Here is a 57,671-nt window from a genome sequence, read left to right as displayed (position 1 = left end):
GTCGCTTTCGGCGTCGGCGCGCCCTTTGGCGTGGTGGCAATGGCCAGTCCGCCCTCCAGGATCTCGTCCCAGCCGATCAGCCGGCGGCCGCGCTCGGCCAGCCAGCGGTCGAAGTGCCGGATGACGTGGCTCTGCAGCTCGTCCTCGTTGGCCAGGCCCAGCTCGCGGATCCGGGCCTGGGCGGCGGCACTGTCCTTCCACTGCTCCTTGGGGCACTCGTCGCCGCCGAGGTGGATGAACTCGGACGGGAAGAGCTCCAGGACCTCCTCCAGCACGCCCTCGAAGAAGCGCAGGGTCTCCTCGGAGGCGTTGAGCACGTGGTGGCTCACCCCCCAGTCCGTCCAGACGCCGAGCCCGGCGGTGTCCACCACGTCGGTGTTGCCCAGCTCGGGGTAGGCGGCGACGGCGGCCTGGGTGTGGCCGGGCAGGTCGATCTCCGGGACGACGGTGACCCCGCGCCCGGCCGCGTACGCAACGATCTCGCGCAGGTCGTCCTGGGTGTAGTAGCCGCCGTGCGGACGGTCGTCCCGGCGCTGCCCGCTCCGGTAGCCGACCATCGAGCGCTCCCGCCAGGCGCCGCGCCCGGTCAGCCTCGGGTAGCGCTTGATCTCGATCCGCCAGCCCTGGTCGTCGGTCAGGTGCAGGTGCAGCACGTTGAGCTTGTGCGCGGCCAGCAGGTCGACGAAGCGCAGCACGTCCGTCTTGGGCAGGAAGTGCCGGGCGACGTCGAGCAGCGCGCCGCGCCAGCCGAACCGGGGGGCGTCCTCGATGTCGGCGCCGGGCAGCACCCAGCCCTCGCGGCGCAGCGGCGCGCGGCGGTGGGCGTCCGGCCCGAGCAGCTGCCGCAGGGTCTGCGCCCCCCACAGCGCGCCGGCCGGGCCGCCCGCGGCGAGCAGGGCGTGGCCGGGGCGCACCGTGAGCCGGTACGCCTCGGCGGCGAGCGCGTCGTCCTGGACCAGTTCGATGCCCGCGCCCGGCCGGCCCGGGCCGAGCGGCAGCCCGGTGGCGGCGGACAGCGTGGCGCGCAGCCAGCGCTCGGCGTCGGCCAGCGCGGGCGCGGCGGTCAGCGTGGTGGCGGCGTCGAGCGGGAAGTCCTCGTCCGGGCGGCGGACGGCACTCGAAGGTGCGGGAATGAGATCCATTCCGACATCCTGCCCACGCCCGGAACGATTGGCATAGACCACTGCGGAAACGCGGTGCTATGCAAAACGAGGCCGCACGGCCGGCGGACTACTTCTTGTCGTCGTCGCCGCCCTGCGGCTTGCCGATGCCGTCGTAGATCTCCTTGCACATCGGGCAGACCGGGTACTTCTTCGGGTCGCGCCCGGGCACCCACACCTTGCCGCAGAGCGCCACCACGGGAGACCCGGAGAGCGCGCTCTCCATGATCTTGTCCTTCTGGACGTAGTGCGCGAAGCGCTCGTGGTCGCCGTCCCCGTGGGACACCTGCGGGACGGGCTCGACCAGGGTGCCGGTGCCGAGGCCGCGCTCGGGCTCAAGAGTGCTCATGAGTGACAAGTCTATGGGCGCCCCGGGAAACCGGGCCAGTGTCGCGCGCGGCGGGGCCCGCGGCTCAGTTCATCGTCGGGTCGTCGGGGTACGTCGCCAGCAGGGCGACCGGCCCGCGCTGGCGGCGCAGCACCGCGCGCCACAGCCGCTCCGGCTCCGGGCTGGAGACGTCCCCGGGCTCGCAGTCCACCAGGTACCAGGCGCCGCTCTCCAGCTCCGCCTCCAGCTGGCCCGGCGACCACCCGGCGTACCCGGCGAAGATCCGCAGGCTGCCCAGCTCCCCGGCCAGCACCTCGGGCGGCGCCTCCAGGTCCACCAGGCCGATCGCCCCGTGCACCCGCCGCCAGCCCAACGGCTCGCCGCCGCCCGGCTCCCCGGGCGCCACCGCGAGGCCGAGCGCCGAGTCCAGCGCCACCGGCCCGCCCTGGAAGACCACGGCGGGCTGCCCGACGAGTCTCCCCCAGCCGTCCAGCACACTGCCCACCTCGACCGGCGTCGGCCGGTTGAGGACCACACCGAGCGCCCCCTCGGCGTCGTGGTCGAGGAGGAGCACCACCGCCCGCGCGAAGTTCGGATCGGTGAGCAGGGGCGTCGCGACGAGCAGACGGCCGGTGTGGGACCGGCCTCCGTGCGAATGGGCCGCCGTCATGCCTCACATGATCCCGCAGAACGGCACCGCGGGGACACCGCAACGCCCGAAACCACGCCACGCCGACGAACACCCGTACGGCCGTACCGGAGGGCGGCCGCGCCGCCGGAGAGAGCACCATCACGGGAGAGGCACACGGGAACCATCGGCACGCCTACTACCATCTACGTCTGGTGGACGCCCTTACACGGTGCCGACTCGGTTTCGCCGGGGGCCCGAACGCGCCCGTACGACCGGTCCACCACCGGCTCTCTCCCGGAGCCCCCCTTTCCTCACTCCTCTGGCACCCCGGATTGCGAGAACGATGACCGACGACGTCCTGCTGGTCCACGGCGGAAACCCGCTCGAAGGCGAGATCCGCGTCCGCGGTGCGAAGAACCTGGTCCCCAAGGCCATGGTCGCCGCCCTGCTCGGCCAGGGCCCCAGCAGACTGCGCAACGTCCCGGACATCCGCGACGTCAAGGTGGTCCGCGGCCTGCTGCAGCTGCACGGTGTGACGGTGCGCACCGGCGACGAGGACGGCGAGCTGATCCTCGACCCCTCGCACGTCGAGAGTGCCAACGTCGCCGACATCGACGCGCACGCCGGCTCCTCGCGGATCCCGATCCTGTTCTGCGGCCCGCTGCTGCACCGCCTCGGCCACGCCTTCATCCCGGGCCTGGGCGGCTGCGACATCGGCGGCCGCCCGGTCGACTTCCACTTCGAGGTGCTGCGCCAGTTCGGCGCCACCATCGAGAAGCACCCGCAGGGCACCTACCTGGTCGCCCAGCAGCGCCTGCGCGGCACCAAGATCGAGCTGCCCTACCCCTCGGTCGGCGCGACCGAGCAGGTGCTGCTCACCGCGGTGCTCGCCGAGGGCGTCACCGAGCTGCGCAACGCGGCCATCGAGCCGGAGATCGTCGACCTGATCTGCGTCCTGCAGAAGATGGGCGCGATCATCACGCTCGGCACCGACCGGACCATCCTGATCACCGGTGTGGACGAGCTCGGCGGCTACACCCACCGCGCGCTGCCGGACCGGCTGGAGTCCGCCTCCTGGGCCTGCGCGGCGCTGGCCACCAAGGGCGACATCTACGTCCGAGGCGCCCGCCAGCTGGAGATGATGACCTTCCTCAACACCTTCCGGAAGGTCGGCGGCGCCTTCGAGGTGGACGACGAGGGCATCCGCTTCTGGCACCCCGGCGGCGAGCTCAAGGCGATCGCCCTGGAGACCGACGTGCACCCGGGCTTCCAGACCGACTGGCAGCAGCCGCTGGTGGTCGCGCTGACCCAGGCCACCGGCCTGTCCATCGTCCACGAGACGGTGTACGAGTCGCGCCTGGGCTTCACCGGCGCGCTGAACCAGATGGGCGCGCACATCCAGCTCTACCGCGAGTGCCTGGGCGCCACCCCGTGCCGCTTCGGCGCCCGCAACTTCCTGCACTCCGCGGTCGTCTCCGGCCCGTCCAAGCTGATCGGCGCCGAGCTGGTCATCCCGGACCTGCGCGGCGGCTTCTCGTACCTGATCGCGGCGCTGGCGGCCGAGGGCACCTCGACCGTGCACGGCATCGACCTGATCAACCGCGGCTACGAGAACTTCATGGAGAAGCTGCGCGACCTGGGCGCGCACGTCGAGCTGCCCAGCGAGCAGCTGGTCGACGCCTGACCGGTCGGCATCTGACACGGCGAGAGGCCGGGCTCCCCGCGGGGAGCCCGGCCTCTCGGGCGTTCAAGGGGTGACTCAGGCGCCCTTGGCGGCTTCCTTCAGCTTGGAGCCGGCGCTCACCTTGGCGCTGTAGCCGGCCGCGATCTGGATCGGCTCGCCGGTCTGCGGGTTGCGCGCGGTGCGGGCAGCGCGGTGGGTGCGCTCGAAGGTCAGGAAACCGGGGATGGTGACCTTCTCGTCGCCCTTGGCGACGACCTCGCCGACGATCTCGGCGAAGGCGGCCAGAACGGCGTCGGCGTCCTTGCGGGTCACCTCGGCGCGCTCGGACAGCGCGGCCACCAGCTCACTGCGGTTCATGTGTACTCCTGTGGTCTGTTCGCTTGCGGTGTGCGGGGGCCCATCGGTTCTCCCACCGGGGGGCACCCGGATGGGCCGCAGGTCCGCACACTGTGCTCATGCAGGCAATGCGTGGTCGCAGGCCGGGTCCGTACCCGATGCCGCGCGCCGGAGCCTTCGAAGGCCCGCCCGCCCGCCTGGATACGAATCCTGCCCCGACCGGCCCCGAGAAAGCCAATCGGGCCCCGGCCGGGCCACCCGAACATCGCCCGCCCGTTGGAGGTGTGACGCTCCGTCGGCTCCGGCGGACCGGGAGCGGGCAGCGGTCGGGACGACTCGCCGGAAGACCAGGGGGACGTTCCGTACTTGTCGGACACGCCTGCCCCGTGCAGGGCTACCGTACGCCCTAGGACTGACAAGCCCAAACACGCCCCTCGCCCTTGTGTCGCAAGGGTTCGGGGCGGGCTGGGCGGGTATGACCGCTATTCGCACATTTGAGCGACGGAGGACACGTCCACCGGTCGGGTCGTCAGAGCTTGACGACGGGGAAGGCGGAGGTGTCCAGGGTGCCGACGATGCCCGGGGTCGGACGGGCCGGCACGGGGGCCTCCTGGGCGCCGGCCAGGGCCGCCTCGCGCACGGCGGCGGCGACGGTCTTGGCGACGTCCTTGTGGAAGACGCTCGGGATGATGTAGTTCGCGTTCAGCTCGTCGTCGGCGACGGTGGTGGCCAGCGCACGGGCGGCGGCGATCATCATCTCGGTGTTGACCGTGCGGCTCTGGGCGTCCAGCAGGCCGCGGAAGACGCCCGGGAAGACCAGCACGTTGTTGATCTGGTTCGGGAAGTCGCTGCGGCCGGTGGCGACCACGGCGGCGGTCTGCCGGGCGATCGCCGGGTCGACCTCCGGGTCCGGGTTGGCCAGCGCGAAGATGATCGCGTCCTCGGCCATGGTGGCCAGGTCGTCGCCGTCCAGGACGTTCGGGGCCGAGACGCCGATGAAGACGTCCGCGCCCGCCACGGCCTCCTTGAGGCTGCCGGTGCGCTCCGAGCGGTTGGTGTGCTCGGCGATCCAGCGCAGGCTCTCGTTGAGGTCCGCACGGCCGCGGTGGACCACGCCGTGGACGTCCGCCACGGTGGCGTGCTCGACGCCGGCCGCCATCAGCAGCTTGAGGATCGCGGTGCCGGCCGCGCCGGCGCCCGACATCACCACCCGGATCTCGCCGATCTCCTTGCCGACCACCTTCAGCGCGTTGGTGAGGGCGGCCAGCACCACGATCGCGGTGCCGTGCTGGTCGTCGTGGAAGACCGGGATGTCCAGGGCCTCGCGCAGCCGGGCCTCGATCTCGAAGCAGCGCGGCGCGGAGATGTCCTCCAGGTTGATCCCCGCGAAGCCCGGGGCGATCGCCTTGACGATGGCGACGATCTCGTCGGTGTCCTGGGTGTCCAGGCAGATCGGCCAGGCGTCGATCCCGGCGAAGCGCTTGAAGAGGGCCGCCTTGCCCTCCATGACCGGCAGCGCGGCCTCCGGGCCGATGTTGCCCAGCCCCAGCACCGCCGAGCCGTCGGTGACCACGGCGACGCTGTTGCGCTTGATGGTCAGGCGGCGGGCGTCCTCGGGGTTCTCCGCGATCGCCATGCAGACCCGGGCGACACCGGGGGTGTAGATCATGCTGAGGTCGTCACGGTTGCGGATCGGCAGCTTGGACGACATCTCGATCTTGCCACCGAGGTGCATCAGGAAGGTGCGGTCCGAGACCTTGCCGATCGCCACCCCGTCGATCGCGCGCAGCTTCTCGACGATCTCCTCGCCGTGCGCGACCGAGGAGGCCGCCACCGTGACGTCGATCCGCAGCGCCTCCAGACCGGAGGCGGTGACGTCGAGACCGGTCACCGATCCGCCGGAGGACTCCACGGCCGTGGTGATCGCGCTGACGGCGTTGCCCCGGGCCGGGACCTCCAGCCGTACCGTGATCGAGTTGGAGACACTGGGCACCGTCGCCATCGACGCTTCCTTCTTCCGTCTGTCCCGCAGGCTCAACATTTTGTTGAAGGCATCGCCTGCGCATGCTAGACCTCGATCGTCGCACCTTCCAAGGGATAGCCAGAAATAACGTTCATAGAGTGTGCGGATCCGACAATCCCGGCCGACCCGACCGGGCTCCCGTCGCCCACTCCTTGCCTCTCCGGGCCGATGCGTTACATTGGACAGGCACCGGCTCGATCCAAGCCCCCGGGCCCAACCTTCGTCCCTTCGAGGGACCACTTGCCGCGAGGCGAGCATGGCGGGTCGGTGTACTAAACGTCTGAAGGCCCCTCACCAAGCGGTGGGGGGCCTTCTTCCGTCGGTCCGTAGGGTCCGTCAGCCGTGCAGCAACGCGGGCACCCCGGCCGAGTCCGGCAGGTCGTCCGGGCCGGACAACACCGTCAGCCGCTGGGTCGCCCGGGTCAGCGCGACGTACAGCACCCGCAGCCCGGCCTCCGACTCGCCGGCGATGCCGGTCGGGTCGGCCACCACGGTGGCGTCGTATTCCAGACCCTTGGCCTCCAGGCTGCCCAGCACCACCACGCGCTCGCCCAGGCCCTCGGCCCAGCCGGCCGCCTCGGCCCGGCGGTCCATCGGCACCACGATCGCCACGGTGCCGTCCACCTCGCCCAGCAGCCGCTCCAGCTCGGCCCGGGCGGCCGCGCCGAAGGCCTCCGGCGAGGGGTCGGTGACGGCTGCGAAGCGCGGCTCCACGCCGACGTGGCGCACCGCGCTCGGCGAGGGCGTGCCCGGGGCGGCCAGCGCCAGCACCTTGGCCGCGACCTCGGCGATCTCGGCGGGGTTGCGGTAGTTCACGGTCAGCGTGAAGCGGCGGCGCGGCTTGCCGGACAGCACCTCGTCCAGCGCGGACTGGGCCTCCTGCGGGAACGGCCAGGAGGACTGCGCCGGGTCGCCGACGATCGTCCAGGTGGCCATCCGGGCCCGGCGGCCGATCATCCGCCACTGCATCGGGGTGAGGTCCTGCGCCTCGTCCACGATCACGTGGGCGTACTCCTTGCGCTCCACCGGCTGGCGTTCGCGCTGGCGGGCGCTGCGGTCGGCGAAGGTGGTGACCTCCTCCAGGCCGGTCAGCAGGTCCATCGCATCCACCTCGCGGATCTTCGGGCGGGCCGCCTCGCCGAGCAGCACCTGCAGCTCGTCCACCAGCGCCACGTCGTGCGCGGACAGTGCGCCCTCACCCTCCGGGGACAGGTGGCGCCAGGAGGCGGCCAGCAGCCGCGCCTCGTCCGGGGTGACGGCCCGGCGGGCGATCCGGTTGATGTGGCGGTGCTGCTTGAGCGTGCCGAGCACCCGGCGCGGGGTCAGGGCCGGCCACCAGGCGTCCAAGAAGTTCAGGAACGAGGCCTCGTCCGAGACGTACTCGTCGAAGGACTCCTTCTCCTCCTGGCGCTGCTCGCGGGCGTAGTGGTCGGTGGGCTTCGGCAGGTTCCTGACGACCTCGTGCCACAGCGCGTCCAGCAGCAGCCTGCGGGCGCGCGGGCGCAGCAGGTTCAGCGGGGTGCCGCCGGAGCCCACCACGTTGCCGCGCACGGCCTTCAGCCGGCCCGCGTCGAGCTTCAGCACCTCGCCGCGGGCGACCACCTTCAGCTCCTGCGGCGCGCCCAGCTCCAGCGCCGCCCGGGCGGCCCGGCGCAGCAGCTGCGTCATCCGGGCCGAGCCCTTGACCCGGGCCGCCTCGGGGGTGTCGTAGGTGCCCGCCTCGATGCCGTCCACCAGCGAGCCGACGGCCCGGATGGCGACCTGGCCCTCCTCGCCGAGCGCCGGCAGCACGCCCTCGGTGTAGGAGACCAGCAGCGGGGTCGGGGAGACCACCAGGATGCCCCCGGCGTAGCGGCGGCGGTCCTGGTAGAGCAGGTAGGCGGCGCGGTGCAGGGCGACGGCGGTCTTGCCGGTGCCCGGGCCGCCGGTGACCAGGGTGGCGCCCGCGGCGGCGGCGCGGATCACCTCGTCCTGCTCCTTCTGGATCGAGGAGACGATGTCGCGCATCGAGTGGCTGCGGGCGCGGCCCAGCGAGGCCATCAGCGCGCCGTCGCCGACCACGGCCAGTTCCTCGCCGTCCAGGGTCGGGGTGAGGTCGGGGCGCAGCAGGTCGTCCTCGACGCCGATCACCTTGCGGCCCTTGGAGCGGATCACCCGGCGGCGGATGACCCGGCCGGGCTCGACCGGGGTGGCGCGGTAGAACGGTGCGGCGGCGGGCGCACGCCAGTCGATCACCAGCGGGCCGTACTCGGCGTCCAGCACGCCCAGGCGGCCGATGTGGAGGGTCTCGGCGACGGCCGGGTCGGCCGGGTCGAGCGGGGTGTTCGAGGGGATGCCGTGCTCCTCCGGGGCGTCCGCCCGCTGGAGGTCGATCCGGCCGAAGAGGAAGTCCTCGAACTCGTTGTTGAGGCGCTGGAGGTGCGCGCCGGCCCGGTAGACCTGGGCGTCACGCTCGGCGAGGGCGCCGGGGGTGCCGACGTGGACCCGCTTGGCGGCGTCCTCCAGGATGTACTCGGCCTCGGCGAGCTTCTCCTCCAGCCGGTGGTAGACGGTGTCGAGGTGCTGCTGCTCACCGGCGATCTCGCGCTCGCGGACGGTCTCGTGGTCGGTGGCGGGGGTGGTGTCCGTGTTGCTCTGCATGGCCTCGGTGGTTGCGACGGAATCCGGCTCCGGAAAACGAGCGGACGGATGATCCTACGCCGCGACCCCCGGACGGCGCTGCACCGGAACGTACAAAATCCGAAGGCCGCCCCCCGCGCGGAGCGGAGGACGGCCTTCGGTGTGAACATGGGGTGGTGGAGATGCCGGGAATCGAACCCGGGTCCAGTGGAGTTAATTCAGGGCTTCTCCGAGCGCAGTCCGCTGTGCTTTTCTCGGCCCTGGCGGTCACACGGACAAGCCACCAACAGGCCCAGCTGCTGTTTGATTTCCCATCCACCCCCGCAGCCCGGGCGGACGGTTGAGTTCCCTAGATTATGCCAGGGTCCGGGTCGGGAACCCCCCGGTCTGACACCCAAGCGCTATCGGTGCTTATTAGGCAGCGAGAGCGAACTGCTGGGAATCGCGCTTAGAGTTGGCGATTATTTTTTTGCGACACGTGGTTTACGAGATCATTGCCGCGTTCCTCGGCTCGCTTCCCCTGTTTCAACATCCCCTGTCGAAACCGATCATCCCCATGTTTTGTTGAGAAACAGCTCGGACGGTGACCGTCCGTGTTGCTTGCGCCATAGTACGCGAGGCGACGGGCGAGGGTCCAGCGGATTAACCCTGGCGCCGTCGGGCCGCCGCCACGGCACGTGCCGTCTCGCGGGTGTCCTGCTTCTCGCGCAGGGTCTGGCGCTTGTCGTACAGCTTCTTGCCGACCGCGAGCGCCAGCTCCAGCTTCACCCGGCCGTCCTTGAAGTACAGCGAGAGCGGGATCAGGGTGTGGCCCGCGTCGCGGACCTTGGTCTCGATCTTGCGGATCTCCAGCTTGTGCAGCAGCAGCTTGCGCTTGCGCCGGGCCGCGTGGTTGGTCCACGTCCCCTGGGTGTACTCGGGGATGAAGACGTTGTCGATCCACGCCTCGTGGTTCTGGATGTACGCGTAGCCGTCGACCAGGTTGGCCCGCCCCTCGCGCAGCGACTTGACCTCGGTGCCGGTGAGGACGAGGCCGCACTCGTAGGTGTCGAGGATCGTGTACTCGTGTCGCGCCTTCTTGTTCTGCGCGATCAGCTTCTGTCCGGTTTCCTTTGCCATAGCCCGGACATTCTCGCACTTCCGGGCCCCGCAGGGCAGCTCCTTTAGGCGCGGGTGCCGAGCCCGGCCAGCACCCGCAGGGCGAGCGCGTCGGCGTCCTCGCCGGTGGCCGCCGGGACGTCGGGGGCCAGGCCGGTGCCCTCCGGGGAGCGGCCGGCCGGGGTGTAGTAGCGGCCGACGGTCATCTCCAGCACGGCGCCGTCGGCGAGCCGGCTGGGCTGCTGGACGGTGCCCTTGCCGAAGGTCCTGGTGCCCACCACGACGGCGCGGCTGCGGTCCTGCAGGGCGCCGGCGAGGAGTTCGGCGGCGCTCATCGTGCCGCCGTCCACCAGCACCACCAGCGGGGTGCGCTGGTCGCCGCCGCGCGGGGCCGTCAACTCCCTGGTCCCGCCGCGCTCCTGGTACGAGCCGACCGGGCCGCCGTCCAGGAAGATCCCGGCGGTGCCGGCCGCCTCGTCGACCAACCCCCCGGAGTTGCCGCGCAGATCGAGCACCACGCCGGTGTGCGGTGCGCGCAGCGCGGCGCGCACGCGATCGGCCACGCCGCTGGTGAAGGCCCGTACGGTGACCCGCAGCACGCCCCGGTCCAGGCGCTCCGCGACCACCTGTTGGCTGTCCAGTAAAGCCCGCCGCAGCCGCAGTTCGCGCACCTCGCCCTCGCCGCGCCGGACCTCCAGGGTCACTTCGGAGCCGGCCCTGCGCTCGTCGCCCTGGCCGCGCAGCCGGGCGACCACCTCGGTGACCGGCAGGTGGTCGGCCTGGTCCTGGCCGACCCGCAGCAGCCGGTCCCCGGCGGCGATCCCGGCCGCGGCGGCCGGGCCGTCGGGCGCGACCTGGGAGACCTCGGTGGCGCCGTCCTGGCCGCGGCCGACCGAGAGGCCGACGCCGAGGTAGCGGCCGTCCAGGCCCTGGCTGAACTCGGCGTACTCCTGGGCGCTGTAGTACGCGCCCCAGCGGTCGCCGGTGGCGCCCAGCAGGTGCTCGGCCTGCTGCTCGGACAGCGCGGTGCCGGCCGGGTCCGCCGGGAGCGCGCCGCCCGCCGCCCGGGCGGCGTCGACGGAGGGGCGCGGCGGAGTACCGCCCGGGTCGCCCCAGGCGCCGGTGGCCGCGCCGGCCAGCAGCACGGCGCCGAACACCAGGCTGAGGGCGGCCACCTGACGTGCCCTGCGCGGAGTTTGCAGCATGGCACCGGAGTGTAGACACCGCCCCGCGCGCGACGGGCCGGAACGGCGGAGCGCGAAACGCCGGCGGCCCCGGACGGCGCAGTGCCGTCCGGGGCCGCCGGGTCGTCCGGGGTCAGACCTTGAGGTACTTGCGCAGCGTGAAGAACGCCGCGATGCCGGCCATGCCCATGCCCACCACGACCAGCAGCGGTATCACCGCGAGCACCGAGCCGAGGCCGATGAAGTGGATGAACTGCACCCGGTCGGCCAGCCAGTTCTGGACGAAGAAGTGCCCGGCGACCAGCAGTCCGGAGGCCATCGCCGCGCCGAGCAGCGCGGCGAACGCGGCCTCGGCGATGAACGGCATCTGGACGTAGAAGTTCGAGGCACCGACCAGGCGCATGATGCCGGTCTCGCGCCGCCTGCTGAAGGCCGACACCCGGACGGTGTTGACGATCAGCAGCAGCGCGACGAAGAGCATCAGCACCATGATCACGAACGCCGCCGTCTGCAGGCCGTTGAGCAGGCCGAACAGGTTCTCCAGGATCTTCCGCTGGTCCTCGACCGACTTCACGCCGGGCTTCCCGGCGAAGGCGCTCTGGATCACGTCGTACTTGGTCGGGTCGTTGAGCTTGACCCGCCAGGACTGCGGCATGGCGTCCGGGCCCAGGACGGAGATGAGCGGGTTGTCCGGGTTCATCTCCTTCCAGTGCTTGTACGCCTCGGGGGAGCTCTCGTAGGTGGACGACTGGACCACCGAGGTCATCTTGTCCAGCTGGTCCTTGATGTCCTGGACCTGCTGGTCGGTGGCCGCACCCTTGTCGCACTGGGGCGAGTTGCGGGCGTCCGCCTTGGTGCAGAAGTAGATGCTCACCTCGACCTTGTCGTACCAGTACCCCTTCATGGAGTTCACCTGGTCGCGGACCAGGAGCGAGGAACCGGCGAGAGCGAGGGAGAGCGCGACACTGACGACGACCGCGATCGTCATCGTCAGGTTGCGTCGGAGACCCACACCGATCTCCGACAGGACGAACTGGGCACGCATGCGGGAAACAACTCCAGGGTCGGTACTGCTCGGTCGGGCGGTTCGGGCCGGCGGCCCCACGGGTCAGCGCTGGTCGGTCAGCGCTGGGCGGTCAGTGCTGGTACCCGTAGACGCCGCGGGCCTGGTCGCGGACGAGCAGCCCCTTGTCGAGCTCGATGACGCGCTTGCGCATCTGGTCGACGATGGCCTGGTCGTGGGTGGCCATCAGCACCGTGGTGCCGGTGCGGTTGATGCGGTCGAGCAGCTTCATGATGCCGACCGAGTTCTGCGGGTCGAGGTTGCCGGTGGGCTCGTCCGCGATCAGCAGCATCGGCCGGTTCACGAACGCCCGGGCGATCGCCACGCGCTGCTGCTCACCACCGGAGAGCTCGCCCGGCATGCGGTCCTCCTTGCCGCCGAGGCCGACCAGCTCCAGCACCTCGGGCACCACCTTGTTGATGGCGCTCTTGGGCTTGCCGATCACCTCCAGGGCGAAGGCGACGTTCTGCGCGACCGTCTTGTTGGGCAGCAGGCGGAAGTCCTGGAACACGGTGCCCAGCTGGCGGCGCATGTGCGGCACCTTCCAGTTGGACAGCTTGCCGAGGTCCTTGCCCAGCACGTGCACCGCGCCCGTGCTGGGGCGCTCCTCGCGCAGGCACAGGCGCAGGAAGGTGGACTTCCCCGAGCCGGACGAGCCGACCAGGAAGACGAACTCACCCTTCTCGATCTCCAGCGAGACGTTGTCCAGGGCGGGACGGTTCTGCTTGGGATAGGTCTTGGAGACGTTGTCGAATCTGATCACGGCTGCATCACGGAGGCCATCCTAGGCGGCGCCAGTCCTCGGTCGATCCGCCCCGGAGGCCCGGTCCTGGGGCGGGCGAAAGGAGCGCAGAGGGCCGCTCCCGGTCTGGGACCATACGCGAATCGAGAACCGGCCCGCAGGGGCCGCCCAGGACAGCACGCGAAACCTGGGGGAGAATGTCCGGTTATGCCCGGAATATTGCGAGGCATCTCACAGCCCGGGAGCCGGAACCGCCGGAACCTGGCAGAGTGGAGGAAGCGACCGTGTCCGGCCGCTCCCCCGTACAGGGCAAGAACGGGAACCAAAGCCCCGTCCGGCGCGTTGGCTGTAGCAGCGAGGAGGAGATCGCATGACCTGCGACCATCTGGTGTGCGCCAACTGCAACGGCCGCGTCAGCGACGGGCGTTGCCCGGTGTGCCGCGCCAACCGGGCCCGGCTGCAGGAGCAGCAGGGGCCGTTCGCCGCGCTCTCCCCCGCGCTGCTGCTGGCCCTGCTGGCCGGGCTGCTCGCGGTGGCGCTGATCGCGCGGCAGGCGCTGGCCTGACGACCAGGAGACGTACGAGAAGGCCCCCGACCGCTGCGGTCGGGGGCCTTCCTCGTGTTTCGGTGTCTACTCGGCGCTGGTCTCGCGCTGCTTGCGCCAGCGGATGCCTGCCTCGATGAAGCCGTCGATGTCGCCGTCCAGCACGGCCTGCGGGTTGCCCGCCTCGTACGCCGTGCGCACGTCCTTGACCATCTGGTACGGGTGCAGGACGTAGGAGCGCATCTGGTTGCCCCAGGAGCTGCCGCTGTCCTTGAGCGCGTCCATCGCCGCCTTCTCCTCCTGACGGCGCCGCTCCAGCAGCTTGGCCTGGAGGACGTTCATCGCGGACGCCTTGTTCTGGATCTGCGAGCGCTCGTTCTGGCAGGAGACCACGATGCCGGTCGGCAGGTGCGTGATGCGCACCGCCGAGTCGGTGGTGTTGACGCCCTGGCCGCCGGGGCCGGAGGCGCGGTAGACGTCCACGCGCAGGTCGCCCTCGTCGATGTCGACGTGGTCGGACTGCTCGACGACCGGAAGGACCTCGACACCGGCGAAGGAGGTCTGCCGGCGGCCCTGGTTGTCGAACGGCGAGATGCGGACCAGGCGGTGGGTGCCCTGCTCGACGGAGAGGGTCCCGTAGGCGTACGGCGCCTTCACGGTGAAGGTCGCGGACTTGATGCCGGCCTCTTCGGCGTACGAGGTGTCGTACACCTCGGTGGGGTACCCGTGCCGCTCGGCCCAGCGCAGGTACATGCGCATCAGCTGCTCGGCGAAGTCGGCGGCGTCCACGCCACCGGCCTCGGCACGGATGTTGATCAGCGCCTCGCGGGCGTCGTACTCGCCGGACAGGAGGGTGCGGACCTCCAGCTCCTCGACCGCCTTCTGGAGCGAGACGAGCTCGGCCTCGGCCTCGGCGCGGGTGTCCGCGTCGTCCTCGGCCTCGGCCAGCTCGAACAGCACGCCCAGGTCGTCGATGCGGCTGCGAAGGCCCTCGACGCGGCGCAGTTCGCCCTGGAGGAAGGAGAGCCGGCTGGTCACCTTCTGCGCATTCGCGACGTCGTCCCACAGGTTGGGGGCGGCTGCCTCCTCCTCCAGGACCGCGATGTCGGCCCGGATCTTGTCCAGGTCGAGGACGGCCTCGATCGACCCCATGGTCGTATCGAGGTTCTTGAGCTCTTCGGAAGGATCGACGGCTGCCACGCCCCCAGGGTAATGGTTCCGGGGGTGGTCATGACGACACCCCCGGTCCGCCCGGCGCTACGGAGCCCGCGGGGCGGTGCTGTGGACGGCCGGACGGTTCGGGTTGCCGTGGTCCGGGGTGGTCGCCGCGAAGGCCGTCCAGGCCGCCGCGGCGCCCGCCAGCAGCAGGACGGTGGCCAGCAGGACGGCCAGCATCCGGCGGCGGCGCAGCAGCGCCTGGCGGTCCCGGCGGTGGCCCGGGGCGGTGCGCTGGGCGCGGGACTCGGCGGCGTACGCGGCCAGCTCCTCGGCGGACGGGCGGCGCAGGCTGGTGTGGGTGTCCCGGGTGGAGTCCGGGGCGGCGCCGGGCACCAGCGGGACGGCCGGGCCGCGGCGGCGCTTGTGGGTGCCCGGGCCGGCGTCGATCTCGGCGTAGACGGCCTCGCCGGGGGTCAGCTGCTCCTCGGCCGGGGCGCGGCCCTGGGTGGGCACGGCCAGCACCGGCAGGCCCGCCAGCGAAGGCAGCTGCTCGCGCAGCCGGGCGGCCAGCTCGGCGGCGCGCAGCCGGGAGGCGGGGGCCTTTGCCAGGCACTCGGAGATGATCCGCCACAGCCCGTCGGGCAGGCCGGGGATCGGCGGCACCTGCTCGGTCACGTGCCGGCGCAGCACCGCGCCGGTGTGGCCGCCGCCGAACGGGGTGGAGCCGGCCAGCAGCTCGTACAGGACGGTGGCGAGGGCGTAGATGTCGACGGCGGCGCGCGGCTCCAGGCCCTCGATGATCTCGGGGGCGAGGTAGTCGGGGGTGCCGATGATCCGGGTGGCGCGGGTCCGGCGCGGGGCGTCGACCAGGCGGGCCACGCCGAAGTCGGTGAGCTTGGCGCGCGGGGCGCCGCCGGGGCCGGGGGCGGCGGCGAGGTCGAGCAGGACGTTCTCCGGCTTGACGTCGCGGTGGACGATCCCGGCCGCGTGCGCGGCGGCCAGGCCGTCGGCGACGTCGGCGATGATCGAGGCGGCGGTCTGCGGCGGCAGCGCGCCGTCCCGTTCCAGCCGGGAGCGCAGGTCGGTGCCCTGGACGAGTTCCATCACCAGGGCGAGGTCGCTGCCGTCCACGACCATGTCGCGCACGCCGACCACCCGGGGGTGGTCGAGGCTGGTCAGCGCGGTGCGTTCCTGGACGAAGCGGCCGACCAGCACCTGGTCGGCGGCGAGGTCCTCGCGCAGCAGCTTGACCGCCACCGGGCCGTCGGGCCCCTCACCGAGCCAGACCGTCCCGGCCGAACCCCGGCCGATCACCTGGTGGACGGTGTACCGGCTGCCGATCTTGCGTGCCAATGCTGCTCCGTGGGCGGCGCGGGAGCGCTCCGGGGGTCCGGGGCGCTCGGTGGGGCGGGACAACAGCGACCAACCTACGCGCCCCGACCCCCTGTGCGGGCCGCCTGAGGGGCCCGGACCGGGACTCGCGGGCGAGAAATCTCGTGGATTGTCGACAAAGCGTCAATCCTGCCGTGCGGTCCCGGTCCCGGCGCGTTCCCGGGCCCGGGCCCGGGCCCGGATCAGCCCACCGAGTCCGGCAGGGTCCAGCGCTGCCCGGTCGAGCCGTCGCAGCCGGCCAGGTCGGCGCCGCCGCCCGGCGCGGTGCCGTCCGCCGGATCGCGCAGGCAGCCCTGGGCGCCCTGGTTCCACAGCGCGCCGGCCATGCCCACCAGCCACACGTGGTACGGCGAGCCGTTGCAGGGGTTGAGCGAGGCCCGGTTGCCGTCGGTGCCCAGGCACTTGCCGCCCTGACGGATCGTGCCGTCGATCTCCACGCTCCACTGCTGGGCGGGCGAGCCGTCGCAGTCCAGCAGCGCCACCGGCTCGGGGCCGTCCGAGGCTCCGCCGGGCAGGTCGGCCAGGCAGCGGCCGCCGGGAGCACCGACCGGGCCCACCGGGCGGCCGGGCCGGACGTCGGTGGCGAAGGACTCCGTGCGCAGGCCGGCGCCGTCGCGCCAGACCTCGAAGCCGGCCTCCACCGAGATCAGGTACCACTCCGGCTTGACCACCCCGCGGGCCACCGCGTCCCGGACGAAGGCCCGCAGGTCGAGGTCGGTGACCGAGGTGACCGGGGTCTGCGCCTGGTAGGCGACCATCGGCCACTGCCGGCCGTTGGCGGCGATGGTGAGCTGCCAGCTGGTGTAGCCGGCGCCGCCGATGCCGGCGGTGCTCCCCGCAGGGCCGGCCGACGCCGGGCGGCGGTCCAGCCAGACCATCAGCTCGGCGCCGTCCGGCTGGCCGTTGGCGGCCGGGGTGGTCGCGCCGGTGTTGAACCACAGGTCGTACGCCACGTTGAAGTCGCCTTGGGCGGGCAGCGTGGTGGACCAGCTGCTGGTGGCCCGCCCCAGCTCCGAGACCCGCACCGGCAGCGCGCTGCCCGTGCTGCAGGTGCCCCAGTGGCAGCCGTCGAAGATCTCCGGGTAGGCGACCGGCCCGGCCGGCGGGCTCCCGGCCGCCTCGGAGGACTGCACGGTGAACCCGGCCCGGCCGTCCGTCCCGAGGCACTGGCGGGCCCCGCCGTAGTTGTTGTTGTCCACCACGTACCGGCCGCCCGCGACCGGGACGGTCTCGTACTGACGGCAGTGCGACACCTCCGCCGCCGCTGCCGGACCGGCCGGCAGCAGCAGCCCCGCCACCGCGAGCACGGCGCCCGTCAGCGCCGTGCCCACCCGGCTCCCCCGTGTTCCCATCCCCGTGCTCCCCCGCGGTCCTTCGCCGTCCTTCGCCGTCCTGTCCTATTTTCCGAAGACGCTGCTCACCCAGTCGCGCGCGGTGTCGTACCAGCCCACCACGTTGTCCCAGTAGTGCGGCAGCGGCGTGAAGTTCCACAGCGCCACCGAGGCCAGCGCCAGCACCAGCAGCACCATCAGACAGCCCTTGAGGCAGCCGAGCCCCGGGATGTACATCCGGTTGCGGCTGCGCGGGCGCGGCTCGCGGGCCGGCGCGGACTCGCGGCGGGCCGGCTCGCGCGGCTCCTCGCGGCGCGGCGGGGCCTCCCGGTACTGCGGTGCGGGCGGCTCGGCCCGGCGCGGCGCCGCGGCGGGCGGGGGCGGCGGGTACCCGCCCGGCCGGCGGCCGTACCCGTCCGGGGCCTGCCGGTAGCCGCCCGGCGGCTGCGGTCGGCCTCCGGGCGGGCCGGCCTGGCCGCCCTGGCCCGCCTGTCCTGCCCGGCCTGCCTGACCGCCCTGGCCGCCCTGGCCCGCCTGGTAGGGCGGCGGGGCGACCGGCGGGCGCTGCGCGTAGCCGGGCGGCGGCGGGGCCTGGCGGTAGCCGGCCGGCGGCTGCGGCTGGTGGCCGGGCTGGCCGCCCGGGGCGCCGCGGTACGGCGGCGGGGCGCCCTGGCCGGCCTGGTAGGGCGGCGGGGCGACCTGCGGCTCGTCGTACTCCTCGTAGTCCTGCGGGCCGAAGTAGCCGACCTGGGTCTGCTGGTTGCGGTCGCGGGCCGCGCGCAGCTGGGTCTGCCACGGGTGCGGCGCCTCCTCCTTCGGCGCGGCCGGCGCCGCGGGTCCGCCGGGCGCCACGGGCGGGGGCGGCGGGACGGCGGTGGGCGGCATCACCCGGGTACGGTCCTCGGCGCCGTACGGGGGTGCGGGCGGCGGCTGGGTGCCCATCACCCGGGTCGCCCCGGCCGGGTCGTACTGCGGGGCGCCCGGGCCGGTCTGCGGCAGCACCTGGGTGCGGTCCTCGGTGCCCGGCAGCACCCCGGGGACGGCCGGGACGGTGCCGGGGACGACGGTGGGCCGCGGGTCCGGCTGCAGCAGGGCGGCGACCGCCAGCGCCTCGTCCACCGCCGCCGGGGAGGCGTGCACGCCGACCCCGGCCGCGACCACCCGCAGGGCGCGGGCCAGCGCGGTGGCACCGGGCCGCTGGGCCGGGTCCTTGCGCAGGCAGCGCTCGATCACCGTCCACAGCGGCTCGGGCATCGTGCTGGGCCGCTGCGGCTCCTGCGCCAGGTGGGCCTGGAGGACGGCGAGGGCGCTGTCGCCCTGGAACGGCTGGCGGCCGGTGACCAGCTCGTACAGCATGATCCCGGCGCCGTACACGTCCACCGCGGAGGTCTGCGGGCGGCCCTCGGCGGACTCCGGCGCGACGTACGCGGGAGTGCCGACGAACTCGTGGGTGCGGGTGACGCCCGGGGAGTCGGCGAGGCGGGCGATGCCGAAGTCGGTCAGCAGCGGGTGCATCTGCTCGACGCCGTCCACGACCGTGGAGGCGAGCAGCACGTTGGCCGGCTTGAGGTCGCGGTGGACGATCCCGTCCGCGTGGCTGGCCGCCAGCGCGTCCGCGACCTGGGCCATCAGCAGGGCGCCCGCGATCGGGCTGAACGGGCCGTTGGCGCGCAGGTAGCGGGCCAGGTCGGGGCCCTCGACCAGGTCCATCACCAGGGCCAGCAGCTCGCCCTCGACGACCAGGTCGCGGACCTGGACGATGTTGGGGTGGCTCAGCCGCAGCAGCAGCGAGCGCTCGCGCAGGAAGCGCATCACGACGTCCGGGTCGGCCGCCAGTTCCTCGCGCAGCACCTTGATCGCCACCCGCTGCCCGGGCTCGCTGCCCGGCACCTGGACGTCCTCGCGCACCACACCGCGCCAGACGGTGCCGGTCGCACCCCGCCCGAGGGTCTCATCCAGCAGATACTTGCTGCCGACTGGCCGCACCTGTCGCACTCCTCGCCGTGCCGCCCGCGCGGGGCGCTCCTCCGCCGGTGCGGTGAGCCTGCCGGGCCCGTGTCTGCGGCCACTCTAACGGTGTCCGTTCGGGTTTTCGGGGTGACCGGCAGGGCATCGGAGCAGGGTTGGGGGACATCCCCTAGGGGAGTCCCCGGAGCCGCTCGCAGGGCTGCTCAGGGGGCCTTCGGGGCGGCGGTTGACCTGACCCACCGTCGCCTCCACCATGGCGATGATCGCAAGATCGTCAAATCCGGTACCGTGCGCGGACCGTCCGTGCCGGATGGCAGGATGGACACTCGCCACTCGTGTGGCCCAACGGGGCCGCCGCGGCCGCCCGGTGCGTCCACGACGGCGCCGGGCAGCGGTACCAGGCTTCACATCAGCAGAAGGGACCCGCGGGCGAGATGCAGATCCGGCTGACCGTCCTCCGACCGCGCAGCGGCCCGACCGCCGCCGGCTCCGCCATCCCCTACGTGGACGTGCTGGTCACCGCGCCCGTCGGCACCGCGCTCGGCGCCATCGCGGGCGCCCTCGCGGGCGCCGTCGGCGTGCGCGGGCCGCGGGCCGCCACCCACGTGCACCTCTACGCCGGGGCGCACCGGGTGGACGAGCACACCCTGCTCGGCCACCCCCCGCTGCTCGACGGAGCTGTCCTCAGCCTCAACGAGCCCGACCCGACCGCCGACGATCCCGACGACACCCCCGCCGCCGCCGAACTGCGCGTGGTCGGCGGCCCGGACGCCGGCGGCGTGCACCGGCTGCACGGCCGGGAGATCCGGATCGGCCGCTCCGGCGAGGCCGACGTCCCGCTCGACGACCCGGACGTCTCCCGGCTGCACCTCTCCCTGCACCTCGCCGAGGACGGCCGGGTCTCCGTCCGCGACCTCGGCTCCACCAACGGCACCGCCCTCGACGGCCGGCTCGTCCCGCCCGGCCCGCCCGAGGCCGCCGTCCCGCTGGAGCCCGGCGCCCTGCTGCGGATCGGCGAGTCCACCCTCCAGGTGGCCGCCCCCGCCGCGGCCGACACCGCGGCGGCCGCCCGTACCGCCCTACCCGACGGCCACGGCCACCTCCAGCTCGCCGCCCCCGGCCCCGCGGCCCGCCCTTCACCGCCGGTGGTCGAACCGCCCACCGCCCCCGAGCCCGTACCCGGCCGGGGCCGCGGCCTGTTCTCCCTGCTGCCCGGCCGCGCCGCCGAACCGCCCGGTCAGGAGAGCGCCGAACGCCACCACGCGGCCATCCGGCAGCGCCAGACCGCCGCCCAGCGCGAACGCTGGCCCGACCTCGCCACCCTGCTGCTCAACGCCGTCGGCCCCGGCCCCCGGCTGTGGGAGCGCGGCCCCGGCCATCCCGACGCGCTCACCCTGCGGCTGGGCACCGCCGACCGCCCCGGCGGCCCCGGCACCACGCCCGGCACGCTGCTGCCCGCCGTCCCGGTCACCCTCGACCTGCAGACCGCCGGCAGCCTCGGCCTCAGCGGCCCGCGCGAACGCCTCGACGCCCTCACCCGCGCCGTCGTCGCCCAGCTCGCCGCGCTGCACCCGCCCACCGGCCTGAGCCTGGTCGTGGTCGACGCCGACCCGACCCGCACCCCCGAGGAACGCGTCGACACCTGGGCCTGGGCCCTGTGGCTGCCCCACCTGCGCCCGGTCGACGGCCAGGACTGCCGCCTGCTGGTCGGCCTCGACGACGAACAGGCCACCGCCCGGCTGACCGAGCTCACCGCCCGGCTCAGCGGACCGAGCGGCCTCGGCGGCCACCCCGCCACCGTGGTCGTGGTGGACGGCCGCCCGGCCACCGAGACCGCCCGGCAGGCGCTCGACCTGCTGCTGCGCCAGGGCCCGGCGGTCGGCATCTTCCCGGTCTGCCTCGCCGAGCAGCCCGAACTGCTCCCCCGCGGCCTCGGCGCCACCGCCCTGATCACCGGCGAGGTCGGCACCCAGCTCTCGCTCGACCGCCCGGTCGCCCGCGGCCGCGAGACCCTGCACGAGGTCTCGCTGGACGCCGTCTCCGACGCCTGGGCCGAGCGGCTCGCCCGCGTCCTCGCCCCGCTGCGCGAGGCCACCCCGGCCGCCCGCGGCCCGCTGCCCGACGCGCTGCGCCTGCTCGACCTGCTGCAGCTCGACACCGTCACCCCCGCCAAGCTGTCCGCCCGCTGGGCCGCGCACGCGGGCGGCATCGGCGCCGCCACCGCCCTGCTCGGCACCACTCGGGACGAGCTGTGCACCCTCGACCTGGCCGACCCCGAGCTGTCCCTCCCCTCCCCCGACCCGGGCGGCCCGCACCTGCTGATCGGCGGAGCCCGCGGCTCCGGCAAGACCGAACTGCTGCGCACCCTGGTCGCCTCGCTCGCCGTCTCCGAACGCCCCGAACGGCTCGCCGTCACGCTCATCGAGGGCCGGGCCACCGAGGACGGCCTCGACGGCTGCACCGAACTGCCGCACGTCACCGGCCTGGTGAACGCCGCCACCGACCCGCGCGCCGCACTGCTCGCGGCCGAGGCGCTGGAGGACGAACTCACCCTGCGGGAGCGGCTGTTCGACGGCCTGGACTTCGCCTCCTGGCACGCGGCGCGGATCCTGGACGGGCACAGCCTGGACACCGACCGCCCGCAGGTCCCCGTTCCCGCCACCGTGGGCGCCGGCTCGGCCTCCGCTCCCCGGATCATCTCGCCGCGCGGCTCCTCCGACGCCCGGCCGGCCGCCACCCCCTCCTCTGCCGTCCCCGCCCGCCTCGTCGTCGTCGTCGACGACTACGACGCCCTGCTCTCCCCCACCTCCCCGGCCGGCCGCCCGCTCGCCCGCGCCCTCGCCGCCGTCGCCCGGCGCGGCGGCCCGCTCGGCATCCACCTCGCGGTCGCCACCGGCCGCCCGGAGGAGAGCGCCGGCACCGAGGTCGACGAGGCCGCCCTGCTCCGGATCGCGCTGCGCACCGACGACCCGGCCGACTCCGACCTGCTGATCCACCTCGGCGACGCGGCCGCCCTCCCCGAGGACACCCCCGGCCGCGGCTACCTCCGCCTCCCCGACGGCGGCGTCACCGCCTTCCAGGCCGCCCGGATCAGCGGCCGCATCCCCCGCACGGCGACCCTGCGGCCCACCGTCGTCGCGATAGACCCCCTCCAGCTCGGCGCCCCACCCGCCCGCCGCCCGGTCCGCGAACTCGGCAACGGCCCCACCGACCTCGCCCTCCTGGCCAGCGCCCTCCAACGCGCCGCCGCCCGCTGAGCGGTCAGCAACAAAGCCGGTGCCTACACCTCTCCTACGGGCGGGCCCGTGTCGGAAGACACGGGCCCGCCCGAACACCAGGTGTCCCACCCGCCCAGCCCTCCCACGAACCGCAAAGCAACGGCGGCCCCGGCCAAGGGTGGCCAGGGCCGCCGAAACAAGCGCCGATCAACACTCCTCATCCGCCCGGTAATGCGAGAAACAACAGCGACCCACCGTGGTTTGGACAGCAACGGGATTGATGTCTTGCCGCCCGCCGGACACGTCCGGGGGCGGCAAGAAAAGGCGACTGGTGTGTGGATTCAGCGCCCCTATCACCCCGTCGCCGCTTCGGCCGTGCCGAAGCGGCGACGGCATTGGCTGGCTCCCTTCTGCGCAGGAAGTCGACCAGACCGACTTCCTGCGCAGAAGGGAGGAGAGCTGCGGGTTGATTGCTGCTGCGCTTCGCTGCCCCGCCGGACGCATCCGGCGGGGCAGCGAGACGGGAACTGGCCGGTGCGAATGCGAGACCGGCATACGCCATGACGAAACGACTCCGCCGACGAAGCGCGAGGAGCGCCGACTCAGGCGAACGGTCTTGATCACGCCCTGCGGCCCGGTGTAGCGGACCGGCCCTCTCCTGTCAGGGGTGACAGATCAGGATGCCGCCAAGGCATGTGATCTTGAACGACCCCTCGGCCGCAATCGTGATGGCAGCAATCTCCGCCGCCCGACTGACGGTCTCGTGGAACGGGACGCCGCATTGGTCGGCCCACGCCTCGTAGGAGGCCAGGTGGGCAACGATCGGCGCTGGGTCGGTGATCTCGATGGTGCCGGGAAGTTCCCGCACCCGGATGTCCTTGAACACCGTCCCGAGGTAACTGGGGGCCTTCTCCAGGGAGAAGCGGGAGCTGAGGGAGACCCGCGCCGGCCCCTCGGGAATCCCGAGGACGTCTCCTGCGGCCCTGGCCCAGAGCCGGTCCAGCTCCCGCTTGTCGGTGTCGCTGTTGGTCGAGGCGATGAGCACACCGCCGGGCCGGAGAACGCGGGCTAGTTCCTTGATCGTGGCCTCGATGTCACTTACGTGGTACAGCATATGCAGGGCCAGGACGGCGTCCGCGCTGTCGTCGGCGAAGGGCAGCGCCTGGGCGTCGGCCACCAGGACCGGCTTTTCGACGTCGGCAAGGATGCCCGCCGAGATGTCCATCCCGACGACCTGGAGATCCGGGCGGTCCGTGTGCAGGCGGCTGACGAACTTGCCGTTGCCGCAGCCAACATCAAGGACGGTGCCGCTGGTGTCGGTCAGCTCTTCGACGGCGATCCCGGGCAGGTCGTACTGCGGGTGCTGCCATCGGTAGATGGACTGGCGGGCGGCCAGGTGGCGCCCGTCGGCGTAGGCACTGTTCGCGAGGATCATCCTGTCGGCGACTGCGGCGTCCTGCTGTGCGGTGTTGCTCGTCACTGGGGCAGCTCCGGAGCGTTCGTGAGTGCGGGTCGAGAACAGGCTTCTCTGACATTCTCACGGAGACTCAGGACGATCGGGGACCCTGAGTAGGCGGGCTCGGCGAGAAGCGCTACGGGCGCGGCTCGCCTGCCTGTCGGAGAGGTGAAACAGTGTCCTGTCACCGTTGTCCGCCTTTGGCAAACGGTTCGCACTCCGTGTAGTTGATGTGCTACTTTCCGCATCATCAACAGAACATAGGAGACCCCGGCGGTGCTGGAACACCCCGGGGTCCGGCACAGGAGCTAGGACTCCCAATGCAGATTCATCGTAGCGCTCACGCGCGCTCTTTCACCGTGCTTCCCAACGGCCTGTTGCAGGACCGCCGCCTCAGCTTCACCGCTCGCGGCCTCCTCGCCGATCTGCTCTCCCGCCCGAACGGCTGGCGTGAGGACGGCCGACAGATGGCCGACACCAGCACGCAAGGGCGCGGCGCCGTACGCCGCGCGCTCAAAGAGCTGAAGGACGCCGGGTATTACCGCGTCGACACCGTCCGGCTGCCCAACGGCACCGTCCGCTCCGAGGCCCACGTCTTCGACACCCCGCAGCTCACGTCGGCGGCACCGGTTGTCCCCCGTCCGGCCGCCGGTGAACGAGGCACCGGCCGCACTGTCGTCCCTTCCGTAAAGAACCCGGCAGAAGAACCCACCCTCCCGGACGAACAGACCCGTAAAGCGGTAGCAACGCTCTTCCGGGCGATCCGACCCGAACCGCGTCTGCGCCTCGGCGAGGCCGAGGCCCGACAACTCGCGCCCCTCGTCACCCACTGGCTGGAACGGGGCTGCAGCGAAGCCGAGTTGGCCCACGCGCTGCTCCCCGGGTTGCCGCAACCGATGCACTCCCCGGCGGCGATCCTCCGCGATCGCCTGCAACGCAAGCTGCCACCCGAACGATCGGCGCCCCCACCGGCCTCCTACGCCGAGTGCGGCCGCTGCCACGACCCGGTGCCCCGCCCCGGGATCTGCCGCTCCTGCGCAGGCCTCGGCACGAGAACCCCCGCCGTCGGCACCGGGGCAGCCGCCACCCCCAGCGGCGCCGCCCGCGCCCGCGCAGCCCTGCGCGGGCGCGGGCCCCTCGTCACCGCGTGAATGCGGCGGGCCCGCGTCCGAGGAAGGACGCGGGCCCGCCGGCAACAGGAGCCGTCCGTCAGCGCATCGAGCCGGTGCGCAGCAGGGTGCGGATGACACGCATCGCGACCGAGAGGCTGGACAGCTCGTAGTTGTCCGAACCCCTTATGTCGTCGAGGGTGCTCTTGGCCCGGTTCAGCAGGGTCGCGTTGAGCTCCGCCCAGGCGGTGTAGCGCTCCTCCGGGGTGGCGCCCTCGGGGCCGCAGGCCAGGATGTCGGCGGTCAGGGCGGCGTGCGCCGCGAAGAGGTCCTCACGGATCGCGGCCCGGGCCATCGACGACCAGCGGTCGGTGCGGGGCAGCTCGATGATGCGGTCGAGCAGGTGCGAGATCTGCAGCCGGTCGCCCAGGTCGTAGTAGAGCTCGGCGACCTCGGCGACGTCCTTGCCGGAGCGGTCCGCGACCTCGGTGATGTCCAGGGTCGGGAAGACCGAGGAGAGGCCGGCGATCCGGGTGGCGAGCTCCTCCGGCACGCCGGCGGCGGCGAGTTCGCCGTACACCGACTCGAACCAGGCCAGGTCCTCGCCACGCAGCGGCTTGGGCAGCGAGCCCCAGACCTGCTTGATCCGGTCGTGGAAGAACTCGATGGTGCCGGCGATGTCGAGCGGCTGGCGGCGGTTGTTGAGCATCCACCGGGTGGCGCGCTCGACCAGGCGGCGCGAGTGCAGGCGCATCTTGGTCTGCACCCGGGCGGGGACCTGGTTGTCCAGGCCCTCGATCTCGCCCCAGATCTCCTCCAGGCCGAAGACGGCCCGCGCGGCGGTGTGCGTCCGGGCGATCTCCTCGTAGGTCGCGCCGGTCTCCTCCTTCAGGCGGAAGGCGAAGGTGCAGCCACCGCGGTTGATCGTGTCGTTGACGATCAGCGTGGTGATGATCTCGCGGCGCAGCGCGTGGCTGTCGATCGCGTCGGCGAACCGGGCCCGCAGCGCGCTCGGGAAGTAGTCGTGCAGCGCGGTGCGGAAGTACGGGTCGTCGGGCAGGTCGGTCGCGAGCAGCTCGTCGGCCAGGATGATCTTGGTGTAGGCGAGCAGCACGGACATCTCGGGCTGGGAGAGCCCGCGGCCGCCCTGCTGGCGGTCGCGGATCTGCCGCTCGGTGGGCAGGAACTCCAGCGCCCGGTCGAGCCGGCCGGCCGCCTCGAAGCGGTTGATCATCCGCGCGTGGACGTTGACCATGCTGTGCGCCTGGGCGACGGCGTTGGCCAGCACCACGTTCTGCGCGTAGTTGTTGCGCAGCACCAGGCGGCCGACCTCGTCGGTCATCTCGGCCAGCAGGGCGTTGCGCTGCTTGACCGTCATGTCGCCCTCGGCGACGACCTGGTTGAGCAGGATCTTGATGTTGACCTCGTGGTCCGAGGTGTCCACACCGGCGGAGTTGTCGATCGCGTCGGTGTTGATCCAGCCGCCGGTGCCCTCCGGGCCGCCGGTGGCCGCGTACTCGATGCGGCCGAGCTGGGTGCAGCCGAGGTTGCCGCCCTCGCCGATGACCCGGGCCCGGACCTGCTCGCCGTTGACCCGGATGGCGTCGTTGGACTTGTCGCCGACCTCGGCGTTGGTCTCGCTGGAGGCCTTGACGTAGGTGCCGATGCCGCCGTTCCAGAACAGGTCGACGGGAGCCTGCAGGATCGCCTTCATCAGCTCGGCCGGGGTGAGGCGGCTCTCCTCGATGCCGAGCGCGGCCCGCACCTGCGGGGTCAGCTGGATCGACTTGGCCGAGCGGGGGTGCACCCCGCCGCCGGCCGAGATCAGCGACTTGTCGTAGTCGTCCCAGGAGCTGCGCGGAAGGTCGAAGAGGCGGCGGCGCTCGGCGTACGAGGTGGCCGCGTCCGGGTTCGGGTCGAGGAAGATGTGGCGGTGGTCGAAGGCGGCGACCAGGCGGATGTGCTCGCTGAGCAGCATGCCGTTGCCGAAGACGTCGCCGGACATGTCGCCGATGCCGATGACGGTGAAGTCCTCGGTCTGGGTGTCGACGCCGAGTTCGCGGAAGTTGCGCTTGACCGACTCCCAGGCGCCGCGGGCGGTGATGCCCATGCCCTTGTGGTCGTAGCCGGCCGAGCCGCCGGAGGCGAACGCGTCGCCGAGCCAGAAGCCGTACGACTCCGCGACGCCGTTGGCGATGTCGGAGAAGGTCGCGGTGCCCTTGTCGGCGGCGACGACCAGGTAGGTGTCGTCCTCGTCGTGGCGGACCACGTCGGCCGGGTGCACGACCTCGCCGCCGACCAGGTTGTCGGTGATGTCCAGCAGCGCCGAGATGAAGGTCTTGTACGAGGAGATGCCCTCGGCCAGCCAGGCGTCGCGGTCCACCGACGGGTCCGGCAGCTGCTTGGCGACGAAGCCGCCCTTGGCGCCGACCGGCACGATGACGGTGTTCTTGACCATCTGCGCCTTGACCAGGCCCAGGATCTCGGTGCGGAAGTCCTCGCGCCGGTCGGACCAGCGCAGACCGCCGCGGGCGACCTTGCCGAAGCGCAGGTGCACGCCCTCGACCTGCGGCGAGTAGACCCAGATCTCGAAAGCCGGGCGCGGGGCCGGCAGGTCCGGGACGGCCTTCGGGTCGAACTTCATCGACACGTAGGGGTGCCACTGGCCGTCCGCGGTGTGCTGGAAGAAGTTGGTCCGCAGGGTGGCCTTGATGAGGTTCAGGAAGGAGCGCAGGATGCGGTCCTCGTCCAGCGAGACGACCTCGTCGAGGGCGCCGTCCAGCTCCTCCAGGATGCCCTCGGTCAGCTCCAGGGCGCCCGAACGGTGGCTCGGGCTGAGCCGGGCCTCGAACAGGTTGACCAGCAGGCGGGTGGTGTGGGTGTTGTTGCGGAGCGCGTCCTCCATGTAGTCCTGGGAGAACGTGGAGCCCGCCTGGCGCAGGTACTTGGCGTACGCGCGCAGCATCATCGCCTGGCGCCAGGTCAGCCCGGCGGTCAGCACCAGCTCGTTGAAGCCGTCGTTCTCGGCCTTGCCGGTCCAGGTGGCGGCGAAGGTCTCCTGGAAGCGCTCGCGGGCCTCGTCGGTGAGGTCGGTGGCCTCGCGCAGCCGCAGGCCGAAGTCGTACACCCACGCGGTGGTGCCGTCGGAGCGGCGCAGCGCGTACGGGTGCTCGTCCAGCACCTCGACGCCCAGGCGCTGGAGCACCGGCAGGACCTCGGTGAGCGAGATCGGGCCGCCGACCCGGTAGATCTTGAAGCGGCGCTCGTCGTCGCCGGCGCCGACCGGCTGGTACAGGTTGAGGCGGAAGTCGCCCTCGCCGTGCAGCGACTCGATCTGCTTGATGTCGGCGACGGCGGTGCGCGGCGGGAAGTCGGCGCGGTAGCCGTCGGGGAAGGCGTTGGCGTACTTGTGGCCGAGCTCGGCGGCCTTCTCCTCGCCCAGTTCGAGGTGCAGCTGGTCGTGGAAGCCGTCCATCCAGAACCGGGCGGCCTCGGCGAGGCGGTTCTCGATCCGCTCGACGTCGCTGTCGGTGAGGTGCGGCAGCTCGGTGCCCGGGGCGACCCGGACCACGAAGTGCAGGCGGGTCAGCACCGACTCGGTGGCGTACACCGTGTAGTCGATGGTGGCGCCGCTCAGCTCCTCCTTGAGGATGTCGGTGAGCAGCAGCCGGATCCGGGTGGTGTAGCGGTCGCGCGGCAGGTAGATGAACGCGGAGAAGTAGCGCCCGTACTCGTCCTGGCGCAGGAAGAGGCGCAGCTTACGGCGCTCCTGCAGGTAGAGCACGCTGGTGGCGATGGAGAGCAGCTCGGAGGCCGGGGTCTGGAAGATCTCGTCCCGCGGGAAGGTCTCCATGATCTGCAGCAGGTCGCGGCCGTCGTGGCTCTCGCTGGAGAAGCCGGACTCGTCCAGCACCGCCTGGACCTTGCGGCGCACGACCGGGATGCGGGTGACCGACTCGGTGTAGGCGGCCGAGGAGAACAGGCCGAGGAAGCGGCGCTCGCCGATCGGCTCGCCGGCGGCGTTGAACTTCTTGACGCCGACGTAGTCCAGGTAGGCCGGGCGGTGCACGGTGGAGCGGCTGTTGGCCTTGGTGAGGACGAGGGCCTTCTTCTCGTGGGCCTTGGCGCGCACCGGCGCGGAGAGCCGGCCGAAGGCCTCGCTGACCGAGTGGTGGCGGTCGTCGTGGCTGTGCGGGTCGGAGCGCAGGATGCCCAGGCCCGTGCCGGCGACGGCCTTGAGGACCTCCTCGCCCTCGTGCTCGACGAGGTCGTACTCGCGGTAGCCGAGGAAGGTGAAGTGGTCGTCGGCGAGCCAGCGCATCAGCTCCCAGGCCTCGCCGACCTCCTGCTCGGACAGGCCGGTCGGGGGCTGCTCGGCGAGCTCGTCGGCCAGGCGCAGCGCGCTCTCGCGCATCTTGCCCCAGTCCTCGACGACCTCGCGGACGTCGCCGAGCACGCGGCGCAGATTGGCCTCGATGGTGCGCAGGTCGTCGCGGTCGGTCTCGCGGTCGATCTCGATGTGCATCCACGACTCGACGGTCGCGTCGGCCGGCCACTCGGCGCCGGCGGCCTGGCTGCGGGAGCAGGCGTCGACGTCCAGGATCTCCAGCAGCTTGCCGGTGATGTCACGGCGGACGACCAGCTGGGGGTGGATCACGATGTGGATCGCGCGGTCCTGGCGGGACAGCTCGTTGGTGACGGAGTCGACCAGGAACGGCATGTCGTCGGTGACCACCTCGACCACCGTGTGGCCGCAGGACCAGCCGTTCTCCTCGACCGAGGGGGTGTGGACCCGCACCTCGGCCGTGCCCTGGGGGCGCTTGAGCCCAAGGCGGTAGTGGGAGGCGGCCGCACCGTAGACGTCGACCGGGTCGCGGTCGACCAGGTCCTCGGGCGCGGTGTGGAGGTAGTAGTGGTGCAGGTACGCGGTCAGAGCGCCGTTGCTCAGACCCTCCCCCGGCGCCGCTCCCCCCACCTGGCTGTTCTCAGCGGCTGCGGCTGCCTTCTTGAGCAGTTCGGCCTTGGCTGCGTCCAGCTTGGTCTGCATGACTTCTTGGCTCCTGTCGCGCGCCGTTGCGTGACTCGGTGGTGTGTGGATGTACACCGACGGGTCAGCCGCAATCCTGCCGCACCATCCGACTGAAAGGGGCTCATGGCACGCATGAAACGTCCTCCCAGTGGGTAGGACGACACGTTCGTCCTGCAAGCCACCCGACGACGCCAGCCAGCCTAACCGGATCAATCGAAGGTGGACAGGGACAGGTAGGCGCAAACCTGCAGGATGTCGGGTCCGTCCTGGACAGCATGTCCAAACCGGAGGCTGATGTTCACTCTCAGCCCATGTGCGGGTATCCGTGGTGAGTCGGCGGGACGAACGACTCCTTGATCGACCGGGCCGAGGTCCAGCGCAGCAGGTTCTGGGCGGCACCGGCCTTGTCGTTGGTCCCGGAGGCCCGGCCGCCGCCGAAGGGCTGCTGGCCGACCACGGCACCGGTCGGCTTGTCGTTGATGTAGAAGTTCCCGGCGGCGAAGCGCAGCTCCTCCACGGCCTGCGCGATGGCGTAACGATCCTGCGCGATCACCGAGCCGGTCAGGCCGTACGGGGCGCCGCCGTCGACCCGCCGGAGCACGTCGTCCCAGCGGGAGTCCTCGTACACGTGGACGGCCAGGATCGGGCCGAAGTACTCGGTGCGGAAGATCTCGCCCCGGTGGTCGGAGGAGACCAGGACGGTCGGCCGGACGAACCAGCCGATCGCATCGTCGTACTGGCCTCCGGCCGCCAGTTCGATCGTCGGATCGGCCTTGGCGCGGTCGATCGCCTCCCGGTTCTTCTCGAAGGCGCGCCGGTCGATCAGGGCGCCCATGAAGTTGGACAGGTCGGTCACGTCGCCCACCGCGAGCGCGTCCACCTCCGCCAGGAACTCGTCCTTGATCCGCTGCCAGAGGCTGCGCGGCAGGTAGGCGCGGGAGAGCGCGGAGCACTTCTGGCCCTGGTACTCGAAGGCGCCGCGGATCAGCGCGGTCCGCAGGATCTCCGGGTCGGCCGAGCGGTGGGCCAGCAGGAAGTCCTTGCCGCCGGTCTCGCCGACGATCCTCGGGTAGGTGCGGTAGCCGCCGATGTTGGCGCCGATGGCCTGCCACAGCGACCGGAAGGTGGCGGTGGAGCCGGTGAAGTGCAGCCCGGCGAGCGCCGGATCGGCCAGCGCCACCGGGGAGACCTGCAGGCCGTCGCCGGTCACCAGGTTGATCACCCCGGGCGGCAGGCCGGCCGCCTCCAGCAGCCGCATCAGGTGGTGGGCGGCCAGCATCTGGGTCGGCGCGGGCTTCCAGACCACCGTGTTGCCCATCAGTGCGGGGGCGGTGGGCAGGTTGCCGGCGATCGCGGTGAAGTTGAACGGGGTGATCGCGTAGACGAAACCTTCCAGCGGGCGGTGGTCGGTGCGGTTCCACACCCCGGGCGAGGAGAGCGGCTGGTCGGCCAGGATCTGCCGGGCGAAGTGGACGTTGAACCGCCAGAAGTCGATCAGCTCGCAGGCGGAGTCGATCTCGGCCTGCTGCACGGTCTTGGACTGGCCCAGCATGGTGGCCGCGTTGAGCGTCTCCCGCCAGGGCCCGGAGAGCAGGTCGGCGGCGCGCAGGAAGACCGCCGCGCGGTCGTCGAAGGAGAGCGAGCGCCACTGCCGCCCGGCCGCCAGCGCCGCGTCCACCGCCGCACGTGCGTCCTCCCGGGTGGCGTTGCCGAGCACGCCCAGCTTGGCCGCGTGGTGGTGCGGCTGGACGACCTCGATCCGCTCGCCGCCGCCGAAGCGCTGCTCGCCGCCGATGACCATCGGCAGCGGGACCTGCTCGGCCGCCAACTCGTCCAGCCGCCGCACCAGCCGCTCCCGCTCCGGGCTGCCGGGCCGGTACGCGTGCACCGGCTCGTTGACCGGGGTCGGCACCTCGGTGACTGCGTCGATGGGCATGGCGGCTCCGTCCTGCTGGCTCGTCTGTCGCTCCAGCCTGACCAACGGCAGACCGATCCGCCCGCCCGGACACGCGGACGGCGGACGTGGCGCCCGCCACTGCCGCGCGCCGCCCGGCTCGGCCCGGGTCGGCTCAGAATCTCGCCCGGGTCCGCCCGGGGCCGCCCGGTTCAGCCCGGGTCCGCCCGGGGCCGCCCGGGGCCGCCCGGGGCCGCTCAGCCGGCGATCCGGCCCGCCAGCTCCACCGCCTCGGCCAGGGTGTCCACCACCGGGACGCCGACCGGCTCCAGCTTCTCGCGCGTGTGCGAACCACCGGTGTACAGCACCGCGTGCGCGCCCACGCTCAGCGCCGCCAAGGCATCGTCCGCAGCGTCCCCGATCAACACCGTACGGGCCGGGTCGACCTCCTCGCCGAGCGCGGCCAGGTGCCGGACGAGGTGCTCCGCCTTCTGCCCGCCCGCCGGGCCGCTGCGGCCGTCCACCCGCAGGAAGTGGCCGGTCAGGCCGAAGGTCTCGACCAGCGGGACGAGGTTCTCGTGCACGTACATCGACAGCAGCGACTGGCTGTGCCCGGCCGCCTGCCAGTCGGCCACCAGCTCACGGGCGCCCTCGGTCAGGCCGCAGGACGCGCTCAGCTCGCGGTAGCGCTGGTGGAAGGCGTCGTCCAGCTCCAGCCACTCCTCCCGGGAGGGCTCCCGGCCGAGCAGCCGCTGGTAGAAGCGCGGGATCGGTATCTCGTACTGCTCCCGGTACTCCTGCAGGCTCATCGGCCCGACGCCGATGGTCGCGAACGCGGCGTTGCTCGCCCCGAGCACCGCTTCCATGTCGTGGAAGAGCGTGCCGTTCCAGTCCCAAACGATGTGAGTGCGCACGGAGCACAACGGTAACGCCGGGCACCGACCCGCCGGTAGGACTCAGCTCACGCACCCGCCCCGGCAGGCCCGCCCGCCGCGCCCGCTCACGCCAGCAGCGCGGGGATCTCCTGGGTCGCGAACCAGAGCAGGTCGTGGTCCTCGGCGCCGTCCACGGTGAACTGGGCGTCCTGGTCGCCCGCGTCGGCCGCGGCCACCGCCGCCACCGCCGCCGCGACGTCCGTGACCACCTCGTCGTCGGACACGTCCGCGTGCACCGCGGCCGCCTTGGCCAGCCGCACCGGACCGGCCAGCAGCACCCGGCCGAGCGAGGCCTGGTCCTGGTACTCGTCGCCGGGGAAGGGCCGTACGGACGCGTCGGCCACGTCCAGCGCCACCACGACCCGGCGGCGCGGGGCGTCCGGGTCGGCGGCCAGCAGCCGCAGCGAGGCCTGGGCGGCCCGGTTCAGCGCCGCGTACTCCAGCTCCTCGATGTCGTCGCTGACGTACCACTCGCGCAGCGCGGGCGTCACGGCGTACGCCGCGGACTGCTCCAGGGCGCCGCCCTCGTGCGCCGCCGCCAGGCCGGTCAGGGTGGTGGGCAGGTACACGCGCATCGGTGACACTCTCCGGTTCGGTCCAGCGGGGTCCGTCCGCCGGGTCCGTCCAGCGGAACGGATTCCCCGGCGCCCCAAGAATAAGCGCCGCCGGGCTCCCGTGATCACCTGCGGTGCGGCTTGCCCGGCCGGTCACCGCGCGGCCCGCAGCGCCTCCCGGCTGGTCCGCAGGGCACTCTCCAGGACGGCGCCGCGGCGGGCCGGGTCCATCAGGTTCGGGCCCATCACGGCGAGGTCCGCCAGGGTCGGCGCGAGCAGCCGCACCCGGACGCCCTCGGCCCGCAGCAGCGCGGCCTCGCGCAGCAGCTGGCGGGTGACGGCGCGGCGGTAGCGGCTGACCAGCTGCGCCAGCACGCCGCGCGGGCGGTCCCGGTCGCGCCACTCGCGCAGCGCGGCCAGGGTGGCGCGCCCGGCCGGGCCGGACCGTTCGGCCCCGGCTGCCCTGTCGGCCCGCCGGTCCAGCCGCAGGGCCATCGGGGCGAGCACGTACACCTCGTCCAGCCCGCGCCCGAGCATCAGGTCGGCGTTGGTGGCCGACCAGCAGCCGCCGTCCACGTACGCCGAGCCGTTCAGGCGCACCGGCGCGAACCAGCCGGGGATCGCGCAGGAGGCCATCACGGCGTCGGCGACCGCGACCGCCGGGGCGTCCGGGTCGCCGAAAACGACCCGGCGGCCGCTGCGGTAGTCCACGGCGGCCACCCGCAGCGGCGAGCCCGCCGCCCACGCCGCCGCCCCGGCGGCCTCGCCCGCGCCCGCACCTGCGTTCGTGTCCGGGTCCGGGTCCGGGTCCGGCCGGCCGCCCGGGCCGAGCAGGCCGCGCACCAGCTCGCCGACCGGCGCCAGCGAGCCGCGGCCGTGCGGCGCCATCGCCGAGACCATGGTCAACAGCGGGTACTCCCGCGGGTGCCGGACGGCGTCGCGCAGCAGGCCCGGCGAGCCGATGCCGGCCCGCGGGCGGGGCGGCAGCGCACCGCCGACGGCGGTGTCGTAGTCGAAGTCGACCCCGGCCAGCGGACCCTCGGTGATCGGCAGGCCGCGCTGGTGGTCGCGCAGCTGCTCGGGCCGGACGCCGCCGGCCAGCATCGCCGCGAGGATCGCGCCCGCCGAGGTGCCGAGCAGGACGTCGGCCCCGCCCGGCTGTCGCCCGGTGGCCTCCTCGACGGCGCACAGCGCGCCGACCGTCCAGGCCGCGCCGAGCATCCCGCCGCCGCCCAGCACCAGTCCGCGCCGGGGTGCGCCCCCGGCGGGCGGGGCGGTGCCCTCGGTCGCCGGGGCCGGCACCGTCGCTGCTACCCGTGTGGTCATGGCGGCCGCCCGTCGTCGTGGGGGGCGGCTGTCCGCTCCCCGCGGTTCCCGGTCAGGCTCCGATGGTGCGCGCCCAGAGCGGTGCGACGCAACGCGGCAGCGGGCCAGGACCACCCGGTCCGCCCAGCCGGAGCGTCCCCTTTCGGGCCGTACGGCCTGCCCCCGCACGTCAACCGGGTGTTGCGCGAACGCTGCTTCGATCCCTCGCCACGCTGGCTGCCTCACCCGGATAGGTGAACTCGGAGCCCGGCCCCGACCGGGTCGAAAAGGCATTGCCGCCCCGCCCGGGCCACCCCCAGCCTGGACCCGTCCGTACCCGCACCACCCCGCCGAGGAGCCACCGTGACCGCCCACCTCACCGCCCGCCCGCACCGCCACCAACACCCTCGCCCGCACACCGCAGGCGCAGGAACCGGCACGGGCACGGGCACCTGCGATCCGGCCGGGCGCCGCCCGCGCCACCCGCGCGCCGCCTGCACCGGCACCCCCGGCCACGACCCCCGGGCGCTGGCCTCCCGCTTCGCCCACCAGCTGGTCGAGGTGCTCACCGGCGCCCGCCCCTCCGGCCAGCTGATGCGGCACACCAGCCTGGACGGCTACGGGCAGCTCGCCTCGCTGGTCCGCATCGGGGCCCTGCGCCGCGGCGGCGCCGCCGACCGGCCGCGGCTCGGCCCGGTGCACGACCGCTCGCCCTCGCCCGACGCGGTCGAGGCCTGCGTGCGGGTCGACCTCGGCCGGCGGCACCACATGGTGGCCTTCCGGCTGGAGCAGCGCGGCCCGGCGGGGCAGTGGCAGTGCACCGCCGTGGAGGCCCGGTGAACGCGCTGCGCCGCCCGGGGGCGCAGGGAACGGCGCAGGGCGCCGCCCCGGTACGGGTACGGCGCCCTGCGCGGCGTCCTGCGGCCGGCTCAGCCCTTGCGGCGGCGGCCCTTGGCGGACTTGGCGGCCTTGCGGCGCTCGGCGCGGGTCATCCCGTCGCCCTCGTCCTCCGGCGCGAGGTCCTCGAAGTCGCCCTCGATGACACCGCCGCCGATCTCGTCCGAGGGAGCCGTGTAGTGCAGCCGCTGCGGCTTCGGGGCCTCCAGGCCCTTGGCCTTGATCTCCGGGCGGGCGGCGTCCTTCTCCAGCTTGTCGAGCACCACCTGGGCGTTCTCGACCGGGACCTCCTCGACCTGCTGCTCGACCTGGACCTCCAGGTTGAACAGGTAGCCGACGGACTCCTCCTTGATGCCCTCCATCATCGCGGTGAACATGTCGAAGCCCTCGCGCTGGTACTCGACCAGCGGGTCGCGCTGCGCCATGGCCCGCAGGCCGATGCCCTCCTGGAGGTAGTCCATCTCGTACAGGTGCTCGCGCCAGCGGCGGTCCAGCACCGACAGGACGACCCGGCGCTCCAGCTCGCGCATGATCTCCGAGCCGAGCTGGTCCTCACGGGCGCCGTACTGGGCCTGGATGTCCTCCTGGATGACCTTGGTCAGGAAGTCGGGGGTCAGACCGGACGGGCCGCCGACCTCCTCCTCCAGGTCCGCCAGGTCCAGGGAGAGCGGGTAGAGCTGCTTGAGCGCGGACCAGAGCTTGTCCAGGTCCCAGTCGTCCTCGTAGCCCTCGCCGGTGGCCGCCTTGACGTAGGCCTCGACGGTGTCGTCCATGAAGTGGCCGACCTGCTCCTGCAGGTCCTCGCCCTCCAGCACGCGGCGGCGCTCGCCGTAGATGACCTCGCGCTGGCGGTTGAGCACCTCGTCGTACTTGAGGACGTTCTTGCGGATCTCGAAGTTCTGCTGCTCGACCTGGGTCTGCGCGGAGGCGATCGCGCGGGTGACCATCTTGGACTCGATCGGCACGTCCTCGGGCACGTTGGCCATCGAGAGCACGCGCTCGACCATGCCGGCCTTGAACAGGCGCATCAGGTCATCGCCCAGCGACAGGTAGAAGCGGGACTCGCCCGGGTCGCCCTGACGGCCGGAGCGGCCGCGCAGCTGGTTGTCGATCCGGCGGGACTCGTGGCGCTCGGTGCCGAGGACGTAGAGGCCGCCGGCCTCCTTGACCTCGTCCTGCTCGGCCTTGACCGAGGCCTTGGCCTTCTCCAACGCGGCCGGGAAGGCGGCCTCGTACTCCTCCGGGGTGTCCGTCGGGGTCAGCCCGCGCTGCGCCAGCTCGGCGGCGGCCAGGTGGTCGGCGTTGCCGCCGAGCATGATGTCGGTGCCGCGGCCGGCCATGTTGGTGGCGACGGTGACGGCGCCCTTGCGGCCGGCCTGCGCGACGATCTGAGCCTCGCGCTCGTGGTGCTTGGCGTTCAGCACCTCGTGCGGGATGCCGCGCTTGCGCAGCTCCTGGGAGAGGTACTCGGACTTCTCGACCGACACGGTGCCGACCAGCACCGGCTGGCCCTTCTCGTGCTTCTCGGCGATGTCCTCGACGACGGCGGCGAACTTGGCCGGCTCCGACTTGTAGATCAGGTCGGGCTGGTCGATGCGCAGCGGGGTCTTGTTGGTCGGGATCGGGACGACGCCGAGCTTGTAGATCTGGTGGAACTCGGCGGCCTCGGTGGTGCCGGTACCGGTCATGCCCGCGAGCTTGTCGTACAGGCGGAAGAAGTTCTGCAGGGTGATGGTGGCCAGCGTCTGGTTCTCGTTCTGGACCTCCACCCCCTCCTTCGCCTCGATCGCCTGGTGCATGCCCTCGTTGTAGCGACGGCCGGCCAGGATGCGGCCGGTGTGCTCGTCGACGATCATGACCTCGCCGTTCATCACGACGTAGTCCTTGTCCGCCTTGTACAGCTCCTTCGCCTTGATGGCGTTGTTCAGGAAGCCGACCAGCGGGGTGTTCACCGACTCGTAGAGGTTGTCGATGCCGAGGTAGTCCTCGACCCGGGTGACGCCCTCCTCCAGGATGCCGACGGTGCGCTTCTTCTCGTCGACCTCGTAGTCGCGGTCGATCTTCAGGCGCTGCACCAGCTTGGCGAAGTCGGCGTACCACTTGGTCGCCTGGTCGGCCGGGCCGGAGATGATCAGCGGGGTGCGGGCCTCGTCGATGAGGATCGAGTCGACCTCGTCGACGACCGCGAAGTAGTGGCCGCGCTGGACGAGTTCGTCCTTGGACCAGGCCATGTTGTCGCGCAGGTAGTCGAAGCCGAACTCGTTGTTCGTGCCGTACGTGATGTCCATCGCGTACTGCTGCTTGCGCTCGGCGGGCGTCATGTTGGCGAGGATCACGCCGACTTCGAGGCCCAGGAAGCGGTGCACCCGGCCCATCCACTCCGAGTCGCGCTCGGCGAGGTAGTCGTTGACGGTGATCAGGTGGACGCCCTTGCCGGTCAGCGCGTTCAGGTAGGCGGGCAGGGTGCCGACGAGGGTCTTGCCCTCACCGGTGCGCATCTCCGCGACGTACCCGTGGTGCAGGGCCGCGCCGCCCATCAGCTGGACGTCGTAGTGCCGCTGGCCGAGCACGCGCTTGGCGGCCTCGCGGACGGTGGCGAACGCCTCGGGGAGGATGTCGTCCAGGGTCTCGCCGTCCGCGAGCCGCTGCTTGTACTCGTCGGTCAGTGCGCGCAGCTCGGCGTCGGTGAGGTTGACGAAGTCCTCTTCGATGGAGTTGACCTGGGCAGCAATCCGCTGCAGCTTGCGAAGGATCTTGCCTTCGCCTGCGCGCAGGATCTTGTCGAAGACGGACACTTGAGCGGGCTCCTTGCCTGTATTGGCACTGGACGACTGCACGGCGGGTCCACCCCACCGCACGGGCCATCGTATGCGAGGAGTCCAATGCCCCGGGAGGTGCGTCAGCACGGTATTCCCGTGTCACCCGCGCGAGCACATGACCAGATAGCACCGTCCACCGTGACAAAACGGTCGGCCGGTCCGGGAGTTGGCCGGATAATCGGATGCCCGGGTTCCTCATGGCACGGAATAATCCGTACATGGATGAACTCCCCACCGAACCGGTCACCCTCACCACCGAGCGCCTGGTCCTGCGGGCCCCGCAGGAGAACGACATCGACGCGGTGTACACCGCCTGCCAGGACGCCGAGATCCAACGCTGGACGGTGGTCCCCTCCCCGTACCGACGCGAGGACGCGGAGTTCTTCGTCCGCGAGCTCGCCGGCGAGGGCTGGCGCACCGGTGCGAACCGGATCTGGTGCGTGTTCGAGCGCGAGTCCGGTGCCCTGGTCGGCAGCCAGGCGCTCGTCCTGCGCGACCACGACCCGCGCTGCGCCGAGGTCGGCTGGTGGGCCACGAAGGAGTTCCGAGGCCGCGGCTACACCGTCGAGGCCGCCCGGGCCGTCGCCCACTACGGGCTGCGCGAGCTCGGCCTGCGCCGCCTGGAGTGGCAGGCCTACGTCGGCAACGAGGGCTCCCGCGCCGTCGCCGACAGGGTCGGCTACCGCTTCGAGGGCACGCTGCGCTCGTACGCCGAGCAGCGCGGCGTCTTCCACGACGCCTGGCTGGCCTCGCTGCTGGCCTCCGACCTGGACTGACCGACCCCGTCGCCCCGGCTACCCGGCCGACCCGGCCGCGTGTCAGTGCCCCGGGCTACGCTCGCCGGCATGACCGCCGAAGCCGCCCGCAGCGTCCCCGTCACCGTCCTGAGCGCCGACGACGCCCGCCGGATCGCTCTGCGGGCCCAGGGCCTGCTGGGCGCACCCGACCGCCGGGCCGGGGTGCGCGGGGTGCTGCGGCACCTGGGTGCCGTCCAGCTGGACACCATCTCGGTGCTCGCCCGCTCCCACGAGCTGGTGCCGTACGCCCGCCTGGGCGCGGTCGGGCGCCCGGCCGTCGAGGCGGCGTACTGGGGCGGGGGCACGAGCTTCGAGTACTGGTCGCACGCGGCCTGCATCCTGCCGGTCGAGGAGTGGCCGCTGTTCGCCTTCCGGCGCCGCCGCTACCGCGACCGCGGCCACCTCTGGGGCCACCAGGTCGCGCCCGAGACCTACCGGCTGGTGCTGGACAAGCTGCGCGCCGAGGGGCCGCTGACCTCCACCGAATTGGGCGGCGCCAAGAAGACGGCCGAGTGGTGGGACTGGTCGGACACCAAGGTCGCGGTGGAGCGCGCGCTGGCCTTCGGCGACGTGGTCTGCACCGAGCGCCGCAGCTGGAAGCGCGTCTACGCGCTGGCCGAACAGGCCATCCCGGACTCCCTGTTCGGGCAGGACCGCTCGAACGAGGAGTGCGTGCGCACCCTGGTCGCCCAGGCCGGCACCGCGCTCGGCGTGGCCACCCGGGCCGACCTGCTGGACTACCACCGGCTGCGCGCCGAGGAGTTGGACCCGGTGCTCGCCGACTGCGGGCTCGTCCCGGTCGAGGTGGCGGGCTGGGGCCCCAACGGCGCCCCCGCCCCGGCCTGGGCCGATCCGGCCGCCCTCGCCACCGCCCCGCGCGGACGCCACCGCACCACGCTGCTCTCGCCGTTCGACTCGCTGATCTGGGACCGCCCGCGCACCGAGCGGATCTTCGGCATGACGCACCGGCTGGAGGCCTACACCCCCAAGCACAAGCGGGTGCACGGCTACTTCGCGATGCCGCTGCTGGCCGGCGGCCGGCTGGTCGGCCGGGTCGACCCGGCCCGCGAGGGCCGCACCCTGGTCGCCCGGCAGGTCTCGCTGACCGAGGACCGGGGCCACGGGGCCCGGCGCCTCGAAGCACTGGCCACCGCCCTGCGCGAGGCCGCCTCCTGGGTCGGCTGCGACACCGTGCGGGTCGGGGCGCTGCACGACGAACGGCTGCGCCCCGCCCTGGAGAAGCTGCTGGCGAACGGCTGAGCTCGACCGGCCCGGCTCACCCTATTTCGAGGATCTTCTCCCGCATCGCGTACACCACCGCCTCCATCCTGGAGTGCAGTTGCAGCTTCTCCAGGATGTTGCGCACGTGGTTCTTCACGGTGTTCTCGCTGATGAACAGCTCCTTGGCGATCTCCCGGTTGTTCATCCCGGTCGCCACCAGCTTGAGCACCTCCAACTCCCGGTCGGTGAGCCGGGGTGCGGGCACCAGGTCCCGGTCGTCGGAACGGCGCTGGATCATCGACTTGAACTCGGTGAGCAGCTTGGAGGCCATCGAGGGGCTGATCTGCGACTGCCCGTCGGCGACCGCGCGGATCGCGGTGGCGACCTCGTCGGTGGAGATCTCCTTGAGCAGGTAGCCGGTGGCCCCCGCCTTGATCGCCTCGTAGAGGTCGGCCTCCTCGTCGCTTATCGTCAGCATGATGATCTTGGTGCTGGGCGCCACGTCCTTGATCGCCGTACAGGCCTCGATCCCGCTGCGCCGCGGCATCCGGACGTCCATGAGGATGATGTCGGGTAGCAGGTCGGCGGCCTTCAGCACGGCCTCGGCGCCGTCCCCCGCCTCGCCGACGACCTTGATGTCCGGCTCCTCCGCGAGGACGATCTCCAGCCCCCGGCGGAACAGTGCGTGGTCGTCCACCACCAGCACACGGATCGGCTCACCCCGGCGCGGCGCATACGCGGGCTCCTCCTCCGGCCCCGACGGCAGCCCGGGCCCAGCCGCGGGCCCCAGCCCGAAGTGATCCCCCATCCGCTCCTCCCCCTTCGCGGGTAGTCGTGCGCCAATCATTCCACGCTCCGCAGTGGCCGCGGTCACCCTCCGGCGCCGATTCCCCCGCATCGGGTGACCCCTCCCCCGGGGACGGCCCCCGCTCGAACCGTCCTGCCCCGGAACGCCGGTGACCCCGGCGGCCGTAGCCGCCGGGGTCACCTCTCCATCGCTCCTAGGACGGTCAGTCCTCGTCGTCGGCTGCGCCGATCGCCCCACCCGCACCGCTGCCGGGCCCGGCCGACTGGTCGGTCTGCAGGTGGATGACACCGTAGTTGTAGCCGTGTCGGCGGTAGACCACGCTCGGCAGGCCGCTGTCCTTCTCCACGAAGAGGTAGAAGTCGTGACCGACCAGCTCCATCTCGTAGAGCGCCTGGTCGAGCGCCATGGGGGCGGCCGGGTGCGTCTTCTCCCGGACCACCAGCGGGCCTTCGCCCTCCACTTCCAGGGATCCCATCATGGTCTTGCGGACGGCGCCGTTCGTCCCGCCCTCCTGGGCCGTCGTGGCCGGCAGCGCGGCCAGGGCCGCGGTCGCCTCGGCGACGCTGATGGGGGTGCGGCCGTTCGCGCCGCCCTTGTGCACCCGGCGCCGGTCTGCGGACTTGCGCAGCTGCGCGTCGAGCTTCGCCGCAGCCAGGTCGAGCGCCGCGTACGGGTCGCCGGCGGCGGCTTCGGCCCGGATCACCGGCCCACGGCTACGGAGAGTGATCTCCACCCGCTCGGACCGGTCGGCCTGCCGCGGGTTGTGCTCCTTGGACACCTCGACGTCGAGGCTGATCACCTTGCCGTCGAACTTCTGGACCTTCTCCAGCTTCTCGGCCACGTGCTCGCGGAACCTCTTGGGCACCTCGGTCTTGCGGCCCTTGACGACGATGTCCACGCAGAACTCCGATCCCTCGTGCTGACGCCGATCCGGGTGTACCGGATCGGGCTGAGACCCAGCTGGACCAGCCCATCCACTGCCGGCCCCCCGTCCCCGCCGCCGGCGGGAAACGACTGGCCCTCACCTCACTTCCTCCCCACCAGGGACGGTTGAAACCCCCTGGAGCCTTATCGAACACCTCACACGGGCTTTTCGCCTCCCCGGGCGAGAAGGCGGGTATGACCCGATACTGCGAGCGGGCGGTCAAGCTGGTGCACCCTGTCTACCCTCCCGCGAGTGAAGTATGGGTAAATACCTGGACAACGACCCCCATACGGCGCATCCTTTGCTCACTCCCCGTGCCTGCCGCCGCCAGGAGCAGCCGTGCCGCTGAGCCCCTCCCCCACCCGTCCGCCGTCCGCCCACGGACCGTTCGGCCACGCACTGGCCGGGCTGCTGGACGTCCTGCTCCCCGCGAACTGTGCGGGCTGCGGCGCCGAACGCACCCAGCTCTGCCCGGCCTGTCGGCACGTCCTGGCCGCCGCGCGGCCCGGCCCCACCCTGCTGCCCTGGGCGCACGCCGCCGCCCCGTACACCGACCCGGTGCGGCAGTTGCTGCTGGCCCACAAGGAGCGCGGCGCGCTGCGGCTGGCGGGGCCGCTCGGCGAGGTGCTGGGCCGGGCGGTGCGCTCCGCCCTGGGGGCCCGGGCCGGGGCCGCGCCGCTGCTCCTGGTGCCGATGCCCTCGGCCCGCTCGGCGGTGCGCGCCCGCGGGCACGACCCGACGCTGCGGCTGGCCGGGGCCGCCGCCCGCTCGCTGCGCCGGGCCGGCCTGGACGTCCGGGCCGCGTCGCTGCTGCGGCACGCCCGTCCGGTCGCCGACCAGACCGGGCTGAACGCGGCGGAGCGGCGCCGCAACCTGCACGGCGCGCTCACCGTACTGCCGCGCGCGGGGGCCGGTCTGGCGGGCCGTCAACCCGTTCTGGTGGACGACCTGGTGACGACCGGGGCCAGCCTGTCCGAGGCCGCCCGGGCGCTGGCCGACGCCGGCCTGCCGGCCCGGGCCGGTGCCTCGGTCGCGGCCACCACGGTGCAGCCCGCCGACTGACCGCCCGCCACCGGGGCCCCGCGCCCCGAAACGGTCCGTCAGCCCGCGTAGAAGAACAGCCGCGGCTTGTCGATCAACGGAGCTTCCCGCCACTGGTTGTTGACCAGGCGGTAGGCCTTGAACTCGCTGGGCTTGCCGTCCGGCTGCTTGACCTCCGCCATCGCGAGCACCGGCGGCGCCTGGGTCAGGCTGTCCCCCCGGGACTCGGAAGCCGCGACGGTGGTCATGCTCTCGGCGCTCTGCAGCTGCGTGTCCGTGCTCTGCGAGCCGTCGGTGCTGATGAAGTAGAGCTGCTGGGTCCGGTCGGCCTCCTTGCCGAGCACCAGCAGTTGGTCGGTCTCCCCCCAGGACACCGAGGCGACGTCGGTGAGCGTGGGGGCCGCCCGGCGCAGCCCGGTGATCTTGACGGTCGGGGCCTGCGGGGTGCCGCCGTGGACCACCAGGCCGAACATCAGCGAGCGGATGGCCAGGCCCGGGGTCTTGACCACCAGGGCGACCCGGACGCCGTCCGAGGAGATCTTCAGCGCCTGCACGGTCTGTCCGGTCAGCCCCTCGACCGGCACGGTGTACGTCTTGTTGCCGCGCACCATGACCACCCGCTGGCCCTGCTGGTTGCGGTCGACCACCCAGAGGTCGCCGTGGCCGTCCCAGCTGGGCGAGGCGAAGCCGTCCTCCTTGTCTCCGGGCTTCGCCGGGGAGGTGAGCACCGGGTCGCCCAGGGTCACCGCGCCGCCCGACAGCGGCACCGAGTAGACCTGGTGGCCGTCGTCGCTGATCGCGGCGGCCTGGGAGCCGTCCCGGCTGACCGCGATGGTGCCCAGCGGCGGCTTGCTGTTGGACTGGGGCTTGCCGAGGATGCCGCGGACCGGGTCGCCGGGGCGCCCCTCGTCGGTCGCCACCAGGGAGCCGTCGGCGCGCTGGTAGTACTGCGTCGCGGGCGTGGGCCCGGCCAGGGCGCCGGGGCCGGTGGCCGGCACGTCGGTGCGGCTGGCGGTGCAGGCCCCGCGCAGTCCCTTCAGCTCCAGCCGCTCGACCTGGCCCTTGCCCTGGTCGGCGAGGGTGTAGAAGAGCTGGCTCGCCATCCGGCGGCAGGCCATCGGCTCGCTGACGTCCGCCCCGCCGAGCTGGACGTGGGCGACCCGGCTGTCGTCGATGGTCACCTTGTCGACCTTGGCGCCGCTCGGGAAGGCCGTCCGGACCACCGGCGAGAGCCAGGTCGACGGCCCGTCGACGAGCGCGCGGGCGGCTGAGGTCAGCGGGTCTATCCGGCGTCGCAGGTAGATCGGGTCGGCGACCAGCACCTCCTGGCCGGCGCTGCCGGAGACCACCCCGGACGGGTCGGGCGCGGTGTAGAAGAATCGTTCCACCTGCCGGAAGCTGTTCCGGAAGTTGGTCTCGTTCATGATCACGCCGGACGGCAGCTTGTCGATCCGCCACTCGCCGCCCTTCTCCCGGACGAAGGTGAACTCGGACGAGACGTTGTTGGCCTGCCCGGCCACCAGTTGGTACGAGTGCTTCTCGTCGACGTTGGCGACCAGCTGCCCGCGCACCGTCGTCGAGACCACGGTGTCCGCGTCGGTGATCTCCGGGCCGGGCAGGATGGTCGTGGACGAGAGCACCTGGATCCCGGCCTCCGGCTTCCAGCCCGCGGCGGCCGTCTCGGTCAGGTACTTGCGCGCGGTCTCGTACCCCTCGTCAGCCGTCACCGCGTCCAGGAACCCGGTCAGCAGCTCGCGCGGCTTGGCGCCCTTGCCGGGCGCCACCGGGTAGATCCTGGCCTGCAGGTTCTTGTCCGCCGAGCCCTGCGACAGCTCCACCTTGGTGATGCCGCCGGAGTCGGGCATGGCCGCGCAGCCGCTCGCCACCAGCGCGCCCAGCAGCGTGCCGGCCACCGCGAGCAGCCGCGGTTCAGTCCTGTTGCTGGTCCTTCGCACGCTGCGACCCCTCCAGGTCCGTCCCACCCGTCACGTCCGGCTCCGCCGTCCGCTGCGCCACCGACGGCCGTCCGGGCGTCGGGTCCACCATGACCTGGGCGCCGGTCACCGCGTAACCGGCCCCCGCCGTCCGCACGTCCGAGGGGTCCGAACGCGGCCCCACGGGCATCCGGTTGCGACCGAGGCCGGGGCCGATGTTCAGCACCCCGCCGAGCCCGCTGCCGAGGCCGCTGCCCGCCGCCTCCGGCGTCTCCGCCTGGTCCTCGGCGGCGGTCAGCGCCGTCGAGCCGGTCGGGCTGATCGCCCGCCGGTACGGCGTGCCGTACGTGCCCAGGCCGCGGTTGTTGCGGGAGTCCTCCGGCTCCAGCCGGAACGGCGCCCGGGAGATCTCGCCGCCGCGGGTGCGCGGCAGGGTGAGCCGGAAGTGCGAGCCGCCGCCGGGCTCGCCCCAGGCCTGGAGCCAGCCGCCGTGCAGGTGGGCGTCCTCGACCGCGATGGACAGGCCCAGGCCGGTGCCGCCGGTGGTCCGCACCCGGGACGGGTCGGCCCGCCAGAAGCGGTGGAACACCCGGGACGCCTCGCCCGGCTTGAGGCCGATGCCGTAGTCGCGCACGCCGACCGCGACCGCGCCGTCCGCCGAGCCCAGCCGGACCACCACGTCGCGGCCCTCGCCGTGCTCCAGCGCGTTGACCACCAGGTTGCGCAGGATGCGCTCGATCCGGCGGGAGTCCACCTCGGCCAGCACCGGCTCGCCGTCACCGCGGATCACGATCGCGCTGCCCTTGGCCTCGGCCAGCGGCTCGGCGGCCTCCACCACCCGGCCGACGATCTCCCGCAGGTCGACCGGCTCGGCGTCCAGGATCGCGGCGCCGGCGTCGAAGCGGCTGATCTCCAGCAGGTCGGCGAGCAGCGACTCGAAGCGGTCCAGCTGGCCCTGCAGCAGCTCCGCCGAGCGGGCCGCCATCGGGTCCAGGTCCTCGCGGCTGTCGTAGATCAGGTCGGCGGCCATCCGGACCGTGGTCAGCGGGGTGCGCAGCTCGTGCGAGACGTCCGAGACGAAGCGCCGCTGCACCCGGGACAGCTCCTCCAGCTGGCGGATCTGCGCCTGCAGGGCGTTGGCCATCCGGTTGAACGACTCCCCGAGGCGGGCGATGTCGTCCGTCCCGGTCACCTTCATCCGCTCTTCCAGGTGCCCGTCGGCGAGCCGCTCGGAGATCCCGGCGGCCATCCGGACCGGGGTGACCACCTGGCGCACCACGACCCAGGCGATGCCGCCCATCAGGATCACCACGAACACGCCGGCGGTCGCCAGGGTGCCGGTGATCAGGTTGAGGGTGTCGGTCTCCTGGCCGAAGGAGAACACGTAGAACATCTGGTAGCTGTTCCCGGCCGGGCCGATGAACTGCATGCCGAGGGCCAGCCCGGGCTCGGACTTCCCGCCGCTCTCGGGCGAACGGTGGATCCGGGTGGGCTGGTCGAACATCTGGCCGGGCTCGGCGATGAGCTTGGCCCGCAGGGTGTCCGGGATGCTGCTGGGCTGGATGTCGCCGGAGTAGCGCGGCGCGAAGCCGGCGGTGTCCGGGACGACGGCGCCGGTGCCGGGGGCCATCGCGATCACCGAGTAGACGGTCTGCCCGCTCCCGGCCAGGTCGTTGACCTGCCGCAGCAGCCAGGTGCCGGGCTCGTCGACGGTCGGGTCGGCCGTGCCGCGCAGCTTCTGGTCCCGGGCCTCGTCGATCTTCTTCTGCTCGACCTGGAAACCGATCCTGGCCTGGGCGCGGGCGCCGTCCATCTTGGTGCCGAGCAGGCCGGTGCGCACCTGCGCCACCACGACCACGCCCAGCACCAGGACCACCACGACGGACGCCAGCAGCGACACCGCGACCACGCGCAGCTGGATCGACCGGCGGTACAGCGTGGCCACCCGGTGCGTGGGGCGGCGCAGCTGACGCTTCACCAGCGCGACCAGGCCGGAGGACACGCGCCGACGGCGGGTGGTCGAACTCAGCACGTCCCCGCGCACGGCCCCGGCCCCGTCGGTCGAGGAACCCGACGGGGTGTCGTCAGCCCGCTCCGTCACGTCAGCTGGGTCCGGCCTTGTAGCCGACGCCGCGGACGGTCACCACGATCTCGGGGCGCTCCGGGTCCTTCTCGATCTTGGAGCGGAGACGCTGGACGTGGACGTTGACCAGACGGGTGTCCGCCGCGTGCCGGTAGCCCCAGACCTGCTCCAGCAGCACCTCGCGGGTGAACACCTGCCAGGGCTTGCGGGCCAGCGCGACCAGCAGGTCGAACTCCAGCGGGGTCAGCGGGATGCCCCGGCCGTCCCGCTTCACCGAGTGGCCGGCCACGTCGATCACCAGGTCGCCGATGGTCAGCTGCTCGGGCGTCGGCTCCTCGGCGCGGCGCAGCCGGGCGCGCACCCGGGCCACCAGCTCCTTGGGCTTGAACGGCTTGGTGACGTAGTCGTCCGCACCCGACTCCAGGCCCACCACGACGTCGACCGTGTCGGTCTTCGCGGTCAGCATGACGATCGGGATGCCGGACTCCGCCCGGATCTGCCGACACACGTCGATGCCGTCCCGCCCGGGCAGCATCAGGTCGAGCAGGACCAGGTCCGGCTTGGTCTCCCGGAAGGCGGCTAGTGCCTTGTCCCCATCCGCGACGAAAAACGGCTCAAAACCCTCACCACGCAGCACGATGCCGAGCATCTCGGCCAGTGCGGAGTCGTCATCAACGACGAGGACGCGTCCCTTCATGCGTCCATCCTCTCATTACCGGATTGTGACCTGCCGCACAGCAGTGCCAATGCTCCAGAACGGCCAACTCCCTCCACCGCTCAATTCCGGCCATACCGGGCGAATGAACCCCGCCGAAGCGCCGCCGAACCGTCCGGAAGCCGCCGCCCGACCCTCCGTGACCCCGCGCTGTCGATCAACGACCGGATCGCCATGGGGCCTCCTCCTGCCCCATGGCACGATGGGCGCTGCGCGCGGGCGGAAGATCCGCCCGGAGCCGCGCCCATGCCGCCCCTCCGAGGAGCAGTGATGACCGACACTCCGGGCTGGGCCTCGCCCGGCTCGTCCGAGCAGCCCCGCGACGGCGTCCGGCCCCCGGCCGACGCGCCCGCCGCCGTGCCCGGGCCGTCGGCACCACCGCAGACCACTCCCGGCTGGGACGGCCAGTACGGACAGTCCCAGCACGGCCGGCCCCAGTGGGGGCAACAGCCCCCCGGCGGCCACCGCCCGTACGGCTGGGGCGCCCCGCAGAGCCCCAGGCCCGGCGTCATCCCGCTGCGCCCGCTCGGCATCGGCGAGCTGCTCGACGGTGCCGTCACCACCGTCCGCCGGCACTGGCGGACGGTGCTGGCGCTCTCCCTCGGCATCGCCGTGGTCGCCCAGGCCGGGACCGTCCTGGTGGACCTCCTGGTCAGGGGCAGGACCGGCGCCGCCACCCAGACCCTGCGGCTGCTGGCCGCCATGCCGCTGCAACTGCTGCTCGACGTGCTCGCCGCCGCCCTGCTCACCATCGTGGTCAGTCGCGCCGTGCTCGGCCGGTCCGCGAGCGCCGGCGAGGCCTGGCGCGACGCCCGGCCCCGACTGCTGCAGCTGCTCGGGCTCACCGTGCTCACCGTCCTGATGGGCCCCGGGGTGGCCCTGCTCGGCTTCGCCCCGCTCGTCGGCTACCGCTTCGGCGGCGCCAACGAGCCCGCGACCGCGGGGCTGCTGTTCCTCGTCGGCCTGCTGACCCTGCCGGTCGCCGCCTGGCTGTGGATCCGCTACAGCCTGGCCGCCCCCGCCCTGATGCTGGAGAAGCAGGGCGTGACGACGGCCCTGTCGCGCTCCCGGCGCCTGGTGCGCGGTTCCTGGTGGCGGGTCTTCGGCATCGTGCTGCTGGGCAAGCTGCTGTCGGTGGTCGTCGCCGTGGTCATCGCGGTCCCGTTCCGCTTCGTCGGCCTGCTGCTGGGCTTCGACAGCCTGAACCGCCAGGGCTTCGCCGACACGACCCAGCAGACCGCCGCAATGGTGGTCGTCATGGCGATCGCCGGGATCATCGCCGGCACCCTGACCACCCCCTTCATGGCCGCCGTCGGCGTGCTGGTCTACGTCGACCAGCGGATCCGCCGCGAGGCCCTGGACATCGAGCTGGCCCGCGCCGCCGGCCTGCCCGAGTACGGTGACGCCGGCTGGAGCGAACAGAGCGACCAGACCCCGGCGAGGCGCTGAACCGGATGCCTACCTGGGGGGACAGGCTCCTCGCCGCGGGCGGCGCCCCGGTCACCGTCCCGCGTGATCCGGCGCGCGACGCCGCCCGCGACGAGCTGCTCAACGCCGAGTACCACAAGCACGACCCGTCGATCGTGCAGCGGGTCACGGACTGGTTCTACGACCGCATCTCCGACGCCCTCGGCAGCATCTCCGGCGAGGGCACCGACGGCACCACCGGCCTGGTGCTCTTCCTGGTCGTCGCGGTGCTGATCGGCGCCGCCCTCTGGTGGCGCCTCGGCGCACCCGCACGCGCGGCCCGCACCACCCTGGACGTGTACGGGACCGACGGCGTGCGCAGCGCCGCGCAGTACCGGGCCGACGCCGCCGGGCACGCCGCCGCCGGGCGCTGGGCCGAGGCCGTCCGCGAGCAGATGCGCGCCCTGATCCGGGGCCTGGAGGAGCGCACCCTGCTCGACTCCCGCCCCGGCCGCACCGCCGACGAGGCCGCCGCCGAGGCCGGCCGGGCGCTGCCCGGGCACGCCGCCGCGCTGTCCGCGGCCGCCCGTACCTTCGACGACATCGCGTTCGGCGAGCGCACCGCGGACGAGGCCTCGTACCGGCTGCTGCACGAGCTCGACCGGACGCTGGAGCGGACCCGCCCGGTCCTCGCCGCGGCACCGACTTCGGCTCCGGCTACCGGGCCCGGTCCCGCCTCCGGTTCGGCGTCCGGCCCTGCCTCCGGTCCGGCTTCGGGAGGAGCGGCATGACCAGCACCGTCCCCGTACCACCGCCCGTGGCCGAGGCGCCCTCCTCCGCCGCCGGCCCGACCAGCCTCGCCCCCACCGGCCGCGGCTTGTGGCGCCGCGCCCGCTGGTACCTGGCCTTCCTCGCCGCCCTCCTGGTCGCCGCCACCGCCGTGGCCGCCCTCGGCCAGGACCACACCTACCCGCCGCTCGACCCCCGCTCCTACGACCGCGACGGGGCCCACGCCGTCGTCGCCCTGCTCGAAAAGCAGGGCGTCAAGGCCGAGTTCACCACCGACCCGGCCCGGAGCCCGGCCGCCCCCGACACCCTCGTGCTGCCCGAGCCCGACCTGCTCGGTCCCGCCCAGCTGCGCGCCGTCGTGGCCGCCCGGCACCGGCGGCTGATCCTGATCGCCCCCGGCCCGGACGCCCTCAGCGCGCTGGCCCCCGGCATCCGGCTGTCCGAGGACGACGGCGGCCTGCCGTACGCCACCGTCCGCAGCACTCCGGCGGACTGCGCCGTCGCCGAGGCCGTCCGGGCCGGCAGCGCCCACCTGGGCGGCACGCTCTACACCAGCGGCAGCCGCGGCGACGGCTGCTACCCGCGCGGCCACGGCTACCCCCTGGTCCGCACCCCCGTCGGCGACGGCGACGTCATCGTGCTCGGCAGCGGCGCCTTCCTCCGGAACGAGCAGCTCGCCCAGGACGGCGACGCCGCGCTCGCGCTCGGCCTGCTCGGCTCGCAGCCCCGCCTCACCTGGCACCTGCCCGACTACTCCGCCCCGCTCGCCGAGGCCGTCCGTCCCAAGACCTTCACCGACTTCATCCCGAGCGGCTGGCACTGGGCCGGCTACCAACTCGCCGTCGCCGCCGTCCTCGCCGCCCTCTGGCGGGGCCGCCGGCTCGGCCCGGTGGTGGGCGAGGACCTGCCCGTGGTGGTCCGCGCCTCCGAGACCACCGAGGGCCGCGCCCGCCTCTACCGGCGCGCCAAGGCCCGCGGCCGGGCCGCCGAAGCCCTGCGCCGCGCCGCTGCCCACCGGCTCGCCCCCGCCCTCGGCGTCCCGCTCAGGGCCGGCGCGCCCGACCCCGAAGCCCTGTGCGCGGCCGCGGCCGCCCGCCTCCCCGAACAGCCCGCAGGGGACGTCCGGGCCCTGCTGTACGGCCCGCCCCCGACCGACGACGCCGCGCTGCTGCGGCTCGCCGACGACCTCGACGCCCTCGAAAGGCAGGTACGGAACCCGTGACCGACCAGGCAACCGCCCAGCTCCGCTCCGTCCCCGGCACGGCACCCGCTACCCCCGGCACCACCGACCCGCGGGCGGCGCTGACCGCCCTGCGCGCCGAGATCGGCAAGGCCGTGGTCGGCCAGGACGCCGCCGTCACCGGCCTGGTGGTCGCACTCCTCTGCGGCGGCCACGTCCTGCTGGAGGGCGTCCCCGGCGTCGCCAAGACCCTGCTGATCCGCACCCTCTCCACCGCGCTCAGCCTGGAGACCAAGCGCATCCAGTTCACTCCCGACCTGATGCCCGGTGACGTCACCGGCTCGCTCGTCTACGACGCCCGCACCGCCGAGTTCTCCTTCCAGCCCGGCCCGGTCTTCACCAACCTGCTGCTCGCGGACGAGATCAACCGCACCCCGCCGAAGACCCAGGCCGCCCTCCTGGAGGCCATGGAGGAGCACCAGGTCACGGTGGACGGCGAGCCGCGCGCCCTGCCCGTGCCGTTCCTGGTCGCCGCGACGCAGAACCCGGTCGAGTACGAGGGCACCTACCCGCTGCCCGAGGCCCAGCTGGACCGCTTCCTGCTCAAGCTGATCCTGCCGCTGCCCGACCGCGACCAGGAGTTCCAGGTCCTCTCCCGGCACGCCGCCGGCTTCGACCCCCGCGACCTCGCCGCGGCCGGCGTCCGCCCGGTCGCCGGGCCCGAGCACCTCGCCGCCGCCCGCGCGCAGATCGCCAAGCTGACCGTCTCCCCCGAGGTGCTCGCGTACATCGTCGACCTCTGCCGGGCCACCCGGCAGTCCCCGTCGCTGTCCATCGGCGTCTCCCCGCGCGGTGCCACCGCCCTGCTCGCCGCCTCGCGCGCCTGGGCCTGGCTGGCCGGCCGCGACTACGTCACCCCGGACGACGTCAAGGCGCTCGCCCTGCCCACCCTGCGGCACCGGGTCGCGCTGCGCGCCGAGGCCGAGATGGAGGGCGTCACCGCCGACTCCGTCATCCAGGCCGTCCTGGCCCAGACGCCCGCCCCCCGCTGACCCACCGTCCGTCGGCCCCTCATCCGTTCCGGTCGACGAGCCTCCGAAGGAGCGCACCGCATGGCCCTCACCGGGCGAACCGCCCTGCTCGCCTCAATCGGCGCGCTCGTCGTGGGCCTGCTGCTGCCGTCGGCGGCCGGGATCCTGCTGGTCACCGGCGCGGTCCTGCTCGCCGCTGCGGTCGACCTGGCGCTCGCCGCGCCCGTCCGAAGCCTGCACTTCGGGCGGGGTGGTGACACCACCGTCCGGCTCGGCGAGCCCGCCACCGTCGAACTCACCGTCACCAACCCGTCCGGGCGGCCCCTCCGGGCGCTGATCCGTGACGCCTGGGCCCCGTCCGCCTGGCGCCCCGGCACCGCCGAGGCCGCCTCTCGGCACACCCTGGCCGTCCCCGGCGGCGAACGACGCCGGGCGGTCACCGTGCTCACCCCGACCCGCCGCGGCGACCACCGGTCCCACCGGGTGACGGTCCGTTCGCTCGGCCCGCTCGGCCTGGCCGCCCGCCAGGGCTCCCACCTGGTCCCGTGGACGGTCCGCGCGCTGCCCCCGTTCGCCAGCCGCAAGCACCTGCCCTCCCGGCTCGCCCGACTGCGCGAACTCGACGGCCGCACCTCGGTGTTGACCCGCGGGCAGGGCACCGAGTTCGACTCGCTGCGCGAGTACCTGCCCGGTGACGACGTCCGCTCCATCGACTGGCGCGCCAGCGCCCGCCGCAACACCGTGGCCATCCGTACCTGGCGCCCCGAACGCGACCGGCACATCCTCCTCGTCCTCGACACCGGCCGCACCTCGGCCGGCCGCGTCGGTGACGCCCCCCGCCTGGACGCCTCCCTCGACGCCGCCCTGCTGCTGACCGCCCTGGCCACCCGGGCCGGCGACCGCGTCGACCTGCTCGCCCACGACGCCCGCCAGCGCACCGCCGTGGCCGGCTGCTCGGCCCACGAGGTGCTGCCCGCCTTCACCGACGCGATGGCCGACCTGGAGCCCGCGCTGCACGAGACCGACATGCGCTCGCTGGTCTCCACGGCCCTCAGGATGGCGCCGCACCGCTCGCTGATCGTCCTGCTCACCGGCCTCGACGCCGCACCCGTCGAGGACGGCCTGCGCCCGCTGCTGCCGCTGCTCACCAAGCGCCACGAGGTCGTCCTCGCCTCCGTCGCGGACCCGCGGCTGGACGCCCTCGCCGCCGGCCGCGGCACCCTGGACGCCGTCTACGGCGCCGCAGCCGCCGAGCAGACCCGCGCCGACCGCCGCGCCACCGCTGAGCGCCTCACCCGCCACGGCGTCACCGTTCTCGACGTCCCGCCCGCGCAGATCGCGCCGGCCCTGGCCGACACCTACCTCGCCCTGAAGGCAGCCGGCCGCCTCTGACCGGGCGCGCCCCTCGGCGCCGCCAACCGTCAGAGCCGCCGACGGGCCTTCAACTCGGCGTTGAGCCGGGCCGCCTGACGCGTCAGATAGTCGCGCTCGGCGAGGTTGGGCGCCCGGTGCGCCGCCTCGGAATACAGCCGCGCCGCCGTCTCCGGGTCGCCGTCACGCTCGTGCAGGTACGCCGCCACCGCGGTACGACGGGGCAGCGCCTCGTCCACTTCGGCGAGCGCCGCCAGCCCGGCGCGCGGCCCGTCCGCCTCCCCGACGGCCACCGCGCGGTTCAGCCGGACGACCGGACTGCCGGTCAGGCGCACGAGTTCGTCGTACCACTCGACGATCTGCACCCAGTCCGTCTCCTCGGCCGTCGGAGCGTCGGCGTGCAGCGCCGCGATCGCGGCCTGGGCCTGGAACTCGCCCAGCCGGTCCCGGGCGAGGGCAGCCTGCAGGATCTCGACGCCCTCGGCGATCAGCCCGGTGTCCCACGTCCTGCGATCCTGCTCGGCGAGCGGCACCAGGCTGCCGTCGACAGCGGTCCTGCCCGCCCGTCGGGCGTGGTGCAGCAGCATGAGCGCGAGTAGCCCCGCCACCTCGGGGTGGTCGATCACGGCCGCCAGCTGCCGGGTGAGCCGGATGGCCTCGGCGGCGAGGTCGACGTCCCCGGAGTACCCCTCGTTGAAGACCAGGTAGAGGACGCGCAGCACGGTCGCGATGTCGCCCGGCTGGTCGAACCGCACACCGGAGACGGTGCGCTTGGCCCGGCTGATCCGCTGGGCCATGGTCGCCTCGGGGACCAGGTACGCCTCGGCGATCTGGCGGGTGGTCAGCCCTCCCACCGCCCGCAGGGTGAGCGCGACCGCCGACGACGGGGTCAACGACGGGTGGGCACACAGGAAGTAGAGCTGGAGGGTGTCGTCCACCCCGACCACGGGCCCCGTCACCGGTTCCTGGTCGACGACCTCCTCACGCCGACGGCGGGCGGTGTCCGCCCTGGCCGCGTCGAGGAACTTGCGCCACGCCACGGTGACCAGCCAGCCCTTCGCGTCCCGCGGAGGGTCGGCCGGCCAAACGCGAACCGCCTCCACCAGAGCGTCCTGTACGGCGTCCTCGGCCGCCGCGAAGTCTGCTCCGCGGCGGACGAGGATCCCGAGCACGCCCGGTGTGAGGCTCCGGAGAAGAGCCTCGTTCATCGGGGAGCTCACTCCGTGATGGTGGGCGGCGCGGCCAGGAACGGACGCACCTCCAGCCACTCGTGGATCGGCTTCCCGCCCGCCCCGGGAGCGGCCGACAACTCCCCGGCCAGCTCAAGGGCGCGCTCGCGACTGTCGACGTCGATCACCATCCAGCCGGCGATCAGGTCCTTGGTCTCGGCGAACGGACCGTCGGTGACCGGCGGACGTCCCTCGCCGTCGTAACGCACCCACATCCCCTCGGGGGCCAGCGCCTGGGCGTCGACGAACTCGCCGGTCTTCTCCAGTCGGGCCGCGAAGTCCTGCATGTAGCGGATGTGCGCGGAGATCTCCTCCGGCGTCCACTGGTCCATCGGCACGCAGTTGACCGCGTCCGGGGCGCCTCGGTAGTGCTTGAGCAGCAGGTACTTGGCCATCGTGCTTCTCCCTCGATGCTGGTGCGACCCATTGTGGCCGCGTTCCACCCCGGGGACGGAGCCGGCCACGGGTTCTCGACACCATCGACCAAGATTTTTTGGAAGACTTCGACCTGAACATACGGCCCGGAAATGCGAAGAACCCCCATCCGGGATCCGGATGGGGGTTCTTCAGAAGAATTGTTCGGCGGCGTCCTACTCTCCCACAGGGTCCCCCTGCAGTACCATCGGCGCTGTGAGGCTTAGCTTCCGGGTTCGGAATGTAACCGGGCGTTTCCCTCACGCTATGACCACCGAAACACTATGAAACTGTCGACCCGCCGGCAGGGCGGTCGTTGTTTCAGAACAACACAGTGGACGCGAGCAACTGAGGACAAGCCCTCGGCCTATTAGTACCGGTCAACTCCACCCCTCACAGGGCTTCCATATCCGGCCTATCAACCCAGTCGTCTACTGGGAGCCTTACCCTCTCAAGGAGGTGGGAGTGCTCATCTCGAAGCAGGCTTCCCGCTTAGATGCTTTCAGCGGTTATCCCTCCCGAACGTAGCCAACCAGCCATGCCCTTGGCAGGACAACTGGCACACCAGAGGTTCGTCCGTCCCGGTCCTCTCGTACTAGGGACAGCCCTTCTCAACACTCCTACGCGCACAGCGGATAGGGACCGAACTGTCTCACGACGTTCTAAACCCAGCTCGCGTACCGCTTTAATGGGCGAACAGCCCAACCCTTGGGACCTACTCCAGCCCCAGGATGCGACGAGCCGACATCGAGGTGCCAAACCATCCCGTCGATATGGACTCTTGGGGAAGATCAGCCTGTTATCCCCGGGGTACCTTTTATCCGTTGAGCGACGGCGCTTCCACAAGCCACCGCCGGATCACTAGTCCCTACTTTCGTACCTGCTCGACCCGTCAGTCTCACAGTCAAGCTCCCTTGTGCACTTACACTCAACACCTGATTGCCAACCAGGCTGAGGGAACCTTTGGGCGCCTCCGTTACCCTTTAGGAGGCAACCGCCCCAGTTAAACTACCCACCAGACACTGTCCCTGATCCGGATCACGGACCCAGGTTAGACATCCAGCACGACCAGAGTGGTATTTCAACGACGACTCCACAACAACTGGCGTTGCCGCTTCAAAGTCTCCCACCTATCCTACACAAGCCGAACCGAACACCAATATCAAGCTATAGTAAAGGTCCCGGGGTCTTTCCGTCCTGCTGCGCGAAACGAGCATCTTTACTCGTAATGCAATTTCACCGGGCCTATGGTTGAGACAGTCGAGAAGTCGTTACGCCATTCGTGCAGGTCGGAACTTACCCGACAAGGAATTTCGCTACCTTAGGATGGTTATAGTTACCACCGCCGTTTACTGGCGCTTAAGTTCTCAGCTTCGCCCCACCGAAATGGAGCTAACCGGTCCCCTTAACGTTCCAGCACCGGGCAGGCGTCAGTCCGTATACATCGCCTTACGGCTTCGCACGGACCTGTGTTTTTAGTAAACAGTCGCTTCTCGCTGGTCTCTGCGGCCACCCCCAGCTCAAGGCGCAAGGCCCGTCACCAGGAATGGCCCCCCTTCTCCCGAAGTTACGGGGGCATTTTGCCGAGTTCCTTAACCATAGTTCACCCGAACGCCTCGGTATTCTCTACCTGACCACCTGAGTCGGTTTGGGGTACGGGCCGCCATGAAACTCGCTAGAGGCTTTTCTCGACAGCATAGGATCATCCACTTCACCACAATCGGCTCGGCATCAGGTCTCAGACTATGTGAACGGCGGATTTGCCTACCGTTCGTCCTACACCCTTACCCCGGGACAACCACCGCCCGGGCTGGACTACCTTCCTGCGTCACCCCATCGCTCACCTACTACCCCGTTGGGTCACCGGCTCCACCACGTCCCTTTGTCCGAAGACTCCGGGCCGGCTTCACGGGCTTAGCATCAAGAGGTTCAGCGTTGGCGCTTCAAAGCGGGTACGGGAATATCAACCCGTTGTCCATCGACTACGCCTGTCGGCCTCGCCTTAGGTCCCGACTTACCCTGGGCAGATCAGCTTGACCCAGGAACCCTTGGTCAATCGGCGCAAGAGTTTCCCACTCTTGTATCGCTACTCATGCCTGCATTCTCACTCGTATACCGTCCACGACTGGTTTCCACCGCCGCTTCACCCGGCACACGACGCTCCCCTACCCATCACAGCAGGCGTTGGCCCTCAATGCTGCAATGACACGACTTCGGTGATGTGCTTGAGCCCCGCTACATTGTCGGCG

41 protein-coding genes, 2 rRNA genes and 1 other RNA gene (2 of these 44 only partly in view) are annotated in these 57,671 nt (G+C 72.4%); 13 read left to right on the top strand and 31 right to left on the bottom strand.

The window, feature by feature from the left end; genetic code table 11:
- The 3 genes from CRP52_RS20310 to CRP52_RS20300 all read right to left on the bottom strand — a co-directional run.
- Positions 1-1,142 carry the 5' portion of a beta-N-acetylhexosaminidase gene (locus CRP52_RS20310; RefSeq protein ID WP_097237700.1) on the bottom strand. It extends 580 nt beyond the left edge of the window, so only the first 1,142 of its 1,722 coding nucleotides appear in the window; its start codon is at positions 1,140-1,142; its stop codon lies beyond the left edge, outside the window.
- An 88-nt stretch (positions 1,143-1,230) separates the two neighbouring features.
- Positions 1,231-1,509 carry a DUF3039 domain-containing protein gene (locus tag CRP52_RS20305; protein ID WP_097237699.1) on the bottom strand — a complete coding sequence of 93 codons (279 nt, stop codon included), beginning with the start codon at positions 1,507-1,509 and terminating at the stop codon, positions 1,231-1,233.
- 64 nt (positions 1,510-1,573) lie between these two features.
- On the bottom strand, positions 1,574-2,158 hold the full coding sequence (locus CRP52_RS20300; protein ID WP_097237698.1) for a YqgE/AlgH family protein: 585 nt from the start codon (positions 2,156-2,158) through the stop codon (positions 1,574-1,576).
- A 304-nt stretch (positions 2,159-2,462) separates the two neighbouring features.
- On the opposite strand from CRP52_RS20300, the gene murA reads away from it, so the two are divergent.
- The gene (gene murA, locus CRP52_RS20295; protein WP_097237697.1) at positions 2,463-3,803 is read left to right on the top strand and encodes a UDP-N-acetylglucosamine 1-carboxyvinyltransferase; all 1,341 of its coding nucleotides are present in this window, start codon (positions 2,463-2,465) and stop codon (positions 3,801-3,803) included.
- Between the two features lie 75 nt (positions 3,804-3,878).
- On the opposite strand, the gene CRP52_RS20290 is transcribed toward murA, so the two are convergent.
- The 8 genes from CRP52_RS20290 to ftsE all read right to left on the bottom strand — a co-directional run bounded on the left by CRP52_RS20290 (position 3,879) and on the right by ftsE (position 12,889).
- Positions 3,879-4,160 carry an HU family DNA-binding protein gene (locus CRP52_RS20290; protein WP_030059737.1) on the bottom strand — a complete coding sequence of 94 codons (282 nt, stop codon included), beginning with the start codon at positions 4,158-4,160 and terminating at the stop codon, positions 3,879-3,881.
- Positions 4,161-4,668: 508 nt separating this feature from the next.
- Entirely contained in the window at positions 4,669-6,141 is a 1,473-nt protein-coding gene (locus CRP52_RS20285; RefSeq protein ID WP_097237696.1) for an NAD-dependent malic enzyme, read from the bottom strand.
- 357 nt (positions 6,142-6,498) lie between these two features.
- Positions 6,499-8,802 (bottom strand): HelD family protein, encoded by a 2,304-nt coding sequence (locus CRP52_RS20280; RefSeq protein ID WP_097237695.1) that lies wholly within the window; start codon positions 8,800-8,802, stop codon positions 6,499-6,501.
- 153 nt (positions 8,803-8,955) lie between these two features.
- Positions 8,956-9,337, bottom strand: a transfer-messenger RNA (tmRNA) gene (gene ssrA / locus CRP52_RS20275).
- An 86-nt stretch (positions 9,338-9,423) separates the two neighbouring features.
- Positions 9,424-9,900 (bottom strand): SsrA-binding protein SmpB, encoded by a 477-nt coding sequence (smpB, locus tag CRP52_RS20270; RefSeq protein WP_097237694.1) that lies wholly within the window; start codon positions 9,898-9,900, stop codon positions 9,424-9,426.
- Between the two features lie 44 nt (positions 9,901-9,944).
- Positions 9,945-11,084 carry a S41 family peptidase gene (locus CRP52_RS20265; RefSeq protein ID WP_097237693.1) on the bottom strand — a complete coding sequence of 380 codons (1,140 nt, stop codon included), beginning with the start codon at positions 11,082-11,084 and terminating at the stop codon, positions 9,945-9,947.
- Positions 11,085-11,196: 112 nt separating this feature from the next.
- Positions 11,197-12,108 carry a permease-like cell division protein FtsX gene (ftsX, locus tag CRP52_RS20260; protein ID WP_097237692.1) on the bottom strand — a complete coding sequence of 304 codons (912 nt, stop codon included), beginning with the start codon at positions 12,106-12,108 and terminating at the stop codon, positions 11,197-11,199.
- A gap of 91 nt (positions 12,109-12,199) precedes the next feature.
- On the bottom strand, positions 12,200-12,889 hold the full coding sequence (gene ftsE / locus CRP52_RS20255) for a cell division ATP-binding protein FtsE (protein ID WP_030059730.1): 690 nt from the start codon (positions 12,887-12,889) through the stop codon (positions 12,200-12,202).
- A gap of 349 nt (positions 12,890-13,238) precedes the next feature.
- Between ftsE and CRP52_RS20250 the strand changes: the two genes are divergently transcribed.
- Complete coding sequence (locus CRP52_RS20250; protein ID WP_097237691.1) at positions 13,239-13,433, top strand: hypothetical protein; 195 nt, start codon at positions 13,239-13,241, stop codon at positions 13,431-13,433.
- Positions 13,434-13,499: 66 nt separating this feature from the next.
- Here CRP52_RS20250 and prfB read toward each other — a convergent pair whose 3' ends face one another.
- From prfB to CRP52_RS20230, 4 genes are all read right to left on the bottom strand, one after another.
- Positions 13,500-14,612: a peptide chain release factor 2 gene (gene prfB / locus CRP52_RS20245; RefSeq protein ID WP_097237690.1), complete on the bottom strand. Its 1,113-nt coding sequence runs from the start codon at positions 14,610-14,612 to the stop codon at positions 13,500-13,502.
- Between the two features lie 57 nt (positions 14,613-14,669).
- On the bottom strand, positions 14,670-15,923 hold the full coding sequence (locus CRP52_RS20240) for a serine/threonine-protein kinase (protein ID WP_097237689.1): 1,254 nt from the start codon (positions 15,921-15,923) through the stop codon (positions 14,670-14,672).
- A 221-nt stretch (positions 15,924-16,144) separates the two neighbouring features.
- Positions 16,145-17,314: a GH12 family glycosyl hydrolase domain-containing protein gene (locus CRP52_RS20235; RefSeq protein ID WP_097237688.1), complete on the bottom strand. Its 1,170-nt coding sequence runs from the start codon at positions 17,312-17,314 to the stop codon at positions 16,145-16,147.
- 45 nt (positions 17,315-17,359) lie between these two features.
- Positions 17,360-19,279, bottom strand: a complete 1,920-nt coding sequence (locus tag CRP52_RS20230; protein WP_097237687.1) for a serine/threonine-protein kinase — start codon at positions 19,277-19,279, stop codon at positions 17,360-17,362.
- A gap of 416 nt (positions 19,280-19,695) precedes the next feature.
- On the opposite strand from CRP52_RS20230, the gene CRP52_RS20225 reads away from it, so the two are divergent.
- Positions 19,696-22,518 carry an FtsK/SpoIIIE domain-containing protein gene (locus tag CRP52_RS20225; protein WP_097240216.1) on the top strand — a complete coding sequence of 941 codons (2,823 nt, stop codon included), beginning with the start codon at positions 19,696-19,698 and terminating at the stop codon, positions 22,516-22,518.
- 622 nt (positions 22,519-23,140) lie between these two features.
- On the opposite strand, the gene CRP52_RS20220 is transcribed toward CRP52_RS20225, so the two are convergent.
- Positions 23,141-23,959: a class I SAM-dependent methyltransferase gene (locus CRP52_RS20220; RefSeq protein ID WP_257032706.1), complete on the bottom strand. Its 819-nt coding sequence runs from the start codon at positions 23,957-23,959 to the stop codon at positions 23,141-23,143.
- A 335-nt stretch (positions 23,960-24,294) separates the two neighbouring features.
- Here CRP52_RS20220 and CRP52_RS20215 point away from each other — a divergent pair, with 335 nt between their 5' ends.
- Positions 24,295-25,086: a hypothetical protein gene (locus CRP52_RS20215; protein WP_257032705.1), complete on the top strand. Its 792-nt coding sequence runs from the start codon at positions 24,295-24,297 to the stop codon at positions 25,084-25,086.
- A gap of 58 nt (positions 25,087-25,144) precedes the next feature.
- Here the strand turns inward: CRP52_RS20215 and CRP52_RS20210 are convergent, their stop codons facing one another.
- The 5 genes from CRP52_RS20210 to CRP52_RS20190 form a co-directional block, all read right to left on the bottom strand.
- Positions 25,145-30,091: an NAD-glutamate dehydrogenase gene (locus tag CRP52_RS20210; protein WP_097237685.1), complete on the bottom strand. Its 4,947-nt coding sequence runs from the start codon at positions 30,089-30,091 to the stop codon at positions 25,145-25,147.
- A gap of 286 nt (positions 30,092-30,377) precedes the next feature.
- The gene (pruA, locus tag CRP52_RS20205) at positions 30,378-32,003 is read right to left on the bottom strand and encodes an L-glutamate gamma-semialdehyde dehydrogenase (RefSeq protein WP_097240213.1); all 1,626 of its coding nucleotides are present in this window, start codon (positions 32,001-32,003) and stop codon (positions 30,378-30,380) included.
- 221 nt (positions 32,004-32,224) lie between these two features.
- The gene (locus CRP52_RS20200) at positions 32,225-32,881 is read right to left on the bottom strand and encodes an HAD family hydrolase (protein WP_257032704.1); all 657 of its coding nucleotides are present in this window, start codon (positions 32,879-32,881) and stop codon (positions 32,225-32,227) included.
- Positions 32,882-32,967: 86 nt separating this feature from the next.
- Positions 32,968-33,477, bottom strand: coding sequence for a DUF6912 family protein (locus CRP52_RS20195; protein WP_097237683.1), 510 nt, complete (start codon positions 33,475-33,477; stop codon positions 32,968-32,970).
- Positions 33,478-33,609: 132 nt separating this feature from the next.
- Positions 33,610-34,782, bottom strand: a complete 1,173-nt coding sequence (locus CRP52_RS20190; RefSeq protein WP_179852861.1) for a patatin-like phospholipase family protein — start codon at positions 34,780-34,782, stop codon at positions 33,610-33,612.
- A 342-nt stretch (positions 34,783-35,124) separates the two neighbouring features.
- On the opposite strand from CRP52_RS20190, the gene CRP52_RS20185 reads away from it, so the two are divergent.
- Positions 35,125-35,601 carry an Rv3235 family protein gene (locus tag CRP52_RS20185; protein WP_097237681.1) on the top strand — a complete coding sequence of 159 codons (477 nt, stop codon included), beginning with the start codon at positions 35,125-35,127 and terminating at the stop codon, positions 35,599-35,601.
- 89 nt (positions 35,602-35,690) lie between these two features.
- On the opposite strand, the gene secA is transcribed toward CRP52_RS20185, so the two are convergent.
- Positions 35,691-38,453, bottom strand: a complete 2,763-nt coding sequence (gene secA / locus CRP52_RS20180) for a preprotein translocase subunit SecA (RefSeq protein WP_097237680.1) — start codon at positions 38,451-38,453, stop codon at positions 35,691-35,693.
- 242 nt (positions 38,454-38,695) lie between these two features.
- On the opposite strand from secA, the gene CRP52_RS20175 reads away from it, so the two are divergent.
- Complete coding sequence (locus tag CRP52_RS20175; RefSeq protein WP_097237679.1) at positions 38,696-39,253, top strand: GNAT family N-acetyltransferase; 558 nt, start codon at positions 38,696-38,698, stop codon at positions 39,251-39,253.
- 69 nt (positions 39,254-39,322) lie between these two features.
- Positions 39,323-40,534 carry a winged helix-turn-helix domain-containing protein gene (locus CRP52_RS20170; protein ID WP_097237678.1) on the top strand — a complete coding sequence of 404 codons (1,212 nt, stop codon included), beginning with the start codon at positions 39,323-39,325 and terminating at the stop codon, positions 40,532-40,534.
- 16 nt (positions 40,535-40,550) lie between these two features.
- Here CRP52_RS20170 and CRP52_RS20165 read toward each other — a convergent pair whose 3' ends face one another.
- Positions 40,551-41,303: a response regulator gene (locus CRP52_RS20165; protein WP_257032699.1), complete on the bottom strand. Its 753-nt coding sequence runs from the start codon at positions 41,301-41,303 to the stop codon at positions 40,551-40,553.
- Positions 41,304-41,505: 202 nt separating this feature from the next.
- A complete protein-coding gene (gene hpf / locus CRP52_RS20160) occupies positions 41,506-42,201 on the bottom strand; it encodes a ribosome hibernation-promoting factor, HPF/YfiA family (RefSeq protein ID WP_097237676.1) in 696 nt (231 codons plus the stop codon).
- 366 nt (positions 42,202-42,567) lie between these two features.
- On the opposite strand from hpf, the gene CRP52_RS20155 reads away from it, so the two are divergent.
- Positions 42,568-43,290: a ComF family protein gene (locus CRP52_RS20155; RefSeq protein ID WP_097237675.1), complete on the top strand. Its 723-nt coding sequence runs from the start codon at positions 42,568-42,570 to the stop codon at positions 43,288-43,290.
- 38 nt (positions 43,291-43,328) lie between these two features.
- On the opposite strand, the gene CRP52_RS20150 is transcribed toward CRP52_RS20155, so the two are convergent.
- From CRP52_RS20150 to mtrA, 3 genes are read right to left on the bottom strand one after another with little or no spacing between them, the layout of a single operon-like run.
- Positions 43,329-45,224, bottom strand: coding sequence for an LpqB family beta-propeller domain-containing protein (locus CRP52_RS20150; protein ID WP_143685788.1), 1,896 nt, complete (start codon positions 45,222-45,224; stop codon positions 43,329-43,331).
- Positions 45,199-47,304, bottom strand: a complete 2,106-nt coding sequence (gene mtrB / locus CRP52_RS20145; RefSeq protein WP_218893104.1) for an MtrAB system histidine kinase MtrB — start codon at positions 47,302-47,304, stop codon at positions 45,199-45,201. Before mtrB ends, CRP52_RS20150 begins: the two co-directional genes overlap by 26 nt.
- Before the next feature lies 1 nt (position 47,305).
- Positions 47,306-47,983: an MtrAB system response regulator MtrA gene (mtrA, locus tag CRP52_RS20140; RefSeq protein ID WP_030061806.1), complete on the bottom strand. Its 678-nt coding sequence runs from the start codon at positions 47,981-47,983 to the stop codon at positions 47,306-47,308.
- Between the two features lie 288 nt (positions 47,984-48,271).
- On the opposite strand from mtrA, the gene CRP52_RS20135 reads away from it, so the two are divergent.
- Genes CRP52_RS20135 through CRP52_RS20115 form a run of 5 tightly spaced genes read left to right on the top strand, consistent with a single transcriptional unit; the run spans position 48,272 to position 53,800 of the window.
- Complete coding sequence (locus tag CRP52_RS20135) at positions 48,272-49,450, top strand: glycerophosphoryl diester phosphodiesterase membrane domain-containing protein (protein WP_097237673.1); 1,179 nt, start codon at positions 48,272-48,274, stop codon at positions 49,448-49,450.
- Positions 49,451-49,455: 5 nt separating this feature from the next.
- The gene (locus tag CRP52_RS20130; protein ID WP_097237672.1) at positions 49,456-50,199 is read left to right on the top strand and encodes a DUF4129 domain-containing protein; all 744 of its coding nucleotides are present in this window, start codon (positions 49,456-49,458) and stop codon (positions 50,197-50,199) included.
- Complete coding sequence (locus CRP52_RS20125) at positions 50,196-51,419, top strand: DUF4350 domain-containing protein (protein WP_097237671.1); 1,224 nt, start codon at positions 50,196-50,198, stop codon at positions 51,417-51,419. The genes CRP52_RS20130 and CRP52_RS20125 overlap by 4 nt, the downstream gene beginning before the upstream one ends.
- Positions 51,416-52,429: an AAA family ATPase gene (locus CRP52_RS20120; protein WP_373560506.1), complete on the top strand. Its 1,014-nt coding sequence runs from the start codon at positions 51,416-51,418 to the stop codon at positions 52,427-52,429. Before CRP52_RS20125 ends, CRP52_RS20120 begins: the two co-directional genes overlap by 4 nt.
- 60 nt (positions 52,430-52,489) lie before the next feature.
- Complete coding sequence (locus CRP52_RS20115; protein ID WP_097237670.1) at positions 52,490-53,800, top strand: DUF58 domain-containing protein; 1,311 nt, start codon at positions 52,490-52,492, stop codon at positions 53,798-53,800.
- 29 nt (positions 53,801-53,829) lie between these two features.
- Here the strand turns inward: CRP52_RS20115 and CRP52_RS20110 are convergent, their stop codons facing one another.
- The 4 genes from CRP52_RS20110 to CRP52_RS20095 form a co-directional block, all read right to left on the bottom strand.
- Entirely contained in the window at positions 53,830-54,987 is a 1,158-nt protein-coding gene (locus tag CRP52_RS20110; protein WP_097237669.1) for an RNA polymerase sigma factor, read from the bottom strand.
- 8 nt (positions 54,988-54,995) lie between these two features.
- Positions 54,996-55,403: a YciI family protein gene (locus tag CRP52_RS20105; protein WP_097237668.1), complete on the bottom strand. Its 408-nt coding sequence runs from the start codon at positions 55,401-55,403 to the stop codon at positions 54,996-54,998.
- Positions 55,404-55,585: 182 nt separating this feature from the next.
- Positions 55,586-55,701: ribosomal RNA gene (gene rrf / locus CRP52_RS20100) — 5S ribosomal RNA — on the bottom strand.
- A 71-nt stretch (positions 55,702-55,772) separates the two neighbouring features.
- A 23S ribosomal RNA gene (locus tag CRP52_RS20095) occupies positions 55,773-57,671 on the bottom strand (it continues 1,222 nt past the right edge of the window).

This window comes from Streptomyces sp. 1331.2, from assembly GCF_900199205.1.
Taxonomy (GTDB): domain Bacteria; phylum Actinomycetota; class Actinomycetes; order Streptomycetales; family Streptomycetaceae; genus Kitasatospora.
The sequence above is the reverse complement of the archived record's forward strand: the minus strand, read 5'-3'. Positions and strand labels throughout refer to the sequence as shown.

Bases quoted from the DNA above. Each gene is read 5' to 3' on its own strand.
- CRP52_RS20105 (WP_097237668.1), bottom strand. From the start codon at position 55,403: ATGGCCAAGTACCTGCTGCTCAAGCACTACCGAGGCGCCCCGGACGCG.
- CRP52_RS20130 (WP_097237672.1), top strand. From the start codon at position 49,456: ATGCCTACCTGGGGGGACAGGCTCCTCGCCGCGGGCGGCGCCCCGGTC.
- CRP52_RS20115 (WP_097237670.1), top strand. From the start codon at position 52,490: ATGGCCCTCACCGGGCGAACCGCCCTGCTCGCCTCAATCGGCGCGCTC.
- murA (WP_097237697.1), top strand. From the start codon at position 2,463: ATGACCGACGACGTCCTGCTGGTCCACGGCGGAAACCCGCTCGAAGGC.
- CRP52_RS20170 (WP_097237678.1), top strand. From the start codon at position 39,323: ATGACCGCCGAAGCCGCCCGCAGCGTCCCCGTCACCGTCCTGAGCGCC.
- CRP52_RS20305 (WP_097237699.1), bottom strand. From the start codon at position 1,509: ATGAGCACTCTTGAGCCCGAGCGCGGCCTCGGCACCGGCACCCTGGTC.
- smpB (WP_097237694.1), bottom strand. From the start codon at position 9,900: ATGGCAAAGGAAACCGGACAGAAGCTGATCGCGCAGAACAAGAAGGCG.
- CRP52_RS20125 (WP_097237671.1), top strand. From the start codon at position 50,196: ATGACCAGCACCGTCCCCGTACCACCGCCCGTGGCCGAGGCGCCCTCC.
- mtrA (WP_030061806.1), bottom strand. From the start codon at position 47,983: ATGAAGGGACGCGTCCTCGTCGTTGATGACGACTCCGCACTGGCCGAG.
- CRP52_RS20190 (WP_179852861.1), bottom strand. From the start codon at position 34,782: ATGACCACACGGGTAGCAGCGACGGTGCCGGCCCCGGCGACCGAGGGC.
- CRP52_RS20285 (WP_097237696.1), bottom strand. From the start codon at position 6,141: ATGGCGACGGTGCCCAGTGTCTCCAACTCGATCACGGTACGGCTGGAG.
- CRP52_RS20280 (WP_097237695.1), bottom strand. From the start codon at position 8,802: ATGCAGAGCAACACGGACACCACCCCCGCCACCGACCACGAGACCGTC.
- CRP52_RS20175 (WP_097237679.1), top strand. From the start codon at position 38,696: ATGGATGAACTCCCCACCGAACCGGTCACCCTCACCACCGAGCGCCTG.
- CRP52_RS20250 (WP_097237691.1), top strand. From the start codon at position 13,239: ATGACCTGCGACCATCTGGTGTGCGCCAACTGCAACGGCCGCGTCAGC.
- CRP52_RS20300 (WP_097237698.1), bottom strand. From the start codon at position 2,158: ATGACGGCGGCCCATTCGCACGGAGGCCGGTCCCACACCGGCCGTCTG.
- CRP52_RS20290 (WP_030059737.1), bottom strand. From the start codon at position 4,160: ATGAACCGCAGTGAGCTGGTGGCCGCGCTGTCCGAGCGCGCCGAGGTG.
- CRP52_RS20210 (WP_097237685.1), bottom strand. From the start codon at position 30,091: ATGCAGACCAAGCTGGACGCAGCCAAGGCCGAACTGCTCAAGAAGGCA.
- CRP52_RS20195 (WP_097237683.1), bottom strand. From the start codon at position 33,477: ATGCGCGTGTACCTGCCCACCACCCTGACCGGCCTGGCGGCGGCGCAC.
- CRP52_RS20265 (WP_097237693.1), bottom strand. From the start codon at position 11,084: ATGCTGCAAACTCCGCGCAGGGCACGTCAGGTGGCCGCCCTCAGCCTG.
- CRP52_RS20135 (WP_097237673.1), top strand. From the start codon at position 48,272: ATGACCGACACTCCGGGCTGGGCCTCGCCCGGCTCGTCCGAGCAGCCC.
- CRP52_RS20165 (WP_257032699.1), bottom strand. From the start codon at position 41,303: ATGGGGGATCACTTCGGGCTGGGGCCCGCGGCTGGGCCCGGGCTGCCG.
- CRP52_RS20235 (WP_097237688.1), bottom strand. From the start codon at position 17,314: ATGGGAACACGGGGGAGCCGGGTGGGCACGGCGCTGACGGGCGCCGTG.
- CRP52_RS20110 (WP_097237669.1), bottom strand. From the start codon at position 54,987: ATGAACGAGGCTCTTCTCCGGAGCCTCACACCGGGCGTGCTCGGGATC.
- ftsX (WP_097237692.1), bottom strand. From the start codon at position 12,108: ATGCGTGCCCAGTTCGTCCTGTCGGAGATCGGTGTGGGTCTCCGACGC.
- CRP52_RS20225 (WP_097240216.1), top strand. From the start codon at position 19,696: ATGCAGATCCGGCTGACCGTCCTCCGACCGCGCAGCGGCCCGACCGCC.